66 protein-coding genes, 3 rRNA genes, 1 pseudogene and 1 other annotated feature (2 of these 71 running past the window's edge) are annotated in these 57,671 nt (G+C 39.9%); of the genes and pseudogenes, 3 read left to right on the forward strand and 67 right to left on the reverse strand.

The window, feature by feature from the left end:
• Positions 1 to 1,560, forward strand: partial view of an acyl-CoA synthetase MbcS gene (gene mbcS, locus MHB42_RS19405; RefSeq protein WP_340808210.1) — the 3' portion only. Its footprint begins 21 nt before the window's first position; the window shows 1,560 of its 1,581 coding nt (coding positions 22-1,581); its start codon lies beyond the left edge, outside the window; the stop codon is at positions 1,558 to 1,560.
• A 79-nt stretch (positions 1,561 to 1,639) separates the two neighbouring features.
• Here mbcS and MHB42_RS19410 read toward each other — a convergent pair whose 3' ends face one another.
• The 6 genes from MHB42_RS19410 to MHB42_RS19435 all read right to left on the reverse strand — a co-directional run bounded on the left by MHB42_RS19410 (position 1,640) and on the right by MHB42_RS19435 (position 9,671).
• Positions 1,640 to 2,770 (reverse strand): MGDG synthase family glycosyltransferase, encoded by a 1,131-nt coding sequence (locus tag MHB42_RS19410; protein ID WP_340808211.1) that lies wholly within the window; start codon positions 2,768 to 2,770, stop codon positions 1,640 to 1,642.
• A 21-nt stretch (positions 2,771 to 2,791) separates the two neighbouring features.
• Entirely contained in the window at positions 2,792 to 3,376 is a 585-nt protein-coding gene (locus tag MHB42_RS19415) for a DedA family protein (protein ID WP_340808212.1), read from the reverse strand.
• An 8-nt stretch (positions 3,377 to 3,384) separates the two neighbouring features.
• Complete coding sequence (locus MHB42_RS19420; RefSeq protein ID WP_340808213.1) at positions 3,385 to 4,068, reverse strand: polysaccharide deacetylase family protein; 684 nt, start codon at positions 4,066 to 4,068, stop codon at positions 3,385 to 3,387.
• Between the two features lie 539 nt (positions 4,069 to 4,607).
• Positions 4,608 to 4,723 (reverse strand): 5S ribosomal RNA (gene rrf, locus MHB42_RS19425).
• A 101-nt stretch (positions 4,724 to 4,824) separates the two neighbouring features.
• Positions 4,825 to 7,753 (reverse strand): 23S ribosomal RNA (locus tag MHB42_RS19430).
• A gap of 367 nt (positions 7,754 to 8,120) precedes the next feature.
• Positions 8,121 to 9,671: ribosomal RNA gene (locus MHB42_RS19435) — 16S ribosomal RNA — on the reverse strand.
• Together the 16S, 23S and 5S rRNA genes form the textbook arrangement of a ribosomal RNA operon.
• 269 nt (positions 9,672 to 9,940) lie before the next feature.
• On the opposite strand from MHB42_RS19435, the gene MHB42_RS19440 reads away from it, so the two are divergent.
• The gene (locus tag MHB42_RS19440) at positions 9,941 to 10,597 is read left to right on the forward strand and encodes a hypothetical protein (RefSeq protein WP_340808214.1); all 657 of its coding nucleotides are present in this window, start codon (positions 9,941 to 9,943) and stop codon (positions 10,595 to 10,597) included.
• A gap of 33 nt (positions 10,598 to 10,630) precedes the next feature.
• Here MHB42_RS19440 and MHB42_RS19445 read toward each other — a convergent pair whose 3' ends face one another.
• On the reverse strand, positions 10,631 to 11,305 hold the full coding sequence (locus MHB42_RS19445; protein WP_340808215.1) for a KinB-signaling pathway activation protein: 675 nt from the start codon (positions 11,303 to 11,305) through the stop codon (positions 10,631 to 10,633).
• Positions 11,306 to 11,456: 151 nt separating this feature from the next.
• Between MHB42_RS19445 and gerD the strand changes: the two genes are divergently transcribed.
• Positions 11,457 to 12,074 (forward strand): spore germination lipoprotein GerD, encoded by a 618-nt coding sequence (gerD, locus tag MHB42_RS19450; protein ID WP_340808216.1) that lies wholly within the window; start codon positions 11,457 to 11,459, stop codon positions 12,072 to 12,074.
• A 57-nt stretch (positions 12,075 to 12,131) separates the two neighbouring features.
• Here gerD and MHB42_RS19455 read toward each other — a convergent pair whose 3' ends face one another.
• The 60 genes and pseudogenes from MHB42_RS19455 to MHB42_RS19750 form a co-directional block, all read right to left on the reverse strand.
• Entirely contained in the window at positions 12,132 to 13,187 is a 1,056-nt protein-coding gene (locus tag MHB42_RS19455) for a P-loop NTPase (protein ID WP_340808217.1), read from the reverse strand.
• A gap of 73 nt (positions 13,188 to 13,260) precedes the next feature.
• Positions 13,261 to 13,974 carry an N-acetylmuramoyl-L-alanine amidase gene (locus tag MHB42_RS19460; RefSeq protein ID WP_340808218.1) on the reverse strand — a complete coding sequence of 238 codons (714 nt, stop codon included), beginning with the start codon at positions 13,972 to 13,974 and terminating at the stop codon, positions 13,261 to 13,263.
• Between the two features lie 99 nt (positions 13,975 to 14,073).
• Complete coding sequence (locus MHB42_RS19465; RefSeq protein ID WP_340808219.1) at positions 14,074 to 15,039, reverse strand: DUF4822 domain-containing protein; 966 nt, start codon at positions 15,037 to 15,039, stop codon at positions 14,074 to 14,076.
• 166 nt (positions 15,040 to 15,205) lie between these two features.
• Positions 15,206 to 15,598 (reverse strand): 30S ribosomal protein S9, encoded by a 393-nt coding sequence (gene rpsI, locus MHB42_RS19470; protein ID WP_340808220.1) that lies wholly within the window; start codon positions 15,596 to 15,598, stop codon positions 15,206 to 15,208.
• A gap of 25 nt (positions 15,599 to 15,623) precedes the next feature.
• Complete coding sequence (gene rplM / locus MHB42_RS19475) at positions 15,624 to 16,061, reverse strand: 50S ribosomal protein L13 (protein WP_340808221.1); 438 nt, start codon at positions 16,059 to 16,061, stop codon at positions 15,624 to 15,626.
• 175 nt (positions 16,062 to 16,236) lie between these two features.
• Complete coding sequence (truA, locus tag MHB42_RS19480; RefSeq protein ID WP_340808222.1) at positions 16,237 to 16,980, reverse strand: tRNA pseudouridine(38-40) synthase TruA; 744 nt, start codon at positions 16,978 to 16,980, stop codon at positions 16,237 to 16,239.
• A gap of 13 nt (positions 16,981 to 16,993) precedes the next feature.
• Positions 16,994 to 17,791: an energy-coupling factor transporter transmembrane component T family protein gene (locus tag MHB42_RS19485; RefSeq protein WP_340808223.1), complete on the reverse strand. Its 798-nt coding sequence runs from the start codon at positions 17,789 to 17,791 to the stop codon at positions 16,994 to 16,996.
• Positions 17,788 to 18,660, reverse strand: coding sequence for an energy-coupling factor ABC transporter ATP-binding protein (locus MHB42_RS19490; protein WP_340808224.1), 873 nt, complete (start codon positions 18,658 to 18,660; stop codon positions 17,788 to 17,790). Before MHB42_RS19490 ends, MHB42_RS19485 begins: the two co-directional genes overlap by 4 nt.
• Positions 18,636 to 19,481 (reverse strand): energy-coupling factor ABC transporter ATP-binding protein, encoded by an 846-nt coding sequence (locus tag MHB42_RS19495; RefSeq protein ID WP_340808226.1) that lies wholly within the window; start codon positions 19,479 to 19,481, stop codon positions 18,636 to 18,638. The genes MHB42_RS19490 and MHB42_RS19495 overlap by 25 nt, the downstream gene beginning before the upstream one ends.
• 470 nt (positions 19,482 to 19,951) lie before the next feature.
• A complete protein-coding gene (gene rplQ, locus MHB42_RS19500; protein WP_012296051.1) occupies positions 19,952 to 20,332 on the reverse strand; it encodes a 50S ribosomal protein L17 in 381 nt (126 codons plus the stop codon).
• Between the two features lie 56 nt (positions 20,333 to 20,388).
• On the reverse strand, positions 20,389 to 21,333 hold the full coding sequence (locus tag MHB42_RS19505; RefSeq protein WP_004233733.1) for a DNA-directed RNA polymerase subunit alpha: 945 nt from the start codon (positions 21,331 to 21,333) through the stop codon (positions 20,389 to 20,391).
• A 138-nt stretch (positions 21,334 to 21,471) separates the two neighbouring features.
• Positions 21,472 to 21,861, reverse strand: a complete 390-nt coding sequence (gene rpsK, locus MHB42_RS19510) for a 30S ribosomal protein S11 (protein ID WP_036151912.1) — start codon at positions 21,859 to 21,861, stop codon at positions 21,472 to 21,474.
• A 25-nt stretch (positions 21,862 to 21,886) separates the two neighbouring features.
• Entirely contained in the window at positions 21,887 to 22,252 is a 366-nt protein-coding gene (gene rpsM, locus MHB42_RS19515; protein WP_340808235.1) for a 30S ribosomal protein S13, read from the reverse strand.
• Between the two features lie 23 nt (positions 22,253 to 22,275).
• A complete protein-coding gene (gene rpmJ / locus MHB42_RS19520) occupies positions 22,276 to 22,389 on the reverse strand; it encodes a 50S ribosomal protein L36 (protein ID WP_000868344.1) in 114 nt (37 codons plus the stop codon).
• A 37-nt stretch (positions 22,390 to 22,426) separates the two neighbouring features.
• Entirely contained in the window at positions 22,427 to 22,645 is a 219-nt protein-coding gene (gene infA, locus MHB42_RS19525; RefSeq protein ID WP_004233690.1) for a translation initiation factor IF-1, read from the reverse strand.
• An 86-nt stretch (positions 22,646 to 22,731) separates the two neighbouring features.
• Positions 22,732 to 22,809: pseudogene (locus MHB42_RS19530) on the reverse strand (type I methionyl aminopeptidase); the annotation flags it as partial.
• A gap of 249 nt (positions 22,810 to 23,058) precedes the next feature.
• Positions 23,059 to 23,712, reverse strand: a complete 654-nt coding sequence (locus MHB42_RS19535; RefSeq protein WP_340808239.1) for an adenylate kinase — start codon at positions 23,710 to 23,712, stop codon at positions 23,059 to 23,061.
• Positions 23,713 to 23,782: 70 nt separating this feature from the next.
• Positions 23,783 to 25,078: a preprotein translocase subunit SecY gene (gene secY / locus MHB42_RS19540; RefSeq protein ID WP_340808241.1), complete on the reverse strand. Its 1,296-nt coding sequence runs from the start codon at positions 25,076 to 25,078 to the stop codon at positions 23,783 to 23,785.
• The gene (gene rplO, locus MHB42_RS19545) at positions 25,078 to 25,518 is read right to left on the reverse strand and encodes a 50S ribosomal protein L15 (RefSeq protein WP_340808243.1); all 441 of its coding nucleotides are present in this window, start codon (positions 25,516 to 25,518) and stop codon (positions 25,078 to 25,080) included. Before rplO ends, secY begins: the two co-directional genes overlap by 1 nt.
• A 34-nt stretch (positions 25,519 to 25,552) precedes the next feature.
• Positions 25,553 to 25,735 (reverse strand): 50S ribosomal protein L30, encoded by a 183-nt coding sequence (rpmD, locus tag MHB42_RS19550; protein WP_054771429.1) that lies wholly within the window; start codon positions 25,733 to 25,735, stop codon positions 25,553 to 25,555.
• 13 nt (positions 25,736 to 25,748) lie between these two features.
• A complete protein-coding gene (gene rpsE / locus MHB42_RS19555) occupies positions 25,749 to 26,252 on the reverse strand; it encodes a 30S ribosomal protein S5 (RefSeq protein WP_004233664.1) in 504 nt (167 codons plus the stop codon).
• Positions 26,253 to 26,273: 21 nt separating this feature from the next.
• Complete coding sequence (gene rplR / locus MHB42_RS19560; protein WP_053997241.1) at positions 26,274 to 26,633, reverse strand: 50S ribosomal protein L18; 360 nt, start codon at positions 26,631 to 26,633, stop codon at positions 26,274 to 26,276.
• A gap of 32 nt (positions 26,634 to 26,665) precedes the next feature.
• Positions 26,666 to 27,205, reverse strand: a complete 540-nt coding sequence (rplF, locus tag MHB42_RS19565) for a 50S ribosomal protein L6 (protein WP_340808251.1) — start codon at positions 27,203 to 27,205, stop codon at positions 26,666 to 26,668.
• Between the two features lie 30 nt (positions 27,206 to 27,235).
• Positions 27,236 to 27,634: a 30S ribosomal protein S8 gene (gene rpsH / locus MHB42_RS19570; protein ID WP_004233658.1), complete on the reverse strand. Its 399-nt coding sequence runs from the start codon at positions 27,632 to 27,634 to the stop codon at positions 27,236 to 27,238.
• A 29-nt stretch (positions 27,635 to 27,663) separates the two neighbouring features.
• The gene (locus MHB42_RS19575; protein ID WP_004233656.1) at positions 27,664 to 27,849 is read right to left on the reverse strand and encodes a type Z 30S ribosomal protein S14; all 186 of its coding nucleotides are present in this window, start codon (positions 27,847 to 27,849) and stop codon (positions 27,664 to 27,666) included.
• A gap of 21 nt (positions 27,850 to 27,870) precedes the next feature.
• Entirely contained in the window at positions 27,871 to 28,410 is a 540-nt protein-coding gene (gene rplE / locus MHB42_RS19580; protein ID WP_340808257.1) for a 50S ribosomal protein L5, read from the reverse strand.
• Between the two features lie 27 nt (positions 28,411 to 28,437).
• A complete protein-coding gene (rplX, locus tag MHB42_RS19585; protein ID WP_053482809.1) occupies positions 28,438 to 28,746 on the reverse strand; it encodes a 50S ribosomal protein L24 in 309 nt (102 codons plus the stop codon).
• 35 nt (positions 28,747 to 28,781) lie between these two features.
• Positions 28,782 to 29,150 (reverse strand): 50S ribosomal protein L14, encoded by a 369-nt coding sequence (gene rplN / locus MHB42_RS19590; protein WP_004233650.1) that lies wholly within the window; start codon positions 29,148 to 29,150, stop codon positions 28,782 to 28,784.
• 43 nt (positions 29,151 to 29,193) lie between these two features.
• Entirely contained in the window at positions 29,194 to 29,457 is a 264-nt protein-coding gene (rpsQ, locus tag MHB42_RS19595; RefSeq protein WP_004233648.1) for a 30S ribosomal protein S17, read from the reverse strand.
• Between the two features lie 18 nt (positions 29,458 to 29,475).
• Positions 29,476 to 29,676, reverse strand: a complete 201-nt coding sequence (gene rpmC / locus MHB42_RS19600) for a 50S ribosomal protein L29 (RefSeq protein WP_004233646.1) — start codon at positions 29,674 to 29,676, stop codon at positions 29,476 to 29,478.
• Complete coding sequence (rplP, locus tag MHB42_RS19605; RefSeq protein WP_340808262.1) at positions 29,666 to 30,100, reverse strand: 50S ribosomal protein L16; 435 nt, start codon at positions 30,098 to 30,100, stop codon at positions 29,666 to 29,668. The genes rpmC and rplP overlap by 11 nt, the downstream gene beginning before the upstream one ends.
• Position 30,101: 1 nt before the next feature.
• Entirely contained in the window at positions 30,102 to 30,755 is a 654-nt protein-coding gene (rpsC, locus tag MHB42_RS19610) for a 30S ribosomal protein S3 (RefSeq protein WP_004233642.1), read from the reverse strand.
• Positions 30,756 to 30,758: 3 nt separating this feature from the next.
• Positions 30,759 to 31,103, reverse strand: a complete 345-nt coding sequence (rplV, locus tag MHB42_RS19615; RefSeq protein ID WP_004233639.1) for a 50S ribosomal protein L22 — start codon at positions 31,101 to 31,103, stop codon at positions 30,759 to 30,761.
• Positions 31,104 to 31,125: 22 nt separating this feature from the next.
• Positions 31,126 to 31,404 carry a 30S ribosomal protein S19 gene (gene rpsS / locus MHB42_RS19620; protein ID WP_004233637.1) on the reverse strand — a complete coding sequence of 93 codons (279 nt, stop codon included), beginning with the start codon at positions 31,402 to 31,404 and terminating at the stop codon, positions 31,126 to 31,128.
• A 60-nt stretch (positions 31,405 to 31,464) separates the two neighbouring features.
• Entirely contained in the window at positions 31,465 to 32,295 is an 831-nt protein-coding gene (gene rplB, locus MHB42_RS19625; RefSeq protein ID WP_340808267.1) for a 50S ribosomal protein L2, read from the reverse strand.
• 48 nt (positions 32,296 to 32,343) lie between these two features.
• Positions 32,344 to 32,628: a 50S ribosomal protein L23 gene (gene rplW / locus MHB42_RS19630; protein WP_004233628.1), complete on the reverse strand. Its 285-nt coding sequence runs from the start codon at positions 32,626 to 32,628 to the stop codon at positions 32,344 to 32,346.
• The gene (gene rplD / locus MHB42_RS19635; protein WP_053997235.1) at positions 32,628 to 33,251 is read right to left on the reverse strand and encodes a 50S ribosomal protein L4; all 624 of its coding nucleotides are present in this window, start codon (positions 33,249 to 33,251) and stop codon (positions 32,628 to 32,630) included. The genes rplW and rplD overlap by 1 nt, the downstream gene beginning before the upstream one ends.
• 26 nt (positions 33,252 to 33,277) lie before the next feature.
• Complete coding sequence (gene rplC, locus MHB42_RS19640) at positions 33,278 to 33,907, reverse strand: 50S ribosomal protein L3 (protein WP_053997234.1); 630 nt, start codon at positions 33,905 to 33,907, stop codon at positions 33,278 to 33,280.
• Between the two features lie 47 nt (positions 33,908 to 33,954).
• Positions 33,955 to 34,263: a 30S ribosomal protein S10 gene (gene rpsJ / locus MHB42_RS19645; protein WP_004233624.1), complete on the reverse strand. Its 309-nt coding sequence runs from the start codon at positions 34,261 to 34,263 to the stop codon at positions 33,955 to 33,957.
• 390 nt (positions 34,264 to 34,653) lie between these two features.
• The gene (locus MHB42_RS19650) at positions 34,654 to 36,633 is read right to left on the reverse strand and encodes an ABC transporter permease (protein WP_340808273.1); all 1,980 of its coding nucleotides are present in this window, start codon (positions 36,631 to 36,633) and stop codon (positions 34,654 to 34,656) included.
• Complete coding sequence (locus tag MHB42_RS19655; RefSeq protein ID WP_340808274.1) at positions 36,623 to 37,384, reverse strand: ABC transporter ATP-binding protein; 762 nt, start codon at positions 37,382 to 37,384, stop codon at positions 36,623 to 36,625. The genes MHB42_RS19650 and MHB42_RS19655 overlap by 11 nt, the downstream gene beginning before the upstream one ends.
• A 97-nt stretch (positions 37,385 to 37,481) precedes the next feature.
• Positions 37,482 to 38,288, reverse strand: a complete 807-nt coding sequence (locus MHB42_RS19660) for a sensor histidine kinase (protein WP_340808276.1) — start codon at positions 38,286 to 38,288, stop codon at positions 37,482 to 37,484.
• 216 nt (positions 38,289 to 38,504) lie between these two features.
• On the reverse strand, positions 38,505 to 39,188 hold the full coding sequence (locus tag MHB42_RS19665) for a response regulator transcription factor (RefSeq protein ID WP_340808649.1): 684 nt from the start codon (positions 39,186 to 39,188) through the stop codon (positions 38,505 to 38,507).
• A gap of 170 nt (positions 39,189 to 39,358) precedes the next feature.
• Positions 39,359 to 40,546 carry an elongation factor Tu gene (gene tuf, locus MHB42_RS19670; RefSeq protein WP_340808279.1) on the reverse strand — a complete coding sequence of 396 codons (1,188 nt, stop codon included), beginning with the start codon at positions 40,544 to 40,546 and terminating at the stop codon, positions 39,359 to 39,361.
• A 135-nt stretch (positions 40,547 to 40,681) separates the two neighbouring features.
• Positions 40,682 to 42,763, reverse strand: coding sequence for an elongation factor G (fusA, locus tag MHB42_RS19675; RefSeq protein ID WP_340808281.1), 2,082 nt, complete (start codon positions 42,761 to 42,763; stop codon positions 40,682 to 40,684).
• 42 nt (positions 42,764 to 42,805) lie between these two features.
• Positions 42,806 to 43,276, reverse strand: a complete 471-nt coding sequence (gene rpsG, locus MHB42_RS19680; RefSeq protein WP_340808283.1) for a 30S ribosomal protein S7 — start codon at positions 43,274 to 43,276, stop codon at positions 42,806 to 42,808.
• A 44-nt stretch (positions 43,277 to 43,320) separates the two neighbouring features.
• Positions 43,321 to 43,740 carry a 30S ribosomal protein S12 gene (gene rpsL, locus MHB42_RS19685; protein ID WP_332649143.1) on the reverse strand — a complete coding sequence of 140 codons (420 nt, stop codon included), beginning with the start codon at positions 43,738 to 43,740 and terminating at the stop codon, positions 43,321 to 43,323.
• 97 nt (positions 43,741 to 43,837) lie between these two features.
• Entirely contained in the window at positions 43,838 to 44,086 is a 249-nt protein-coding gene (locus MHB42_RS19690) for a ribosomal L7Ae/L30e/S12e/Gadd45 family protein (protein ID WP_340808287.1), read from the reverse strand.
• Positions 44,087 to 44,223: 137 nt separating this feature from the next.
• Positions 44,224 to 47,907, reverse strand: coding sequence for a DNA-directed RNA polymerase subunit beta' (rpoC, locus tag MHB42_RS19695; RefSeq protein ID WP_340808289.1), 3,684 nt, complete (start codon positions 47,905 to 47,907; stop codon positions 44,224 to 44,226).
• 204 nt (positions 47,908 to 48,111) lie between these two features.
• On the reverse strand, positions 48,112 to 51,687 hold the full coding sequence (gene rpoB, locus MHB42_RS19700; protein WP_340808291.1) for a DNA-directed RNA polymerase subunit beta: 3,576 nt from the start codon (positions 51,685 to 51,687) through the stop codon (positions 48,112 to 48,114).
• Positions 51,688 to 51,929: 242 nt separating this feature from the next.
• Positions 51,930 to 52,532 carry a class I SAM-dependent methyltransferase gene (locus MHB42_RS19705; protein ID WP_340808293.1) on the reverse strand — a complete coding sequence of 201 codons (603 nt, stop codon included), beginning with the start codon at positions 52,530 to 52,532 and terminating at the stop codon, positions 51,930 to 51,932.
• Between the two features lie 78 nt (positions 52,533 to 52,610).
• The gene (gene rplL, locus MHB42_RS19710) at positions 52,611 to 52,973 is read right to left on the reverse strand and encodes a 50S ribosomal protein L7/L12 (protein ID WP_340808295.1); all 363 of its coding nucleotides are present in this window, start codon (positions 52,971 to 52,973) and stop codon (positions 52,611 to 52,613) included.
• A 73-nt stretch (positions 52,974 to 53,046) separates the two neighbouring features.
• Positions 53,047 to 53,547 carry a 50S ribosomal protein L10 gene (rplJ, locus tag MHB42_RS19715; RefSeq protein WP_340808296.1) on the reverse strand — a complete coding sequence of 167 codons (501 nt, stop codon included), beginning with the start codon at positions 53,545 to 53,547 and terminating at the stop codon, positions 53,047 to 53,049.
• A gap of 32 nt (positions 53,548 to 53,579) precedes the next feature.
• Positions 53,580 to 53,725: a sequence feature (ribosomal protein L10 leader region), on the reverse strand.
• Between the two features lie 49 nt (positions 53,726 to 53,774).
• Positions 53,775 to 54,473: a 50S ribosomal protein L1 gene (rplA, locus tag MHB42_RS19720; RefSeq protein ID WP_340808298.1), complete on the reverse strand. Its 699-nt coding sequence runs from the start codon at positions 54,471 to 54,473 to the stop codon at positions 53,775 to 53,777.
• Between the two features lie 116 nt (positions 54,474 to 54,589).
• Entirely contained in the window at positions 54,590 to 55,015 is a 426-nt protein-coding gene (gene rplK / locus MHB42_RS19725; protein WP_004233593.1) for a 50S ribosomal protein L11, read from the reverse strand.
• Between the two features lie 228 nt (positions 55,016 to 55,243).
• A complete protein-coding gene (gene nusG / locus MHB42_RS19730) occupies positions 55,244 to 55,777 on the reverse strand; it encodes a transcription termination/antitermination protein NusG (RefSeq protein WP_274794964.1) in 534 nt (177 codons plus the stop codon).
• A gap of 336 nt (positions 55,778 to 56,113) precedes the next feature.
• Positions 56,114 to 56,299 carry a preprotein translocase subunit SecE gene (gene secE / locus MHB42_RS19735; protein WP_340808303.1) on the reverse strand — a complete coding sequence of 62 codons (186 nt, stop codon included), beginning with the start codon at positions 56,297 to 56,299 and terminating at the stop codon, positions 56,114 to 56,116.
• A gap of 48 nt (positions 56,300 to 56,347) precedes the next feature.
• On the reverse strand, positions 56,348 to 56,494 hold the full coding sequence (rpmG, locus tag MHB42_RS19740; protein ID WP_340808305.1) for a 50S ribosomal protein L33: 147 nt from the start codon (positions 56,492 to 56,494) through the stop codon (positions 56,348 to 56,350).
• A gap of 77 nt (positions 56,495 to 56,571) precedes the next feature.
• Entirely contained in the window at positions 56,572 to 57,219 is a 648-nt protein-coding gene (gene sigH / locus MHB42_RS19745; protein ID WP_340808307.1) for an RNA polymerase sporulation sigma factor SigH, read from the reverse strand.
• A 68-nt stretch (positions 57,220 to 57,287) separates the two neighbouring features.
• Positions 57,288 to 57,671, reverse strand: partial view of an NYN domain-containing protein gene (locus MHB42_RS19750; RefSeq protein WP_340808309.1) — the 3' portion only. It continues 129 nt past the right edge of the window; 384 of the gene's 513 nt are visible here — the last part of the coding sequence; its start codon lies beyond the right edge, outside the window; it ends in the stop codon at positions 57,288 to 57,290.

Raw genomic sequence — 57,671 nt, forward strand, 5'->3', positions numbered from 1 at the left:
ATTGCACCTGAATTTTATAATATCACGGAGGAATTAGAAAAATTTTCTCAGGATAATGATCGCCAAGCCATTCGTTGGATAAATGCACAGCAGGAAAGACGAACAGTTTCTTATGCAGAGCTTATTCAAAAAATGAACCAGTATGCGAATGCTTTTACAAAACAAGGGCTTCAAAAGGGTGATCGTGTATTAGTGATTACCCCCCGCCTTCCAGAAGCATATTTTGTTTTTCTTGGCTGCTTAAAGGCTGGTATTGTCCCTATTTCGTGCTCAGAAATGCTACGTGCAAGTGATTTAGAATATCGTATGGAACATTCATCTGCTAGTGCAGTTATTGCCTATGGAGCCTTTACTGGCGAGGTTGATCGAATTACCTCTACCGTAGGAGCATTAAAAAATAAATTAGTTATTGGTACAGCAGTCGGCGATTGGGTATCTTTAGATGAATTAGCGAATACACAACCAACTACATTTACAGCTGTTACAACTAAGCGTGATGATATGGCATTCCTTTCCTATACTTCTGGTACGACAGGTAAGCCTAAAGGTGTTGTTCATTCACATGGCTGGGGTTATGCACATATTCGAACGGCTGCCTCACAATGGCTTTGTGTACGGGAAGGTGATTTAGTATGGGCAACAGCAGCTCCAGGCTGGCAAAAATGGATTTGGAGCCCGTTTTTATCAACGATAATGCTTGGTGCTACTGCATTCGTCTATCATGGCGGTTTCGATGCAAAAACATACCTTCAGCTTATTCAAGATGAAAAAATCAATGTCCTATGCTGTACACCGACTGAATATCGTATTATGGCAAAGCTTGATAATTTACAAGATTATAATCTATCCTCTCTTCGTAGCGCTGTTTCTGCTGGTGAACCATTAAATCGTCCAGTTATTGAAACATTTTTAAAGCATTTTGCTCTAAAAGTACGGGATGGCTATGGGCAAACTGAAAATACATTATTAATTGGCACACTCGAAAATACTGAATTACGCCCTGGCTCAATGGGTGTTCCAACTCCGGGTAATATTGTACGTATTATCGACCATGAGGGCAATGAAGCACCTGTTGGCGAAGTTGGTGATATTGCTATACACAAATCTTCACCAGCCCTATTCAAAGAATATTATCGAGAACCTGAGCGCACACAGGCTGCTTTCCGTGGTGAATGGTATATTACAGGAGATCAGGCAAAACGTGATGAGGATGGTTACTTCTGGTTTGAAGGACGTGGAGATGACATTATTATTTCATCTGGTTATACAATTGGACCATTTGAGGTAGAGGATGCATTAAATAAGCATGAGGCTGTCCAAGAATGTGCGGTAGTCGCTGCGCCAGATGAAATTAGAGGACATATTGTCAAAGCCTTTATTATCCTACGAGATGGCTTTAAAGAGCGTGATGAGGAAGCATTAATCAAAGAGCTTCAAGAGCATGTAAAAGCTTTAACAGCACCATATAAATATCCTCGTAGCATTGTCTTTATTGACGAATTACCAAAAACAACGTCTGGCAAAATCCGCCGTGTTGAGCTACGAGCAGCAACTGTTTAAAAGGATTTTTCAAAGGTTGTAATAAGAGGGCTGCTGGAATAGTCAGGTATTAACTGGCTTTTCCACAGTCCTTTTTTACTTAAGCAGGACACATCGCACCTGTGACAAGTTGCTTTTTAAGCATCCATTGCATAAATGCTTCCCATTCCTCAGCCGTTTTTAGCTGTAAATTATTGAAATAGCTAGCTATTTGTTGTCTATAGTGGGACATCGCTTCTTCATTTAACAACAGCTGCTCAAGTTGGTGGTGGAGGCTTTCATGTTTATTAAGCGTGTAGGCTAAACCCTTCTCTGTTAAATATCGCAAATTATGCTCTTCTTGCCCTGGTAAAACCGAATGAACAAAAATAGGTAGCCTCTTATGTAACACCTCGCTAATTGTTACACCACCTGGCTTTGTTATAATAGCATCCATTTGATCATACAAACAATTCATTTCTGTGCGTGATTCAATATAAGGTAATGGCGTAATATTTGGTAATTTCCAAGCAATAATTTTTTGATACAGCTTATTATTTTTACCGCAGAGAATATGGTAATGAAAGTGCTCACTCTGTTTAAGTTGTTCATATAAATTAGTACAATCCAATAAACCAGAATTGCCACCAGCAATTAAGATATTGCGTGCAAAATTATGAAGCCTTGTTGTACATAACATTTCCTTATGAACAGGAATACCCGTTACAAATATGGCGGATTCATCTACACCTCGTCTAATTAAAGCTTCCTTCATTTCTTTCATTGGCACAAAATGATAGTCAATCGCAGTAATTCCCCAAAGCTGATTCATAAAAAAATCGGTATAAACATTGACAACCGGGATACTGCAGCGACCACTTTGCTTAAGCTTACTCATTAAATAGGATGGCGCACTTTGTGTACAAAAAATAATATCAGGCTTTTCTTGTTCTAATAAACGCGCTAAATGCTTCAATAATAGTTCATATAATTTAAAGCTTTGCTCTATATCTTTTGGTGTATCAAACACTTTTTTATAAAACTTCGTATATAGTAAAGGCGCATATTGAATCCATGATAAATAGCTTTGTGATATTATCTTTTCTACAAAAGGATTTGTATAATGCAATAAATCTACCTTTTTTACTTCAATATCTTTATTATGCTGTGTGATAAAGTCCATTAATGCATCTGCTACTTGATGATGCCCTGTTTGGATCGTTAAAAAAGGTAGAAACAATGCCTTACTCATGTAAACCCCTCCTCACACTTTTCACTTAAAGCGTAGTCCTTTTCTTTTTTTCCACAAAAAATAACTAATAAACACAATAGCGATACCTATTCCTATATACGGCGCTATCTCAGGTCCAATATGAAACACAGAGCCTAAAATGCGTCCTGCTAATAAAAAGGGAACAGCCCAAACTAGTGTTGCTAAAAAGGCATAAAGTAAGTAATTTTTAAATGGCACTCTACTAAGACCTGCCACGTATGGGCTTAACTGTCGTACACCCGGAATAAAAATTCCCACTACTACTGTACGAAGGGCATTACGATTATAGCCCTTACTAACTGTTGCTAAATTTCGCTCCGTCAAGCCGATAAATTTTCCAAAGCGCCTCATAAACGGATACCCCAACCAACGTCCAATTGCATATGCCACTAACAGCCCTGCATAAACACCAATAAAGATGCTTACAATAGACAAACCTAAAGACAAACGATGATAGCCTACAAATAATCCGACTAAAAAAATTAATGATTCCTCAGGTGCTGGAATGCCTACAATACCAAAAAATAGCGCTACAATAATAAGTACATAACCATAAGTTTCAAGCAGCTTGACTACTTCATCCATAACAACACCTACCTTAATGTGACAAACTTTGCTGTATGGGCATGCTTGCGCAAATAACCTTCTAAATGCTTCAGCATATACTTTGGCGCATCCTCATCTGCTCCTAATGTTTGCCCATTATCATGTAATAAAAAGATGCCCCCTGCTTTTGTTGCTTCTACTAGATCAGCCTCTAATGTATGCTGAATATGTGCAATCCGCCAATCTGTAAAGTGTCGTGTCCATAGTACAATGCGATATGGCTTTGTCAGCAGTGGTACACAAGCATTCAAATGTCCCCATGGTGGACGATATAAGGTTGGTCGCTTCCCTGTAATCTGTTCAATCACATGTGCACATTGCTCAATCTCTCTTTTTACTTTATATGGTGGCATTACCCAGTTTGACGTATGTTTATAATGATGGATACCAATAGCATGCCCTTCCTTATACATCCTCTTGATAATAGCTGGATATGCCTGTGCATGCTCACCAACTACAAAAAAGGTCACCTGTATATCAAATTCCTTTAGTAAATCCAATAGCTGTGGTGTATAGATTGGATGTGGCCCATCATCAAATGTTAATGCCACTCCTTTCTTACAACTAGTTTGCACTAGCGCTGTTTTTTTATAGATAGCTGTCGCTGCTATCGAGTAGGATAGCCATCCGCCTACGGTAAACAATACTGTTTTTGCTAAACCCTTTTTCAATTAATTTCCTCCCTAATAGTTATTATTACCCGTTATGTCATACCTGCCAAGTACCTGTATTTAATTTTTTATTATTAATACGTCTAAGAATTAGAAAAAGTTGCAAATTTATTACATCTTAAAGGTTAGTTTTTTTACTTTTTTCGGGATGAGATCCTAAATTTTAAATAATAACTAATATAAGCTGCGATCTGAGCCTATGGAAAGCGAATGCTAAAATAGAAGGTTCTTATAAATGTCTGGCATTCTACTCGTCTAATGGAAATCAAATATATGTGGCTAAATGAGCATTTATAAGTGCCTATATTATTTAAGAGATGGTTCATAAAATTATCATAAATATTCACAGTAGCGAGTTTAACAGCGTTTAAATAAAGATAAAACGATCAGATGAAGCATTAAAAATTTCTTTGACATTTTGAAGGCTAGGCATTTCTTTGAGGAAAGTTGGAAGTATTGAAGATATTATGGAGGATTAGAAAAGTTTATTTTAAAGCAAAAAAAAGCCACTACTGAGTGTATCAGCAGCGACTTTTTGCGCCTAGCGATGTCCTACTCTCACAGGGGGAAGCCCCCAACTACCATCGGCGCGAAAGAGCTTAACTTCCGTGTTCGGGATGGGAACGGGTGTGACCTCTTTGCCATTATCACTAGACTATATTTGACCTTCAATTTGTAGCTTGAAGCTCTCTTTTGGTTGAAAGAATTATTCTTTCAAAACTGGATAAACGGGCATTGAATTGCGTCAAACTGGTTTTGGTTAAGTCCTCGATCGATTAGTATTCGTCAGCTCCATGTGTCGCCACACTTCCACCTCGAACCTATCTACCTCATCGTCTTTGAGGGATCTTACTTACTTGCGTAATGGGAAATCTCATCTTGAGGGGGGCTTCATGCTTAGATGCTTTCAGCACTTATCCCGTCCACACATAGCTACCCAGCGATGCCTTTGGCAAGACAACTGGTACACCAGCGGTGTGTCCATCCCGGTCCTCTCGTACTAAGGACAGCTCCTCTCAAATTTCCTACGCCCACGACGGATAGGGACCGAACTGTCTCACGACGTTCTGAACCCAGCTCGCGTACCGCTTTAATGGGCGAACAGCCCAACCCTTGGGACCGACTACAGCCCCAGGATGCGATGAGCCGACATCGAGGTGCCAAACCTCCCCGTCGATGTGGACTCTTGGGGGAGATAAGCCTGTTATCCCCGGGGTAGCTTTTATCCGTTGAGCGATGGCCCTTCCATGCGGAACCACCGGATCACTAAGCCCGTCTTTCGACCCTGCTCGACTTGTCGGTCTCGCAGTCAAGCTCCCTTGTGCCTTTACACTCTACGAATGATTTCCAACCATTCTGAGGGAACCTTTGGGCGCCTCCGTTACCTTTTAGGAGGCGACCGCCCCAGTCAAACTGTCCGCCTGACACTGTCTCCTGCCCCGCTAAGGGGCATGGGTTAGAATTTCAATACAACCAGGGTAGTATCCCACCGACGCCTCCTTCGAAGCTGGCGCTCCGAGATCTCTGGCTCCTACCTATCCTGTACAAGTTGTACCAAAATTCAATATCAGGCTACAGTAAAGCTCCACGGGGTCTTTCCGTCCTGTCGCGGGTAACCTGCATCTTCACAGGTACTATAATTTCACCGAGTCTCTCGTTGAGACAGTGCCCAGATCGTTACGCCTTTCGTGCGGGTCGGAACTTACCCGACAAGGAATTTCGCTACCTTAGGACCGTTATAGTTACGGCCGCCGTTTACTGGGGCTTCAATTCGTAGCTTCGCTTGCGCTAACCACTCCTCTTAACCTTCCAGCACCGGGCAGGCGTCAGCCCCTATACGTCACCTTACGGTTTTGCAGAGACCTGTGTTTTTGCTAAACAGTCGCCTGGGCCTATTCACTGCGGCTCTCTCGGGCTTTCACCCTAACAGAGCACCCCTTCTCCCGAAGTTACGGGGTCATTTTGCCGAGTTCCTTAACGAGAGTTCTCTCGCACACCTTAGGATTCTCTCCTCGACTACCTGTGTCGGTTTGCGGTACGGGCACCTCTCACCTCGATAGAGGCTTTTCTTGGCAGTGTGAAATCAGGAACTTCGTCCATACGGACTCGCCATCACAGCTTGGCGTTACAGTGTGCGGATTTGCCTACACACACGCCTTACTGCTTGGACGCGCATTTCCAACAGCGCGCTTACCCTATCCTCCTGCGTCCCCCCATTTCTCAAACGGTGAGGAGGTGGTACAGGAATATCAACCTGTTGTCCATCGCCTACGCCTATCGGCCTCGGCTTAGGTCCCGACTAACCCTGAGCGGACGAGCCTTCCTCAGGAAACCTTAGTCATACGGTGGACGGGATTCTCACCCGTCTTTCGCTACTCATACCGGCATTCTCACTTCTAAGCGCTCCACCAGTCCTTCCGGTCTGACTTCAACGCCCTTAGAACGCTCTCCTACCACTGACATCGTAGATGTCAATCCACAGCTTCGGTGAATCGTTTAGCCCCGATACATTTTCGGCGCAGCGTCACTCGACCAGTGAGCTATTACGCACTCTTTAAATGATGGCTGCTTCTAAGCCAACATCCTGGTTGTCTGTGCAACGCCACATCCTTTTCCACTTAACGATTACTTTGGGACCTTAGCTGGTGGTCTGGGCTGTTTCCCTTTTGACTACGGATCTTATCACTCGCAGTCTGACTCCCGTGTATAAATATCTGGCATTCGGAGTTTGTCTGAATTCGGTAAACCGGGATGGCCCCCTAGTCCAAACAGTGCTCTACCTCCAGTATTCTCATCACGAGGCTAGCCCTAAAGCTATTTCGGAGAGAACCAGCTATCTCCAAGTTCGATTGGAATTTCTCCGCTACCCACACCTCATCCCCGCACTTTTCAACGTGCGTGGGTTCGGGCCTCCAGTAAGTGTTACCTTACCTTCACCCTGGACATGGGTAGATCACCTGGTTTCGGGTCTACGACCACGTACTACTTCGCCCTATTCAGACTCGCTTTCGCTGCGGCTCCGCCTTCTACAGCTTAACCTTGCACGTAATCGTAACTCGCCGGTTCATTCTACAAAAGGCACGCTATCACCCATGAACGGGCTCTAACTACTTGTAGGCACACGGTTTCAGGTTCTCTTTCACTCCCCTCCCGGGGTGCTTTTCACCTTTCCCTCACGGTACTGGTTCACTATCGGTCACTAGGTAGTATTTAGCCTTGGGAGATGGTCCTCCCGGATTCCGACGGAATTTCACGTGTTCCGCCGTACTCAGGATCCACTCAGGAGAGAACGAACTTTCGACTACAGGGCTATTACCTGCTCTGGCGGACCTTTCCAAGTCGCTTCATCTAACTCGCTCTTTTGTAACTCCGTATAGAGTGTCCTACAACCCCAAGAGGCAAGCCTCTTGGTTTGGGCTCTTCCCGTTTCGCTCGCCGCTACTCAGGGAATCGATTTTTCTTTCTCTTCCTCCAGGTACTTAGATGTTTCAGTTCCCTGGGTCTGCCTTCAAGACGCTATGTATTCACGTCAAGATACTACGCCATTAAACGTAGTGGGTTCCCCCATTCGGAAATCTCCGGATCAAAGCTCACTTACAGCTCCCCGAAGCATATCGGTGTTAGTGCCGTCCTTCTTCGGCTCCTAGTGCCAAGGCATTCGCCGTGCGCCCTTAATAACTTAACCGTCAGCTTTCAATACACATCGCATTTCGTTGTCAGCTTCACTCGTTCAATCAGTCACGTACTTAAGTACGCTTCTTCATTCACTCGTTTGCTTCCTAGAACTGCTCGTGTCTTGAAACCTTTACAATGTTATTAAGCCTATAAAAAACTTAAAAAATAAATGTGTTTGTTACAATTTCAATGTCGTTTTATCCAGTTTTCAAAGAACAAAGCTACTACCTGCTTCTACTTCTTCGCAGCTTTGCGACGAAAGCGTAGCGACAGGAGCGCATATATGAAGTCTTTCATTCAGAAGAATGAACCTTCAAAACTGAACAGCAAAACGTAATCGTACAAACCCAAGGTTTGTATTCCGAAAATATCCTTAGAAAGGAGGTGATCCAGCCGCACCTTCCGATACGGCTACCTTGTTACGACTTCACCCCAATCATCTATCCCACCTTCGGCGGCTGGCTCCAAAAGGTTACCTCACCGACTTCGGGTGTTACAAACTCTCGTGGTGTGACGGGCGGTGTGTACAAGGCCCGGGAACGTATTCACCGCGGCATGCTGATCCGCGATTACTAGCGATTCCGGCTTCATGTAGGCGAGTTGCAGCCTACAATCCGAACTGAGAACGACTTTATCGGATTAGCTCCCTCTCGCGAGTTGGCAACCGTTTGTATCGTCCATTGTAGCACGTGTGTAGCCCAGGTCATAAGGGGCATGATGATTTGACGTCATCCCCACCTTCCTCCGGTTTGTCACCGGCAGTCACCTTAGAGTGCCCAACTAAATGATGGCAACTAAGATCAAGGGTTGCGCTCGTTGCGGGACTTAACCCAACATCTCACGACACGAGCTGACGACAACCATGCACCACCTGTCACCGTTGCCCCCGAAGGGGAAACTATATCTCTACAGTGGTCAACGGGATGTCAAGACCTGGTAAGGTTCTTCGCGTTGCTTCGAATTAAACCACATGCTCCACCGCTTGTGCGGGCCCCCGTCAATTCCTTTGAGTTTCAGTCTTGCGACCGTACTCCCCAGGCGGAGTGCTTAATGCGTTAGCTGCAGCACTAAGGGGCGGAAACCCCCTAACACTTAGCACTCATCGTTTACGGCGTGGACTACCAGGGTATCTAATCCTGTTTGCTCCCCACGCTTTCGCGCCTCAGCGTCAGTTACAGACCAGAAAGTCGCCTTCGCCACTGGTGTTCCTCCAAATCTCTACGCATTTCACCGCTACACTTGGAATTCCACTTTCCTCTTCTGCACTCAAGTCCCCCAGTTTCCAATGACCCTCCACGGTTGAGCCGTGGGCTTTCACATCAGACTTAAAGGACCGCCTGCGCGCGCTTTACGCCCAATAATTCCGGACAACGCTTGCCACCTACGTATTACCGCGGCTGCTGGCACGTAGTTAGCCGTGGCTTTCTAATAAGGTACCGTCAAGGTACAGCCAGTTACTACTGTACTTGTTCTTCCCTTACAACAGAGTTTTACGATCCGAAAACCTTCTTCACTCACGCGGCGTTGCTCCATCAGGCTTTCGCCCATTGTGGAAGATTCCCTACTGCTGCCTCCCGTAGGAGTCTGGGCCGTGTCTCAGTCCCAGTGTGGCCGATCACCCTCTCAGGTCGGCTACGCATCGTCGCCTTGGTGAGCCGTTACCTCACCAACTAGCTAATGCGCCGCGGGTCCATCCTGTAGCGATAGCAGAACCATCTTTCAACTCAGAAACATGTGTTTCCAAGTATCATTCGGTATTAGCCCCGGTTTCCCGGAGTTATCCCCAACTACAGGGTAGGTTACCCACGTGTTACTCACCCGTCCGCCGCTAACGTCAGAGGAGCAAGCTCCTCCTCTGTTCGCTCGACTTGCATGTATTAGGCACGCCGCCAGCGTTCGTCCTGAGCCAGGATCAAACTCTCCATAAAAAGAAATTTGATTTGCTCAAATTGTTTTGCTGGCATCTCATCTTCATTCGATGTCCAAATTTATTTCGTTCACTTACTAAAGTAAGCTACTAAAATTTATTGATTACGTTTTGCTTGTTCAGTTTTCAAGGTTCATGTTAATTTACCGTGTCACCTCTTGGCGACTTATACATAATAACATCGATTATTCATGAAAGTCAACACTAAATCATAAGTTTTTTTAAAGAGATTCATTTTTTATTTAAAATCTTAGAAGCGAGGTCGTTATTATGGTTCGCAAAACATTGATTTCACTGCTTTTAATCGTAACACTTTTTGTCTTTTTTAAGCCTATAAATTCAACAATGATTTCTGTATTTAATATCGCCAATGCTCCAACAGTTGTGACAAAAGGACATTACGGTACATCTCTTATCGTGGAGATTTCATTCTCTGATGAATCTCTATTAGACTGGCTACAAACGGTGAAAGAACCTTATCCATTGCTTCTTCTAGATGCAGCATGGATGAAACGCTCACCAGAACATATAAAAGTCATTCAAGAACGGAAGCTGCCTACAGGATTGCTAGGTCCAGAAGATTCAGTAGATAAGCCAGTCGATATTGCTCTTGTGCAAAAAGATATTGATACGTATGAAAAATATTTAAAAGAGAAACCGTTATGGTTTGCTACTCGAAACCATCAATACTCACAGGATTTACAAAAGTCTTTATTTCAACAACAAATGAATTTGCTTTCACCTTCACTAATTTGGCAAGGCAAACAGACACCTAAAATGCAAAAGGGCGATTTTGTTTTTATTCCATTGCATCAAGATCTTTCTATTTCGCTTAAAGACCTTAATACGTTAATGCAACAACATCAATTTATGTCAATTGAAGAAAATATATTTGGCTATAAAGTGCAAACGAAAAAATCTCCATAAAAAAATTGCCTCCATTATCGAGAGGCAATTTTTTTATGCGTTTTTAGCTTGTTCACGACGCGCTTTGCGGCGTGCTTCTAATTTTTGACGATCTTCATCAGATTTTGCATTATATTTAGGTAACACCAATAATTGGTAGGCATTAACAGCTAGTAATGGGAATAATAATAATGCAACATATTCATTAATATTTTCGTCACGACCCATTAACGCAATTGTCCATTCTAATGTTGTTATAACAATCATAAAGAACAATGCAGAAATAAATACATGCTTTTTACCTGTTAATTTTACTTTTTGAACGGCTGTTGCAACCGCTGCAAAAATTAGCACAATTAATAATCCTACATAGAATAACCAACCTTGCCCTTCTTTTATGCCTGGTATAAAGCGGAAGAAAATAATATCAAAAATAGTGATTGCAATTAATAATAGCTGTACCCAATTCCATAATGTCAGTGTTCTAAAAATATTAACACCAACTTGATGAAGTGTTAAATAAGCAAAAAAGCCAGCCTGTGCAATTACACTCATTGTAAATCCTAAGAAAACCATCCATAAAAGTCCGGCGAAAAATTCACCCCATTGACCATTTGCTATGTATGGTTGGAAAAATTCCCAACGAATAAACAAACTACAAACTCCGTTGACTACACCACCAACGAGCATTGCAAAGAAGAAAAACTTTGCCCAATTTCGTATCGTCACAACTAAAAGTCCCCCAATTTCTCAATATATCTGTCCTTATTTTATCAATGCATTGTTAAAAAAGCTATTTCTCATCTTAACCAATACATAAAGTCATCAGAAATGTGAACAATAATTGAAAGAGTCTATCTACAGAAAGGACTGATTGTCGATGCGAAAATTCACCTTATTACTCATGCTAACGCTTTTGCTTTCTGCCTGTGCACAAGATAAAACCTCTACCATGTCCTATGATGAAATCAAAAAAATCATGATCGACTCTTTGCAAACAGAGGATGGTAAAAAGGCATTGCGACAGCTTTTAGAAGAGCCGAGCTTCCGTGAGCTTTTGATTTTAGAGCATGAAGAAGTAAAAAAAGCTACTGAGGAAACATTACTTTCCAAGGAAGCAGAAGATTTTTGGAAAAAAACATTTGAAGACCCAAAGTTTAAAGAAACTGTTGCAAAAAGCATGCAAAAACAACAGCAGGATATTATGAAGGCTTTAATGAAAGACCCTACTTTCCAAAAAGATATGGAAGCTTTTTTTGGGCAGCCTGATATGCAAAAACAATTAGAAACCATTCTAAAATCATCCAATATGCGAAAGCAAATGGAGGAAGTAGTAAAGGAAACAATTGAAAGTCCTTTAATGCAGTCTAAATGGCAAGAGCTGTTAAAAAAGAGTGGTGGTGACACCGCTTCATCAGAAGGTGGCGATAAGAAAGAAGCCAGTGGTGAGGGCGGAAGTAGTGATGAGGCAGGTAAGGAGCAAAAAAGCGCTGAGTAACCTATTTACACATAAAAAGCGGATTTCCACACTCATCAAGGGAAATCCGTTTTTTTATTATTTATTTAATTTTTGAGTGATCTTCGTCGCGATATCTAAATAAATTTGTCCTGTTGGATGGTTTTCCGCATAAACAGAAGGTGCAAAATCTTCATCCGTCCAATCTGGTTGGCCTAGTGGAATTTGTCCAAGTAACTCTGTACGTAGCTCTTCTGCTAATTTAGGACCTCCGCCTTGCCCAAAGACAAATTCACGCTCGCCTGACTTAGATTCAAACCAAGCCATATTTTCAATAACGCCAAGAATTTCATGATCCGTTTGTAAAGCCATTGCCCCTGCACGAGCTGCAACAAATGCTGCTGTTGGGTGCGGTGTCGTTACAACAATTTCTTTTGACGATGGTAACATTTGATGGATATCTAATGCAACATCGCCTGTGCCTGGTGGTAAGTCTAATAATAAGTAATCAAGCTCGCCCCATGCTACATCACGGAAAAACTGATCTAATACTTTCCCTAGCATTGGACCACGCCATACGATTGGCGCATTATTTTCAACAAAGAAGCCCATTGAAATCATTTTTACACCGAATCGGTTAACTGGGGAAATTCGATTATTCGATACTTTTGGCATATCTGTAACACCCATCATATCTGGTACGCTAAAGCCATAAATATCTGCATCAATTAAGCCGACCTTCTTGCCTAAGCGCGCTAAAGCAACTGCTAAATTTACCGACACTGTCGATTTACCTACGCCGCCTTTACCAGAAGCAATTGAAATCACCTGCACTGTACTTAATGGTGATAAAATATCCTGTGCTTCCGACTCTGTAGCTGTGCCTCGGAAGTTTTGAAGCTTTTCTGCTGATAGCTCTTCAAAACGAATACCAACTGTATTGGCACCCGCTTCTTTCAATACTTCAACAATTTTCATTTGTAGTTGTAATTGTTCTGGTGTATTCAACTTAGCAATCGCAATTTTTACACTGACATGATTTTTTTCTTCTTTGATAGATACATTTATAATACCGTCAGTTTCTGCAAGTGATTTATGTAAAAATGGATCTTGTAGTTGTCCTAGTATTTCTCGTACTTGTTGTTCAGTAATCACGACGAACACTCCCCTTATATTGTTTCAAATAATAGTATATCATAATGATTCGATTTACGTTGTAGATGGCGCTTTACTCTAATTTAGCTAATAAATATTCCTCAATGCCTTCGACAATAGCATCTGCCATCTTTTTTTGATAGCCCTTATCTATTAATAATGCACGCTCCTCATCATTGCTAATAAAGCCAGTTTCTACTAATGCAGCAGGTACTTCCACTTTTTTGAGTAAATAAATTTGTTTAATAGACAATGCTTCCCGATCTGTATTTTGTAAATTTGTACGAATAGATTGTTGGATACTTTTAGCAAGAAGCTCTCCATCAGCATGTCCTTCTTTATGGTAAAATACCTGTGCACCTCGCCATTTTGTTTCAGGAATGGCATTTGCATGAATTGTAATAAAGATATCTGGTTTTTCTTTTTCAACAATATCCTTTCGTAAAAAGATATCTTGTTTTTTTCGTTCCCTTAATGTTCCGTATTTTTCTGATGGCGCATGCTCATCAATCACATCTCCATTTTTTGTTCGCGTCATAACAACTGTTGCGCCTTTTTTCTTTAATTGCTTTTCAACATGTTGAGCAATTGCCAATGTAATATCCTTTTCAATTACTTCACCTTTCGAAGCCCCTCCATCCTCACCACCATGCCCGGCATCAATAACAATCTTTATGCCACTAAGTGGGTCTGGTAAGAAGAAGTTACGGTCCGAAGCATTTGTTTCATATGCCACGACCACTATACTCATAAGCATAATTACTCCTAGTGCAAGCCAGCGCTTCACCCATATCCACCACCCTTTTACATTTAGTGTACGAAATTGGTGGATGAACTATGCCAGAAAGTAAAAAAACTCTCAAGTATTGCACTTGAAGTTTTTTAATTATTGTAGTGTAAACTCAGGTTTAAATTCACCCTTATATGGTGTATGCTCGACAAATACAGTTATATCATTCCCATCCTTATCTTTGCCTGTTCTTTTATACGTAAATTTCTTATCATTTAATTCCGTAATCTCAAGTGCAATACCATACTTCTTCTCACTAACTGACATATGGGCTCTAATTTTATTGTTATGAATGACATTAAAGTAACCATAGTCACCGCGACTTTTGCCTGTTTCAGGGTTGAAAAATTCGTATTGATTTGTATTCGCATCATATTTGGCAATACTAATAAAATTCGTATTCAATTGTGTGACATCGTTACCTGCTTCATCTAATACAGCAGACCCCTGCCATAGTGTCTTAGCTAGAATCACATCCCCATCAACGTCCGTCACAATATCGCCTGTCGTCGAATCAAGCGTCTTATCCTGATCTGTAAATGTAAGCTCCTTTTCTTTATATGGAATATGTTCCACAAAGACCTCTACATCATTACCAGCCGCATCCTTCCCCATTCTTTTATACGTGAAGATATTATCGTTTAGCTCTATAATGTCTACAATGGTTTGAGCGTCTTTGGACTCCGAAATGAAGACCCTATGTTTCCCATCATTTGTGATAAAGAATGTTCCTTGATCGCCACGGCTTTCGCCAGTCGTCACATCAAATAGTTCATAATGCCCTGCATCTGCATTGTATTTAGCTAAACCAATAAAGTTTGCGTTCTCTGCCGTTACGTCATTGTGATCCTTATCATAGGCTTTTGTCGCTTGCCAGTTTGTGCTACCAAGAATGTCGATCATTTCTTGCCCCTTTGTTACTTGCTTCTCGGCTTGTTCCTTCACTGGATTTTCTGTTCTGACCTCCTCGTGCTTTGTCGAACTGTCTTGCGCTGGCTTCTTATCTTGACATGCAACAAGCAGTGCCATTGCTGCAACAGATACTATCAATAGCTTCTTCATATCTCTTACCTCCATTTTATATTTTTCAAGCTATGCAAAACTTATTGATCTTGCTTTCACAATAGTGTTTGCTCTAGCTTCAAAAACTATACTGAAATGGAATGTAAAACAAAAAACCCTCTCCCGTAAAATGGGAAAGGGTTGAAAACATTGATATAACGCTTGATTAACGTTTTGAGAACTGAGGTGCACGACGAGCGCCGCGAAGACCTGGTTTTTTACGTTCTTTCATGCGTGAATCACGAGTAAGTAATCCAGCTGATTTTAATGCAGCACGGAAATCTGGGTCTACTTGAAGTAGAGCACGAGCGATACCATGACGAATTGCACCAGCTTGACCAGTGTATCCACCACCGTTAACGTTTACGTGGATATCATAGCTTCCTGTAGTTTCAGTAGCTACTAATGGTTGTTTAATTACTTCACGTAATGCAGCGAATGGTACGTATTCTTCGATTTCACGTTTGTTGATAACAATTTTACCTGTACCTGGTACTAGACGTACGCGAGCTACAGAGCTTTTACGGCGACCAGTGCCGATGTATTGAACTTGTGCCAAAGTAATATCCTCCTCTTAATTTATATTATCCACGAAGCTCGTAGCTTTGCGGTTTTTGTGCAGCATGCGGATGCTCTGTTCCAGTGTAAACGTTAAGTTTAGTGAACATTTTGCGACCTAAAGAGTTTTTAGGAAGCATTCCTTTAACTGCTAATTCGATCATTCTTGTTGGGTATTTATCTAACATTTCACCAGCAGTACGAGTTTTTAAACCACCTGCAAATTGAGTATGGTGACGGTAAAGTTTACCCTCTAATTTGTTACCAGTTAAATGGATTTTGTCAGCGTTAATGATGATTACGTGATCACCTGTGTCAACGTTTGGTGTGAATGTTGGTTTATGTTTACCACGTAAGATTGCAGCTACTTCAGAAGCTAAACGTCCAAGAGTTTGGCCTTCTGCATCAACTACTAACCATTTACGGTCTACTTCGTGACCTTTAGCCATGAATGTTGTACGCATGTATATATCCTCCTAATCGATTCGATTACCGTTATTTTTCATTAGACTACACTATAAGTTTCGGGGCTTATTTGTGGTGGTAATGAAAATACCATCTGTTATCATATAATGAATGACTTTCAAAGTCAAGCAATTTCATTAAACACCAGGCGATGTTGTTAAGAATCATAGAACGTTATAAATAGAACACTTTTTCTAGGTACAAGCCGTGTGGTGGTGCGGTTTTTCCTGCTTGATTGCGATCCTTTGAAGCAATTACAAGTGCTACATTATCAATTGCACGGCGACCTATGCCAACCTCCCAAAGAGTACCTGCAATAATCCGCACCATATTATATAAGAAGCCATTTCCTTCAATCACCATATGGAGCTCTTCACCATGCCATTCAAACTGTAGGGCTGTCACAGTACGTACTTTATCCTTAACGCTTGTATTGGCTGCGCAAAAGCAGGAAAAATCATGCGTACCAATAATCGCCTTTGCCGCTTCCTGCATTACCTCGACATTCGGCTTCACACCATTTGTTTCAACTGTATAATATCTTCTAAATGGGCTTTGAATAGATTCACAGGACCAAATATAGCGATAACGCTTCCCTGTGACACTATAGCGTGCATGAAAATCATGTGCCACTTCTTCTACCAACAATACGCGAATATCTCTAGGAAGCTGTACATTTAAAGCCTTGCTATATTTTTCAACAGGAATGGCGAGCGACGTATCGAAATGTACTGTTTGTCCTGTTGCATGTACTTTTGCATCTGTACGTCCACTAGCCGTTACCTTAACCTTTTCTCCTTTATGCATAATGGTTAACACACGCTCAAGCTCAGCTTGAACTGTACGCTCCCCAGGCTGTACTTGATAGCCTGAGAAATGTGTCCCATCATAGCTAATGATACCTTTTAATCGTCGCATCTAGCATACTCCTTTAGCTTCTATAGAAGAATAGCAATACACCTACTGCCACTAATAATACAAGTGCAAATGTATCACCCATATCCCATTTTAGCTTGCGATATCTCGTTCGCCCTTCACCACCACGGTAGCCTCTTACTTCCATGGCTGTTGCTAAATCCTCAGCTCGTTTAAAGGCACTGACAAAGAGAGGTACTAATAATGGTACAACAGCCTTGATACGGTCTTTAATAGGCCCTGACGATAAATCTGAGCCTCGCGCCATTTGTGCCTTCATAATTTTATCTGTTTCATCCATTAACGTTGGGATAAAGCGCAATGAAATCGACATCATTAAGGCTAATTCATGAACAGGTACTTTCAATGCCTTTAATGGATTTAATAGCACTTCAATACCATCTGTAATTGAAATCGGTGATGTTGTTAACGTTAAGATCGATGTCATAAATACTAATACTAAAAAACGTATTGAAATATAGATTCCTCGTCTAATTCCCTCATCATAAATAGTTATAAACTTCGACTCAAAAACAGGTACGCCCTCCTTCGTCATAAAAATATGAAGAAGGAATGTAAATGCCATTAAAAAGAGCACAGGCTTTAATCCATTAATTAAGAAATATAGGCGAATACGTGATATAAAAATAATTAGCAGCGTGAATGCCAATAAGATAGCATATGTTACTGTATTATTAGCCAAAAATACAATAACAATAAAGGCAAATACAAAAATTAGCTTTGATCGTGGGTCAAGCTTATGAACGGGGGAATCGCCTGGTAAGAAACGTCCAAAAATCATTTTTTCCATCATGGTTTTGTACGCTCCTCTCTTAATGCTTGTGCTATTTCAGCTGCAAGCTCCTCCTCCGTCAAACAAACTTTAGAAAAGGATTGCCCAATCATTTGCTCAACCTTGTGCTGAAAGCGAACAATACGTGGTGGCTCTAAGCGGAAGCTTTTCAATGTATCAACATCTTTAAAAATATCTCGTGGTGTTCCACTTAACACATTTTTCCCCTCATGCATAATTACGATATTATCGGCATACCGAGCTGCATCCTCCATGCTGTGTGTAACTAAAATTGTTGTCAGCTGACGTTCCTTATGAAGCTGGTAAAACAAATCCATAATTTCCTTTTGCCCTCGTGGATCAAGACCAGCTGTTGGTTCATCTAATACGATAACCTCAGGGTCCATCGCTAAAACGCCTGCAATCGCAACACGGCGCATTTGACCGCCTGATAAATCAAATGGCGATTTTTCAAGCACTGCTTCTGGTAAGCCCACTAAGCGAACAAGCTCCTTTGCTCGTGCTTCCGCTTCCTTCTCTGGTACACCAAAGTTCATTGGTCCAAACATAATATCCTTTAGTACCGTTTCTTCAAATAGTTGATGCTCAGGGAACTGAAAGACAATCCCAACCTTTTGTCGTACTGCCTTTAAGTCCTTTGCCTTTTTACCAGCTACTACTAGACGATCTCCAATATGTACTTGTCCTGAAGTAGGTCTTAGAAGTGCATTAAAATGCTGAAGAATAGTCGATTTACCAGACCCAGTATGCCCAATAATCGCTTGGTACGTATGTGATGGAATATCAAAATTCACATCGAATAATGCCCATTTTTCAAAGGGCGTTCCTTGTGCATAAGCATAGCTTACTTGTTGAAGTTTGATGTCCATAAATCATTCACCAACTCTTCTTCTGTCATATGTTGCCCCATTAACGGAACACCTTCCTTTTGCAATAGCTTTGATAACTTTAAGGCAAATGGTAAATCCAGTCCAAATTCAACGAGTTTATCACCAAGGGCAAAAATTTCAGCAGGTGGCCCTTCTGCAAACTTTTTACCATCGTTCATAAATAGAATACGATCTGCTAGCATCGCCTCTTCTAAGTCATGTGTAATAGATAATACCGTTAGCCCTGTTTCAGTGCGTAATGTTTGAACAGTTTGTAGCACTTCTCCACGTCCTTGAGGGTCTAACATAGATGTAGCCTCATCTAAAATAAGAAGCTTTGGCTTTAGCGCAAGTGCACCAGCAATAGCAACACGCTGTTTTTGCCCTCCTGATAAATGATGTGGCTCATGGTCTAAAAACTGACTCATTTTTACCTGCTCCAGCGCTGCATGTACACGCTTCACCATCTCTTCAAATGGTACAGCATTATTTTCTAATGCAAAGGCAACATCATCCTGTACTGTAGCCCCTACAAATTGATTGTCTGGATTTTGAAAAACCATCCCCATTAAAGAGCGAGATTGCCAAAGGTTTTCCTCACTTAACGGCTCACGTAAAATACGCACATCTCCCTGCTGAGGAAATAACAAGCCATTCATTAGCTTGGCAATGGTCGATTTACCAGAGCCATTATGACCGACTATCGCAATCCATTCGCCTTCTTCAACTGCAAAGCTGACATTTTCAACAGCATTACGATTGTTTGGCTCTTCTGGTGTATATGAAAAAGTAACATTATTTAAAGATAAAATTTCAGACATAACTAGAACTCCTCTCTCCATGCTCCGCTCTACTAACTAACTTACACTTTTTTATGTATGAATTCTACTACAATCCGTATGTCGATAAAGAAAAAGGTTAAAATAACAAAAGCATTACTTTAACAAGGAAATACTCTTCCAAGCAGTGGGGTCTTACCACCTGTTAATAGGCTTTAAAACTTGTATGGACAGCCATATATTAAAAAAAGCACCACAAATTGGCGCTATCTTTCAATAATAAAAAAGCGCGCACCTCATTCGATAGAAATGCGCTAGTCGTTACATTTGCAAGAAATATGGGTGCTCAAGCCCTTATCTCTCTGAATGAGGTGCGGAGAGCTAAACGAGACGCCACACGATTTAAGTGTCCGCTCATCATAACGCTCAGCTTAATTATTTGTCGTATAAATCATTTATAAAGAAAGAGGGTGGTGATTCCCACCCTCTTCACCACAAGTTTTCTCTTATGATTAAACTAGTTCAATCACAACAACAGGTGCACCGTCACCACGACGAGGACCTACTTTAAGAATACGAGTGTAACCACCTTGACGCTCTGCATAACGTGGTGCAACATCATCAAATAACTTTTGAAGTGCAAATGATGTTGTTTCGTTACCTTCTGCATCAGTCGTCGTTACTAGTTCACGACGGATAAATGCAGCAGCTTGACGGCGTGCATGTAAATCTCCGCGTTTACCTAAAGTAATCATTTTTTCAACAGCTTTACGTACTTCTTTAGCGCGAGCCTCAGTAGTTTCGATACGCTCGTTGATGATTAAATCAGTAGCTAAGTCACGTAACATCGCTTTACGTTGAGAACTTGTACGACCAAGTTTTCTGTAACCCATGGATGTTTCCCTCCTTTATAAAAAATATCTGATCTTATCAGTGTTGTATAAATCGCTTAGTCTTCTTTGCGTAATCCTAAACCAAGCTCTTCTAACTTCGCTTTTACTTCTTCTAATGACTTACGTCCAAGGTTACGAACCTTCATCATATCGTCTTCTGATTTATTCGCAAGTTCTAGTACTGTATTGATACCAGCGCGTTTTAAACAGTTATAAGAACGAACAGAAAGATCAAGTTCTTCGATAGTCATCTCTAAAACTTTTTCTTTTTGATCCTCTTCTTTTTCGACCATAATTTCAGCAGTTTGTGCCTCATCTGTCATGCCAACGAAGATGTTAAGATGTTCGGTTAAAATTTTTGCTCCGAGCGAAATCGCCTCTTTTGGACCGATGCTACCATCTGTCCACACATCAAGAGAAAGTTTATCGTAGTCAGAAGACTGACCTACACGAGTATTTTCCACTTGGAAATTGACGCGTGATACTGGAGTGTAAATAGAGTCGATCGGGATCACGCCGATAGGAAGATCCTCACGTTTGTTTTGATCAGCAGGAGTGTAACCACGACCACGTTGTGCATACATACGCATACGTAAATGACCGTTTTTAGCGATTGTTGCAATATATAGATCAGGGTTTAATATTTCTACATCACTGTCATGTGTAATGTCAGCAGCCGTAACTGTACCATCGCCTTTTACATCAATCTCAATAACTTTTTCTTCGTCAGAGTAGATTTTAAGAGCTAGTTTTTTCACGTTCAAAATGATTGAAGCTACATCTTCTACTACGCCTTCTACAGTTGAGAATTCGTGAAGAACACCATCAATTTGAATTGAAGTGACAGCAGCTCCTGGTAATGAAGACAGAAGGATACGACGTAAAGAATTACCCAAAGTGTTTCCATATCCGCGCTCAAGCGGTTCTACAACAAACTTTCCATATTTGGAATCTTCGCTGATCTCCACCGTTTCAATCTTTGGTTTTTCAATTTCGATCATTTCAATTTACCCTCCTTCAAAACATCGAATGTATAGGTTCTTTCCATCATAGATGCGATCGTCAATGACGTATCGTTTATTATCTGCACAAGACAGTCTGTACAAAAAATGATGTTCTCATACAATATGAGGCACCCATTACACGCGACGACGTTTTGGCGGACGGCAACCATTATGAGGAACTGGCGTAACGTCTTTAATAGCAGTTACTTCTAAACCAGCAGCTTGAAGTGCACGAATAGCAGCTTCACGACCAGCACCAGGACCTTTAACAGTTACTTCCAACGTTTTCAGACCATGTTCAAGGGATGCTTTAGCAGCAGTTTCTGCAGCCATTTGAGCAGCGAATGGTGTAGATTTACGTGAACCACGGAAACCAAGAGCACCAGCGCTTGACCAAGATACAGCGTTACCTTGCATATCTGTAATCGTTACGATTGTATTGTTAAATGTAGAACGGATGTGTGCAATACCAGATTCAATATTCTTTTTCACACGACGTTTACGAGTTTGTTGTTTACGAGCCATGTTAAGAAGGAACCTCCTTTACTAATTATTTTTTCTTGTTCGCAACTGTTTTACGAGGACCTTTACGCGTACGCGCATTGTTCTTCGTATTTTGACCACGAACAGGTAAGCCACGACGGTGACGGATACCGCGGAATGAACCGATTTCCATCAGACGTTTAATGTTTAATGAAGTTTCGCGACGTAAGTCACCTTCAAGTTTGTAAGAATCTAATTGTTCACGGATTTTGTTTAACTCATCTTCAGTTAAGTCGCGTACGCGTGTATCTTCTGAAACACCTGCGTCAGCTAGTACTTTTTGAGCTGTAGTTTTACCAATACCGTAAATGTACGTTAATGAAATTACCACGCGTTTTTCGCGAGGAATATCAACACCAGCAATACGTGCCATTCGCTAGAGCACCTCCTTTAGAATTAACCTTGTTTTTGTTTATGTTTAGGATTTTCACAGATTACCATTACTTTACCGCGTCGGCGAATTACTTTACATTTTTCGCAGATCGGTTTCACAGATGGTCTCACTTTCATCTAACCTAACCTCCTTAGTAGTCCGGAGCGCAAAAGATTATTTAAAACGGTATGTGATACGACCGCGAGTTAAATCATAAGGAGATAACTCGATAGTAACCTTATCTCCAGGTAGAATACGGATAAAATGCATACGAATCTTACCAGATACGTGTGCTAGAATCACATGTCCATTTTCTAATTCTACCTTAAACATCGCGTTTGGCAAAGTCTCAACAACTGTCCCTTCGACTTCAATTACATCATCTTTCGCCATCTACTCTGTCTCCTCTCTATATGCAAATTAAAGTTCTCATCGTTACATCAAACGGATATCTGCTGCAACTATAGAAGCAACCTCGTTTCAACATATGTTTGGATTGTATGAGAGATGTTTGAAAGACGCTCGTCTGGTTTCGCTTCACACAATCCACGGAAAATACAGAACCAGTAAGGGCACTGAATCCCCCATGTTTACACGAATACCGGAATGTCTTGGATGAGATATTCATACCCGTTACACAGATGCTTCCACGAAACCCATTATACTCTTCTAAAAGTAATGTTGCACTTTTTAAAAGAAATATATACCGGGCACAATATGCTTTTGCAACTCTCAAAAAAATTATGTTTCGTTGTTGCTCCCGCATGCCTCCCGCGGAAGCAGTATTCTGCGCCCGGAGCCGGGTATCAGCTGCGGCTGCCCTGTAATAGAGCATCAAGATCAGCAAACACTTTGTTAATATCTTGCTGTCCATCTATATTAGCTAACACACCTTTAGCTTCATAGAAATCAAGTAAAGGTTGTGCTTGTTTCATATTTACTTCCAGACGGTTCGCAACCGTTTCAGGATTATCATCTGCACGTGTATAAAGCTCGCCACCATCTTTATCACATTTTCCTTCCACAGCTGGTGGATTAAAAATTAAATGATAAGATGTACCACAAACTTTACAAATACGTCGACCTGAAAGACGAGCAATTAACTCATCCTTTGCAACTTGAATGTTTAATGTATGTTCAATTGCTTTACCAAGATCAGCAAGAATGCTGTCTAATGCTTCAGCTTGAGGAACAGTACGTGGGAAACCATCTAATAAGAAGCCCTTTTCACAATCAGGTTTAGCCAGTCGTTCACGAACAATGCCAATCGTTACTTCATCAGGTACAAGCGCACCTTGATCCATAAATGATTTAGCCTGTAAGCCTAGTTCAGTGCCTTCTTTAATAGCTGCACGGAACATATCGCCTGTAGAAATATGAGGAATCGCGTACTTCTCAACAATTTTATCTGCTTGAGTGCCTTTACCAGCACCTGGCAGACCCATTAAAACGATATTCATTAGGAAATATTCCTCCCACAAAAGGTTTGCTGATTTAAGGAAACGATACAACGTTCCCTAAAAACCAACATTATTTCATGAAGCCTTTGTAGTGACGTTTAACAAGTTGAGATTCTAGCTGTTTCATCGTTTCGAGCGCTACGCCGACTACGATAATAATACTAGTACCACCGATTTGCACTGAAGCAGGCAAATTCATGAAGTTCATGAAAATAATCGGCATTACTGCAATCACAGTTAAGAATATCGCACCAACAAATGTTAGTCGATATAACACGCTTGTTAAATACGTTTGAGTGTTTTCACCAGGTCGAATACCTGGAATATAGGCACCTTGTTTCTTCAAGTTATCTGCCACATTTTCTGGATTCACTTGTACGAATGCATAGAAATATGTGAACGCAATGATTAAAATAACGTAAATTGTCATACCGATAGGCTGCGTATACTGCAGATTATTGGAAATCCAAGTTGTGACGTTATTCTCACCAAAGAATACAGCAAGTGTTTGAGGTGTTACAAGAAACGCTACCGCAAAGATTACCGGAATAACCCCTGCAGCATTTACTTTTAACGGTAAATGTGTTTGTTGACCACCAGTTTGCTGATTACGTCCAGTAACTCGTTTTGCATATTGAATTGGAATTTTACGTAGTGCTTGTTGCACATAGATAACGCCAACTACAACAGCAAGTAATACTAACACAAGTAGAGCAAGGATGATAATATTGATAAATAATTTATCGCCAGCACCCTCGATTTGTTGTGCATAAATTTGGTTAACTCCTGTAGGCAATGCTGCAACGATACCCGCAAAGATAACAATGGAAATACCATTACCAACACCATGCGCAGTAATCTGCTCTGCAAGCCATACTAGGAATGCTGTTCCCGCTGTCAATACAATTGCGATTACAACATATGTTAGAATCCCCTCGTCTTTAATCAATGATCCGCCATACATTCTATTAAAACCAAATGACATTGCGAATGATTGGATAAAAGCAAGAATAATTGTAAAGTAGCGAGTAAATTGTGCAAGTTTACGTCTTCCGACTTCACCTTGCTTTGCCCACTCAGCAAATTTCGGTACTACATCCATTTGCAATAGCTGAACAATAATTGAGGCTGTGATGTAAGGCATGATCCCCATCGCAAAGATAGAGAAATTCATTAAAGCACCACCGCCAAAAGTATTGAGGAAACCAACGAGGTTGAACTCATCAGTTGCCTTTAATACATCAGCGTCAACGTTTGGTACTGGAATAAATGTTCCAATACGAAAAACGATTAACATTAAAAGGGTGAAAATGATTTTATTTCGTATATCTCGAACACGCATAAAGTTAGAGATTGTTTGAAACATTAAATCACCTCAGTAGTTCCGCCGGCATTCTCGATTGCTTCTTTCGCTGAAGCTGAGAATTTATGAGCTTTGACAGTAAGCTTTTTGTTAAGCGTTCCATTGCCAAGAATCTTAATTCCAGCTTTTTCATTGCTCACTAGACCAGTTTCAAGTAATAATGCAGCAGTTACCTCTGCACCGTCTTCGAAACGGTTTAAAGCTTCAAGGTTAACGATAGCGTATTCTTTACGGTTAATGTTCGTAAAGCCACGTTTTGGTAAACGACGGAATAGTGGGTTTTGACCGCCCTCAAAGCCTGGGCGTACTCCGCCACCAGAACGAGCGTTTTGACCTTTATGACCTTTACCTGCTGTTTTACCGTTACCAGAACCGATACCACGACCAACGCGGTTGCGTTGTTTACGAGAACCTTCTGCTGGTTTTAACTCATGCAGTTTCATAGTGGGTGGCACCTCCTTGTTCAATAATTGAAAATTAAATTTCTTTTACAGTAACTAAGTGAGCTACTTTATCAAGCATACCGCGAGTAGCTGCGTTATCAGCTTTCTCTACAGTTTGGTGTAATTTACGTAAACCTAGAGCTTCGATTGTTTTGCGTTGCGCAGGTTTAGTACCAATCACAGATTTAGTAAGGGTGATTTCTAATTTGTTAGCCATTATCTTTCCCCCCTTATCCTAATAGTTCTTCCACTGATTTACCACGTAATTTAGCTACGTCCTCTACGCGTTTTAATTCAGTTAAACCTTGAATTGTAGCACGCACCATATTGATTGGTGTGTTAGATCCAAGTGATTTTGAAAGAATATCAGTAATACCAGCAAGTTCTAGTACGGCACGTACTGGACCACCAGCGATAACCCCTGTACCAGGAGCAGCAGGTTTGATTAGGATTTCTCCTGCACCAAAGCGACCTTGCACTAAGTGTGGAGTTGTTCCACCTACGCGTGGCACTTCGATTAAGTTTTTCTTCGCATCTTCAACAGCTTTGCGGATAGCATCTGGCACCTCTTGAGCTTTACCAGTACCGAAACCTACATGTCCGTTTCTATCTCCAACTACAACTAATGCTGTGAAGCGGAAGCGACGTCCACCTTTAACAACTTTAGCAACACGGTTAATAGTAACTACGCGTTCTTCAAGTTCTCCAAGTTTGTTTGCGTCAATACGACTCATGAAATGTGTCCCTCCTTCTTATTAAAATTCTAAACCGTTCTCACGTGCAGCTTCAGCTAAAGCTTTAACGCGTCCATGATATAAGTAACCACCACGGTCAAATACTACAGCAGTAATATTTTTTTCCGCAGCGCGTTTTGCGATTGTTTCACCGACTTTAGTTGCAGCGTCAACATTGTTGCCAGCACCTTCAAAACCTTTTTCTTGAGAAGATGCGCTAACAATTGTTACGCCTGCTACGTCATCGATAAGTTGCGCGTAAATGTTCTTGTTAGAACGGAATACGTTTAAGCGTGGACGCTCAGCAGTACCCGAAATTTTAGAACGTACGCGTGCATGACGTTTTTTACGAACTTGATTTTTATCTTGTTTCGTAATCACAAGGGTCACTCCTTTCTAATGCTTAGGCCGCATTATTTACCTGTTTTACCTTCTTTACGACGTACATATTCGCCTTCATAACGAATACCTTTACCTTTATAAGGCTCTGGTGGACGAACGTCACGGATGTTAGATGCTAGAGCACCAACGCGTTCTTTGCTGATACCTTTAACGATGATTTTAGTGTTAGAAGGAACTTCAATTTCTAGACCATCTTCAGGTGTGAACTCTACTGGATGAGAGTAACCTACGTTAAGTACAAGTTTTTTACCTTGTAGTTGCGCACGGTAACCAACACCGATAAGTTCTAAAGCTTTTTCGAAACCTGCAGAAACACCAGTAACCATGTTCGCTAGAAGCGCACGAGTAGTACCGTGGTTTGTGCGGTGTTCTTTTGATTCAGAAGGACGTGATACAGTGATTACGTTACCTTCTTGCTCAATTTTCATATCTTGGTGGAAAGAACGAACAAGTTCGCCTTTAGGACCTTTAACAGTAACAGTGTTGTTTGTATCAACAGTAACTGTTACGTTAGCAGGTACCTCGATAATTTTTTTACCTACACGAGACATTTAGCTGCACCTCCATTCATTTATTGCTAATTACCAAACGTATGCTAGAATTTCTCCGCCAACTTGTTTAGCGCGAGCTTCTTTATCTGTTAATAAACCTTGTGAAGTTGATACTAAAGCGATACCAAGACCGTTCAATACTTTAGGCACTTCATTTGTTTTAGCATATACACGTAATCCTGGTTTAGAAATACGTTTTAAGCCAGTGATAACACGCTCGTTATCTTTTCCATATTTTAAGAAGATACGGATAATACCTTGTTTGTTGTCTTCCACGTATTCTACGTCACGTACGAAACCTTCACGCTTTAAAATTTCAGCGATTTCTTTTTTCACGTTGGAAGCTGGTACTTCTAACTTCTCGTGACGAACCATGTTCGCATTACGAATGCGAGTAAGCATATCTGCAATCGGATCAGTCATTGTCATTACATTTACCTCCTTCCCAAATTAGGGGATTACCAGCTGGCTTTTTTCACGCCAGGAATTTGTCCCTTATATGCAAGTTCTCGGAAACAAATACGGCAAAGTTTGAATTTGCGATATACTGAATGTGGACGACCACAGCGTTCACAACGTGTATATTCTTGCACTTTAAACTTTTGCTTACGTTGTTGTTTAACGATCATAGATTTTTTAGCCACGTTTTCGCCCTCCTTGTTTGATTACTTTTGGAACGGCATACCGAATTGTGTCAATAACTCGCGAGCTTCTTCGTCAGAGTTCGCTGTCGTTACGATCACGATGTCCATACCGCGTACTTTTGAAACTTTATCGTAATCGATTTCTGGGAAAATTAATTGTTCTTTAACACCTAGTGTATAGTTACCGCGACCATCGAATGCTTTTTTAGAAACACCACGGAAGTCACGTACACGAGGTAGTGCGATAGAAATTAATTTATCCAAGAATTCATACATACGCTCACCGCGTAATGTAACTTTAGCACCGATAGGCATACCTTCACGAAGACGGAAACCTGCGATCGATTTTTTCGCTTTAGTTACAACTGGTTTTTGACCAGTGATAGTTGTTAATTCTTCAACAGCTGCATCTAACGCTTTAGAGTTTTGAACTGCATCACCAACACCCATGTTGATAACGATTTTCTCAACTTTTGGTAGTTGCATAACTGATTTATATCCAAATTTGCTCATAAGAGCAGGTGAAACTTCATTTAAATATTTTTCTTTTAGGCGGCTCATGTGTGTACCTCCCTTCTTTTATACTAATTAGTCGATTACTGCACCTGATTTTTTTGCTACACGAACTTTTTTACCGTTTTCGATTTTATAACCTACACGAGTCGGCTCGCCAGATTTAGGATCGATTAGCATTACGTTCGAAACGTGAATTGCAGCCTCTTGGCTTACAATACCACCTTGTGGATTCAATTGGTTAGGTTTTACGTGTTTTTTCACGATGTTCACACCTTCAACAAGAACGCGATCTTGTTTTGGGTAAGCTGCAAGAATAACGCCTTCTTTGCCTTTATCCTTACCAGTGATCACCTTAACCTTGTCACCTTTTTTTACATGCATGCTGTCGCACCTCCTTGATTGGCACTATCATGAAATTAAAGAACTTCTGGAGCTAGAGAAACGATTTTCATGAAGTTGCTGTCACGTAATTCACGTGCAACAGGTCCGAAAATACGAGTTCCGCGTGGTGATTTATCATCACGAATAATTACACAAGCATTTTCATCAAATTTAATGTACGTACCATCTTTACGACGAACGCCTGATTTAGTACGAACGATAACAGCCTTAACAACGTCACCCTTCTTGACAACGCCACCTGGTGTTGCTTTCTTAACTGTACAAACAACGATATCACCGATGTTAGCAGTTTTACGGCCAGAACCACCAAGTACTTTAATTGTAAGAACTTCACGTGCACCTGAGTTGTCAGCAACTTTCATACGACTTTCTTGTTGGATCACTTAGGTTACCTCCCTTCGGAAATTGGTTGTTCCGAAATAGTTATTAAATAATAACCGCTTTTTCTACAACTTCTACTAGACGGAAACGTTTTGTAGCTGATAGCGGGCGAGTTTCCATGATACGTACGATATCACCGATTTTCGCTGTGTTTAACTCATCATGAGCTTTAAACTTTTTAGAATATTTTACACGCTTGCCATAAAGTTTGTGCTTTTTGTATGTTTCAACTAAAACAGTAACAGTTTTGTCCATTTTGTCTGAAACAACGCGGCCTGTGTAAACTTTACGTTGATTGCGCTCAGTCATACTTGAAAACCTCCTTTATCAGTTATTTGCACTGATTTCTCTTTCACGAATAACAGTTTTCATACGCGCGATTGCTTTACGCACTTCACGAATACGAGCTGTGTTTTCTAATTGACCAGTCGCCAATTGGAAGCGAAGGTTGAAAAGCTCTTCTTTCAGTGATTTCACTTTTAATTCTATTTCAGAAGTAGCAAGGTCACGGATTTCATTAGCTTTCATTAGATTCACCACCAGTTTCTTGACGTTTTACGATCTTACATTTAACAGGAAGTTTGTGTGATGCTAAACGAAGTGCTTCACGTGCAACTTCTTCAGATACGCCAGCAATTTCGAACATTACTTTTCCTGGTTTAACTACTGCTACCCAACCTTCTGGAGAACCTTTACCAGAACCCATGCGGACTTCTAGAGGTTTTTTCGTGTAAGGTTTATGTGGGAAGATTTTAATCCAAACTTTACCGCCACGTTTCATGTAACGAGTCATCGCGATACGAGCAGATTCGATTTGACGGTTTGTAATCCAGCTAGCAGTTTGAGCTTGTAAGCCCCATTCGCCGAACATTACTTCTTTACCGCCTTTCGCTTCGCCACGCATTTTGCCGCGGTGTTCACGACGGTATTTAACGCGTTTAGGCAATAACATATTATTTGCCTCCTTCCACAGATTTCTTCGTAGGAAGAACTTCACCACGGTAGATCCATACTTTAACGCCTAATTTACCGTAAGTAGTATCAGCTTCTGCGTGTGCATAGTCGATGTCAGCACGTAGAGTATGAAGTGGAACAGTTCCTTCACTATAGTGTTCAGCACGCGCGATATCAGCGCCACCTAAACGACCAGATACTTGTGTTTTAATTCCTTTTGCACCAGCACGGATTGTGCGTTGGATCGCTTGCTTTTGCGCACGACGGAATGATACACGATTTTCTAATTGACGAGCGATGTTTTCAGCTACTAGACGAGCATCAAGATCAGCACGTTTGATTTCGATAATGTTGATGTGTACACGTTTACCAGTTAAATCGCTAAGGTATTTACGAAGGTTTTCAACTTCAGTACCACCTTTACCGATTACCATACCTGGTTTCGCAGTGTGAATTGTAATGTTTACACGGTTTGCAGCACGCTCGATTTCTACTTTAGAAACAGAAGCGTCTTTAAGAGCCGTTTCAATATATTTACGCACTTTGATGTCTTCGTGAAGTAGAGTTGCATAGTCTTTTTCAGCGTACCATTTTGACTCCCAGTCACGAATAATACCAACGCGTAGTCCTATTGGATGTACTTTTTGACCCACGGATTAACCCTCCTTCTTCTCAGATACCACTAGTGTAATGTGGCTTGTGCGTTTGTTAATTGCGCTTGCACGTCCTTGTGCACGTGGACGGAAACGTTTTAATGTTGGACCTTCGTCAACAAATACTTCAGAAACTACTAAAGAGTTGATGTCAAGATCGTAGTTGTGCTCAGCGTTAGCAACTGCAGATTTTAATACTTTCTCAACGACTGGAGACGCCGCTTTTGGAGTATGACGTAAAATTGCAACTGCTTCACCAACTTGCTTACCTCGGATTAAGTCTACAACTAGACGTACTTTACGAGGAGCAATGCGTACTGTACGAGCGATAGCTTTAGCTTGTGTCATTAGGATTTACCTCCTCTCAAAATTAGCGTCTTGTTTTCTTGTCGTCTGCACCGTGACCTTTATAAGTACGTGTCGGTGCGAACTCACCAAGTTTATGGCCTACCATATCTTCTGTTACGTATACAGGAACATGTTTACGTCCATCATATACAGCAATCGTTAAACCGATGAAGTTCGGGAAGATTGTAGAACGGCGTGACCAAGTTTTGATAACTTGTTTTTTCTCAGAAGCCTCTTGTGCCTCCACTTTTTTCATTAAGTGGTCATCAACAAAAGGTCCTTTTTTCAAGCTGCGACCCATGTAGGAACCTCCCTCCGTGATTCCACCACGGCTCTCACATAGAACCGTAGTTTAATCACTTTATTTTTTACGACTACGGATGATAAATTTATCCGATTTGTTTTTCTTCTTGCGAGTTTTGTAACCAAGTGCTGGTTTACCCCAAGGAGTCATTGGTGATTTACGTCCGATTGGTGAACGTCCTTCACCACCACCGTGTGGGTGATCGTTAGGGTTCATTACAGAACCACGTACTTCTGGGCGTTTACCTAACCAACGGCTACGACCTGCTTTACCGATGTGTACAAGTTCATGTTGTTCGTTACCAACTTGACCGATTGTAGCGCGGCAAGTAGCTAACACTAAACGTACTTCACCAGATTGTAGACGAACGATTACGTATTTTCCTTCACGACCAAGTACTTGCGCAGAAGTACCAGCAGAACGTACTAATTGTCCACCTTTACCAGGTTTTAATTCGATGTTATGGACTGTAGTACCCATTGGAATGTTTGCTAATGGTAATGTGTTACCTACTTTAATATCAGCATCTGGACCAGAAATGATTGTTTGACCAACCTCTAATCCTTTTGGTGCTAAGATGTAAGCTTTTGCTCCATCAGCGTAGTTGATTAATGCGATATTCGCAGAACGGTTTGGATCATATTCGATAGTAGCAACTTTTGCCGGAATGCCATCTTTAACACGTTTGAAATCGATAACACGGTATTGCTTCTTATGACCACCACCATGATGACGAACAGTGATTTTACCTTGGTTGTTACGACCAGCTTTGCGTTTAGTTGGTTCAAGCAATGATTTCTCAGGCTTGTTCGTTGTAATTTCCGCAAAGTCTAATGACGTCATGTTACGACGACCATTAGAGGTAGGTTTATACTTTTTAATCGCCATTGTGTTTTCCCTCCTTCTTGAGTGTTCAAATCATAAATCCATTATGGATTACATTTCGAATAATTCAATTTCTTTGCTATCAGCAGTTAATTTAACAATTGCTTTACGGCGTTTGTTAGTGTAACCACCATAACGGCCAACGCGCTTGAATTTACCTTTGTAGTTAAGAACGTTTACTTTCTCAACTTTCACGCCAAAGATTTCTTCTACAGCGTCTTTTACTTGAGTTTTGTTAGCGCGAGTGTCTACTTCGAAAGTATACTTTTTCTCTGCCATAAGTTCTGAAGAACGCTCAGTAATGACCGGACGTTTTAAAATATCACGTGCTTCCATTATCCAAGCACCTCCTCAACTTTTTCTACTGCAGATTTAGTAAATACAACTTTATCATGACCTAATAGATCAAGAACGTTGATACCATTTGCAGTTAAAACTGTTACACCTGGGATGTTACGAGCAGATAATGCTACGTTTTCATCTAGGTCAGCAGTTACGAATAAAGATTTTTTCTCTAAAGAAAGATCTTTAAGAATTTTTGTGAATTCTTTTGTTTTTGGCGCTTCTAAAGTTAGAGCATCAAGAACTAAGAAGTTTTGTTCTACTACTTTAGCTGATAAAGCCGATTTAAGAGCTAAACGACGAACTTTTTTAGGTAATTTATAAGAATAGCTACGTGGAGTAGGACCGAATACGATACCACCGCCGCGCCATTGTGGAGAACGGATAGAACCTTGACGAGCACGACCAGTTCCTTTTTGACGCCATGGTTTACGACCACCACCAGCAACTTCAGAACGGTTTTTCACTTTGTGATTACCTTGACGTAGAGAAGCGCGTTGTGCAACTACTGCGTCGAATAATACTGCTTCATTTGGCTCGATTCCGAAAATCGCATCGTTTAATTCGATTTCGCCAACTGAAGCACCTGTTTGACTAAGTACAGATACTTTTGTCATTCCTGTTTCCTCCTTTCTTTCAATAATTACTTAGCTTTAATTGCAGTTTTTACTGTAACTAGAGCTTTTTTAGAACCAGGAACATTACCTTTAACAAGTAGTAAGTTACGTTCCGCATCAACCTTTACGATCTCTAAGTTTTGGATTGTAACTACATTGCCACCCATTTGACCAGGTAATTTCTTTTGTTTGAATACGCGGTTCGGAGCAACTGGACCCATTGAACCAGGACGACGGTGGTAACGAGAACCGTGGGCCATTGGACCACGAGATTGTCCGTGGCGTTTAATTACACCTTGGAAACCTTTACCTTTAGTAACACCTGTTACATCAATTACATCGCCTTCTGCGAAAATTTCTACATTGACTTCTTGACCAACTTCGTACTCTTCCACGTTCACGTTGCGGAATTCACGAATGAAGCGCTTAGGAGCAGTATTCGCTTTTGCTACGTGACCTTGTTCTGGTTTGTTAGAAAGCTTAACACGCTTATCTTCGAAACCAACTTGGATTGCTTCGTAGCCATCTGTTTCAACAGTTTTCTTTTGAAGAACTACGTTTGGAGCAGCTTCAATAACTGTTACTGGGATTAAATCGCCATTTTCAGCGAAAACTTGTGTCATACCAATTTTTCTACCTAAGATTCCTTTAGCCATCTGTCACACCTCCTGTAAGTTTTAAAAAAGTTATATTGTTTTTACCATTAAAGTTTGATTTCGATATCAACGCCAGATGGTAAATCAAGTTTCATTAACGCATCAACAGTTTGTGGTGTTGGGTTAACGATATCGATCAGACGTTTATGCGTACGCATTTCGAATTGTTCACGAGAATCTTTGTACTTGTGAACAGCACGAAGAATTGTGTACACAGACTTCTCAGTTGGAAGTGGAATCGGACCTGATACACTTGCACCTGAACGTTTTGCAGTTTCCACAATTTTCTCAGCAGATTGATCTAAAATACGGTGATCATACGCTTTTAAACGAATACGAATCTTTTGTTTTGCCATTATTTTCCCTCCTTCTCGCCTATTTTCTAGACATTCTCCACGAAAATTCTCCCACACACCGCCATGGCAAAGCGGCCGGGTGTGTCGGCAACCTCTCGCTTCATCGCAGTCAAAGACCAACATTCAACATTATATACAATAAAAAAAGAATAAGCAAGTCTTTTCGCTAAATTCTTTTAAATGTTGCTGATATTCTTACTACTACTAAATTCTTCGCTTATTTAAGCCGTTTATTAGTATATAAAATTTCAAGAGATATTGCAATACTTAAGGTTATCTTATTAATATTTTCAAACTTTCAAATAATTTCAGCTAAAGTAAAGCTATCAAGAAAGTCACATAACATCGGACTTTTTTGATAGCTCCTTTGAATTTCTTCTTATTAAATAGTTATAATGATTCTCGAACTACCCTTTTATAATAGCCTACTGACAAAATAGCAAAGATTGCATAGAGTGCAATATAGCAGCACATTGCTATCCAAAGTGGTGTCGTTAACTCTGTACCGAATAAAAACCACCCTGATTTTACAGCAAAATAGCTGTGCAATAAGCCAATCACTAATGGAACACCGAAATTAAAGGCTTGCTTCATATAAATACCTTTCATAATATCCTTTTCTGCAAAGCCAATCTTTCTTAGAATTGTATAGGAATCACGTTCTTCTTCTGCCTCAGACATTTGTTTAAAATATAGAATACTGCCTGTCGTCATTAAGAAAGCTAAGCCTAAAAATGCTGTGATAAAAATTGTAAGTCCTAAAGATTCAATATTACCCTTACGTTGCATCTCATAGGAGGATTGTTTATATTCATGCGTATCCCCTTCATTATCTACAATTGTTAAAATATCTGCACCTGTTTGCTGGTATAATTGCTCTGCTGCTGCTCTATCGCTTTCTGCTTGTAACGTAATTGTTGTTTGCTGATGCCAAGGATATAGCTCTGATTGTGTTGCAAGATGCTCAAACATTTTGTCTGTCACAACGAAGATTGGACCACCACCCCCAGCTGTTATAATACCGCTAATAAGACTATGCTCCTGAATATCAACAATATGAAGAGTTTCCTTAAACTCCCCTGCTGATACATCGATATCTCGATCTTTCTCTAGCGGAAACATCTCTGCCATATAGCCACCATAGTTTGTTAAAATAGCATCATTACCTGATAATGAAGCTGTAGGAACCTTTTGCTGGTAATCAGAGAGTGGAATCGTATAAATAACACCTTCCATTGTATATAAAGGATTGTCTTTTTGCTCTTCAGACATTAATTGACCTACAGTAGCTGACACACCTTGTAAACGGTAATCCACTGCACCATATGCAATATTATGTTGCTCTAACGCCTCTACAAATGCCTGACTGTTATTCTCTAGCAATACAAAATCACCCGGTACTTGACTATAAGCAGATGCCTCTGATGAATAGTAAGCAATATAGGACAAAGTTGTAATACCTAGAGATACACCTGTTAATACAGTAATAAGTGTTAATGACTTTGCATTGCTTTTCATGCGATGCATAATCGGTGTTAATGCTAAAACATCCTGAACTGATAAATGACCTTTTTTCTTTAAGCGAATTATGTTCATAATAAATGCTATAGAGAAACGGAAAACAAGGAAGGTTCCACCAATGGTCGTTGCTAAAATAATAAGCATGCTGACCAATAAATTACTAGTTGCTTCAATGTCAAATAGTTTAGTTGAGGCATAATAGCCGTAGCCAATTAAAATAAGTCCTAAAAACCCAATCACCATTTGTAAAGGGCTAAAGCGTCTTACACGTTCATCTGCTTGCTTGGCAGCGCTAAATAATGATAACAGTGAAACACGATGAATCATCCAAGCCATTTGTATAAGCACAATGATTAAAAGAACGGCAAATATAATGATGGACTGCTGTAATGCCTGTGTACTAAATGCCATTGTGACAAGAGCCTCTTTTTCAAGTACACGTAATAAAATCATAGCAAATACACGTGAGCTAAAGAAGCCTGCTAGCATTCCTACTATAACAGCCCCAACGAATAATAATATATTTTCAATCGCTAATAAGCGGACAATCAAGCCCTTTGTCATGCCAATTAATTGATATAAGCCGACCTCTTTACTGCGACGCTTCATAAATAGATGGTTGGCATAGAGCACAAAGAATAGCACAATAAAGTATAAAATATATGTTGCTGCTTTAAAGCCTGCTGTAGCTGTTCCACTTATTTGAACAGCCTCCCATACTTCAGCATTATATTGCAATGTGACAAAGGAAAAATACAATGTGACACTAAAAATAAGTGCAAAGAAGTAAAGATAGTAATGCTTCATATTTTTCTTCATACTACGCAGCACAAGCTTGCTAAGACTCATAGCCATCACCACCTAGCACACTTTGCGTATGCATAATTTCCTGGAAGAATACTTGCCTTGTTTTATCCCCCTTATAAAGCTCACTATAAATCAAGCCATCTTTCAAAAATAGTACACGTGTACAGAAGCTGGCTGCTACAGCATCATGTGTAACCATCATAATTGTAGCTTCTTTTGTTTCGTTGATGCTTTGTAAATTTTTTAATAGTGCTGTAGCTGATTTAGAATCAAGCGCACCTGTAGGCTCATCTGCAAAAACAAGGGATGGGTTTGTAATCAATGCACGAGCTGCTGATGTACGCTGCTTTTGTCCACCTGATATTTCATTTGGATATTTATTTAAAATTTCTGTAATGCCGAGTAAATGTGTTAGTTCTTTCACACGACTTTCTGCGACAGCTTTAGGTAGTTTACTAATAGCTAATGGTAAAAGAATATTTTCCTTTACTGTTAAAGTATCCAATAAATTATAATCTTGAAATATAAAGCCGAGTTGCTCTCGACGGAAATTTGCTAAAGCCTTTTCCTTCATGCCACGTAAGTTTTGCCCGTTTATTTCAATAACACCTTCTGTTGCAAAATCAATGGAGCATAAAACGTTTAAAAGCGTTGTTTTTCCTGAGCCAGATGGTCCCATAATCCCTACAAATTCACCTTTATTTACTTCTACATCAATGCCCTTTAACACTTCTTGAGCTGTTGATTTCTTTCCATAAACCTTTTTTATTTTACGACCAATTAAAACTGTCAATTTGGAAACGCCCCTTTCTCTATTTCAAGTGTACCCTGTTGTCACTGGTAATTCGTGCGTTTTACATGACAATATAAAAAGGTAGGTGACAATTTTGTCATCTACCTGTTAGTTTGGCATATTCGTTTTGTAGTGGAAAGCGTAATGTAAATAATGAGCCTTCACCAATCTTTGATTGTACATGAATACGAATACCTAATTTTTGTGCTACATTATAAGCTAAATAAAGACCCATACCCGTAGATTGTGTAGATTCTCTTCCAATTATACCAGTATATGATTTTTGAAAAATACGAGGTAAATCTTCTGAAGCAATACCAATACCTGTATCTTTGATATGTAATAATATTGCTTCTGTAGCATCAGCTTCTGTCCATATGATTATTTCAGAATCTGCTGGACTATACTTAATGGCATTTGAAAGAATTTGTCGAACAATAAATGCTAGCCACTTGCTGTCTGTTAGAACGGTTTCTGTAAGGTTATCAACATCAAAGCCAATACCTTTTTCGATACACCAAGCTTGCATCGCTCGAATTTCCTTATAAATAATTGGCTTCAGTTCGACCTCTGTTAAATAATTATCCTTTTCGATTGAGTGTAGTCGTGTTTGATGTAGCTGTTGATCCACTAATAAATGCAGCCTTAACCATTCATTTTCTAATTTTCGACGCAACTCTAAGTCCTCAACATGCTCTAGCATTAAATTAATAGCTGTTAAAGGCGCTTTTACTTCATGCACCCATGCTAGTAGCTCATCCGAATATTCCTGTAGCTGCACTTTCGCTTGATTTAACTCCACTTTCTTCTCATAAAAGATAGCTCCCATTTTTCGAAAATAAACTTCTTGAAAAGGCAATAAAGCTAGACGACTTTTATGAATCTCATCTAAATAGTTCTCCATATTTCCCAGGAAATCTTTTAATTTCCCAACTTCAACAATATAACGCCATACAAAAAAGAGTGTAAAACTAATAAGCAAACTAATGTTTACATACAAGGTGGAAATATCCTCTAATCCTATATCTAAAGCAAATAATATGTTCAATATTGCCAAGATAAAGATAAAAAAGCCTAGCCATGCTAACCGTTCTCGTATAAATAGTAGTAGCAATTTTGTTCACATCCCTTGGTTTACTGCTATATAGCCAAGACCTTTTTTTGTTTGAATAACTTCTTGTAAACCAATATCCTCAAGCTTTGTGCGTAAACGATTAACATTTACCGACAAAGTATTATCATTTACAAAACGTTCATCATCCCAGAGCTTTCTCATTAGCTCATCTCTCGATACAATTTGATTTGCCTTTTCCACTAAGATTCGTAAAATAAAGAGCTCATTTTTTGTTAATGAGGCAGCCGCTCCATTATAGACAATCTCACTTCTTGCATAATCAATAACAGCATCATTAAAACGACTTATATCCATTTGCTCCTCAACATAATCGTATGTACGACGCAAAATAGCCTGTGTCTTAGCAAGCAATACTTCCATATGAAAAGGCTTTTGGATAAAATCATCTGCGCCCATTTGCATTGCCATTACCATATCCATTGGATGGTCACGAGAGGATAGGAAAAGGATTGGAACTTTTGAAAGATAGCGAATTTCACGACACCAATGAAAGCCATCATAGGCAGGCAGTTGAATATCAATAAGCACAAGATGGGGCTTTTCCTCTATAAAATCATCCATCACCTTTTGAAAATTTTTTGGACCAATTACTTGTAATGACCATTGTGCAAAGCGTTCTTGAATCATCTTAAAAATGGATGGGTCATCTTCAATGAGTAAAATTTTCATCTCCACTTTCAAATTTCCTCCTCATACTTTCTAGTGGCTTACTTTATTGACATGTTATTGGCTATGTAAACATAAACTATGAAAAGCTTGAATTCCCTATATTTTAACATAAAAAAACCAATCTGTAGGCGTCCCCACAGATTGGTTTAGGAAATTAGCAAAAGCTAAAATTATTTTTGGATAGAAGAAACTACGCCAGCGCCTACAGTACGGCCACCCTCACGGATAGAGAATTTAGTACCTTCTTCAAGAGCGATTGGAGCGATAAGTTCAACGTTCATTTCGATGTTATCGCCAGGCATTACCATCTCAACGCCTTCTGGTAAGTTGATTACACCAGTTACGTCAGTTGTACGGAAGTAGAACTGTGGACGGTAGTTAGAGAAGAATGGAGTATGACGGCCACCCTCTTCTTTTGATAAAACGTAAACTTCTGCTTTGAAGTTAGTGTGTGGTGTGATTGAGCCTGGTTTAGCTAATACTTGACCACGTTGGATTTCTTCACGAGCTACACCACGAAGTAATGCACCGATGTTGTCACCAGCTTCAGCATAGTCTAATAATTTACGGAACATTTCTACACCAGTTACAGTTGTAGATTTAGCTTCTTCAGTGATACCGATGATTTCAACAACGTCACCAACTTTAACTTGACCACGTTCTACACGGCCAGTTGCAACTGTACCACGACCAGTGATAGAGAATACGTCCTCTACTGGCATCATGAATGGTTTGTCAGTTTGACGTTCTGGAGTTGGGATGTAGCTATCTACAGCGTCCATTAACTCAATGATTTTTTCTTCCCATTCTGGTTCACCTTCAAGAGCTTTAAGAGCAGAACCTTTGATTACAGGGATATCATCACCTGGGAAGTCATATTCAGAAAGTAGGTCACGGATTTCCATTTCTACTAATTCTAATAATTCTTCGTCGTCTACCATATCACATTTGTTCATGAATACTACTAAGTATGGAACACCTACTTGACGAGATAAAAGAATGTGCTCACGAGTTTGTGGCATTGGGCCATCAGCAGCAGATACTACTAAGATACCGCCGTCCATTTGAGCAGCACCAGTGATCATGTTTTTAACATAGTCAGCGTGTCCTGGGCAGTCAACGTGTGCATAGTGACGAGTTTCAGTTTCATACTCTACGTGAGAAGTATTGATTGTGATACCACGCTCTTTTTCTTCTGGAGCGTTATCGATTTGGTCGTAAGATTTAGCCTCACCACCCATTTTTTTAGAAAGAACTGTAGCGATAGCAGCAGTTAAAGTAGTTTTACCATGGTCAACGTGTCCGATTGTACCAATGTTAGCATGCGTTTTAGAACGGTCAAATTTTTCTTTAGCCATTAGAGATTGCCTCCTCAAAATTGTATGTTTTGTTTTTAAATTTATAGAATGAATGTTGATAGAGAACGGGCCCATCCCCTATCCTACAATCATACCTTACAGATTAGTTATACTTGATGCAAGATGAAATTTCAATTATTCACCTTTATTTTTTTTAATGATTTCTTCAGAAATTGATTTTGGTACTTCTTCATAATGATCGAATACCATAGAGAATACACCACGACCTTGCGTTGCAGAACGTAAAGTTGTTGCATATCCAAACATTTCTGAAAGTGGAACCATTGCACGAACAACTTGAGCGTTACCGCGAGCTTCCATACCTTCTACACGACCACGGCGAGAAGTGATGTTACCCATGATATCACCAAGATATTCTTCTGGAATTACAACTTCAACTTTCATCATTGGTTCAAGTAAAACTGGGTTACATTTAGAAACCGCGTTTTTAAGAGCCATAGATGCAGCGATTTTGAATGCCATTTCGTTTGAGTCAACATCATGGTAAGAACCATCGAATAATTTCGCTTTAATGTCGATTAATGGGTAACCAGCAAGTACACCATTTTCTAAAGCGTCTTTAAGACCTGCTTCTACAGCAGGGATGTATTCACGTGGAACTACACCACCAACGATAGCATTTTCAAATTCGAAGCCTTTTCCTTCTTCGTTTGGAGAGAATTCGATCCAAACGTGACCGAATTGACCACGACCACCAGATTGGCGAACGAATTTACCTTCAACTTGAGCAGAGCCACGGAATGTTTCACGGTAAGATACCTGTGGAGCACCAACGTTAGCTTCTACACGGAATTCACGGCGCATACGATCAACAAGGATATCAAGGTGAAGCTCACCCATACCAGAGATAATTGTTTGACCAGTTTCTTGGTCTGTATGTGCACGGAATGTTGGATCTTCTTCTTGTAGTTTTTGTAAAGCTTGACCCATTTTGTCTTGGTCTGCTTTAGATTTTGGTTCTACAGAAAGAGAGATAACTGGTTCTGGGAATTCCATTGATTCAAGAATAACAAGGTTTTTCTCGTCACATAATGTATCACCAGTTGTAGTATCTTTAAGACCTACAGCAGCAGCGATATCCCCTGCGAACACTTGAGAAATCTCTTCACGAGAGTTAGCGTGCATTTGTAGGATACGACCTACACGCTCACGTTTACCTTTTGTAGAGTTTTGTACATACGAACCTGATTGTAAAATACCAGAATATACACGGAAGAATGTTAACTTCCCAACGAATGGGTCTGTCATTACTTTAAACGCAAGAGCCGAGAATGGTTCTTCGTCTGAAGAATGACGTACGATTTCTTCGTCTGAATCTGGTAAAGTACCCTTAATAGCAGGTACATCTACTGGAGATGGAAGGTAATCGATTACTGCATCAAGCATTTTACGAACACCTTTGTGTTTGAATGCTGTACCACAAAGAACAGGGTAGAATTCTACCGCAATTGTTGCTTTACGGATTGCTGCTTTCAATTCTTCTTTTGTAATTTCTTCACCAGCAAAGTATTTTTCCATGATGTCTTCATTAACTTCAGCAATTGCTTCGATTAATTTTTCACGGTATTCTTCTGCTTGTGCTTGATGTTCTTCAGGAATTGGTTCACCTTCACGTAATGCTGTACCTTCTTCGTTATCGTAGTAAGTTACATTCATTTCGATTAAGTCAATAATTGCTTTGAACTCATCTTCAGCACCGATTGGTAATTGGATTGGATGAGCATTTGCTTGAAGACGCTCATGTAAAGTGCCTACAGAATATAGGAAATCCGCACCCATTTTATCCATTTTGTTAATGAATACGATACGTGGAACACCGTAAGTAGTAGCTTGACGCCATACAGTTTCAGTTTGTGGCTCAACACCTGATTGAGCATCAAGTACTGTTACTGCACCATCAAGTACACGTAAAGAACGTTCAACTTCTACAGTGAAGTCTACGTGTCCAGGAGTATCGATGATGTTAACACGATGGCCGTTCCATTGAGCTGTTGTTGCAGCAGAAGTGATTGTGATACCACGTTCTTGCTCTTGCTCCATCCAGTCCATTTGAGAAGCGCCTTCATGAGTTTCACCGATTTTGTGAATCTTACCTGTGTAATAAAGGATACGCTCAGTTGTTGTTGTTTTACCAGCATCAATATGAGCCATGATCCCAATATTACGAGTATTCTCTAGAGAGAATTCGCGTTTCATTAGGTATTTCTCCTTCCATATTGGGCTTATGCAATGTTTAGATTACCAACGGTAGTGAGCGAATGCTTTGTTCGCTTCTGCCATTTTGTGCATATCTTCACGTTTCTTAACTGATGCACCAGTGTTGTTAGAAGCATCAAGAATTTCGTTAGCTAAACGCTCTTCCATAGTTTTTTCACCACGAAGACGAGCATAGTTAACTAGGTAACGAAGACCTAAAGTTGTACGACGTTCTGGGCGTACTTCAACTGGTACTTGGTAGTTAGAACCACCAACACGGCGAGCACGTACTTCAAGAACTGGCATTACATTATTTAGAGCAGCTTCGAATACTTCGATTGGATTTTCACCAGAACGTTCTTTTACTAATTCGAACGCACCGTATAAAATCTTTTGAGAAGTACCTCTTTTACCATCAATCATCATTTTATTGATTAAACGAGTTACTAGCTTTGAATTATAAATTGGATCTGGTAACACGTCACGTTTGGAAACAGGACCTTTACGAGGCATGTGTTTTCCTCCTTTCATTGAATAAATAACTTATAAGTTTTAGATTATTTTTTTTCTTTAGGGCGTTTTGTACCATATAAAGAACGTGATTGCATACGACCGTTTACACCAGCAGTATCAAGAGCACCACGAACGATATGGTAACGAACACCCGGTAAGTCTTTTACACGACCGCCACGGATAAGAACAACACTGTGCTCTTGTAAGTTGTGGCCTTCACCAGGAATGTACGCTGTAACCTCAATTTGGTTAGTTAAACGTACACGAGCGTATTTACGTAACGCTGAGTTTGGTTTTTTAGGCGTCATTGTACCTACACGAGTACAAACACCACGTTTTTGAGGAGATTTAACATCAGTTAAAGATTTTTTAAATGAGTTGTATCCTTTGTTTAACGCTGGTGAATTTGATTTCGTGCTTTTAGATTTACGAGGCTTACGTACCAATTGGTTAATTGTAGGCATCGATATTTCCTCCCTTCATTCCTTCTTTTTTAATACCACACATCCAGGTGGTTCATTTTTAGGGTAAAAACAAAGTCTTTGTGCTTTTACACAAAAACTACTCTACAATAATCGCAACTACTGCAGCTCCAACGTGGATTCCACAGGCCTTGCCCAGTTCCTTTTTGGACTCAACAAGAATAACTGGTATACCGATTTCTCTCGCGAAAGATATGGCCGAATCGGTTACCCAATTGTCTGCATCAAGTGCCACAAAAAGTTCTTTCACTGAACCAGCTCGCATTGCTTTTACTGCTTGCTTTGTACCTATGATTGTTTGACTAGCCCTTACTTTATCATAAGACATTTTCATATCCTCCGAAGTACAGACAGTTAACTATCAACCTTCAATATATTATCATTACCCATTTATACTGTCAACTATTATCTTTAAAAAGTCCGAAGAGATGTGTAGAATACATCTCCTCGGCCTTATTTTAATAGCTATTCAGCAGAAATAACTTCCGTGTCAAGCTCATCTTTTTCGATGCGGATTTGACGATAACGTTGCATACCAGTACCTGCAGGAACAAGTTTACCGATAATTACGTTCTCTTTTAATCCAAGAAGCTCATCACGTTTACCTTTAATTGCTGCATCTGTTAACACACGTGTTGTTTCTTGGAATGATGCTGCAGATAAGAATGATTCTGTTTCAAGAGAAGCTTTTGTAATACCAAGGATGACAGGACGACAAGTTGCAGGGTTTTTGCCATTCATCACAGCATCTGCATTTGCCTCTGTAAATTGGTGAATATCTAGCAATGAACCTGGTAGTAGCTCTGTATCACCAGCTTCAATGACACGCACTTTACGAAGCATTTGACGCACCATTACTTCAATATGCTTATCCCCAATTTCTACCCCTTGCATACGGTATACTTTTTGAACTTCTTTTAGTAAATACTCTTGAACAGTTGAAACGTCTTTAACTTTTAATAATTGTTTTGGATCGATAGAACCCTCTGTTAACACCTGACCACGCTCTACTGTATCGCCTTCGATAACTTTTAGACGAGCATTATAAGGCGCTTGGTATTTACGAGTTTCTACATCACCTTGAATTGTAATTTCTTTTAAGCCCTCACGGATTTCTGTAATATCCGAAACCGTACCAGCGATTTCTGAAATAACAGATTGACCTTTAGGGTTACGCGCTTCGAATATCTCTTGGATACGTGGAAGACCTTGTGTAATATCATCCCCAGCAACTCCACCTGTATGGAATGTACGCATTGTTAATTGCGTACCTGGCTCACCGATTGATTGGGCTGCAATAATACCGACTGCTTCTCCAACCTCAACCTTTTCACCAGTTGCTAAGTTCATGCCGTAGCATTTTTTACATACACCATGTTTTGTATTACATGTAAACGCTGAACGGATTGTTACTTCCTCAATGCCAGCTTCGATAATTGCACGAGCAACATCTTGGTCGATTAAGCCGTCTTTTGCTAAAATCACTTCACCAGTTTCAGGGTGGAAGATTGTTTTCTTCGTATGACGCCCAACAATACGTTCCTCTAAAGACTCAATCAATTCTGTGCCTTCCATTAACGCACCAATTGTTAAACCACGGTCAGTACCACAGTCATCCTCGCGCACAATAACATCCTGTGCAACGTCAACAAGACGACGTGTTAAGTAGCCTGAATCGGCAGTTTTTAGGGCTGTATCGGCAAGACCTTTACGAGCACCATGCGTAGAGATGAAGTACTCTAATACTGTTAAACCTTCACGGAATGAAGATTTAATTGGAAGTTCGATGATACGACCAGCCGGGTTGGCCATCAGTCCACGCATACCAGCTAACTGAGTAAAGTTAGATGCGTTACCACGGGCACCTGAATCAGACATCATGAAAATTGGATTTGTTTTCTCAAGTGACTTCATCAGTTTCGCTTGAATTTCATCTTTTGCAGCACTCCAGCTTGAGATAACACGATCATAACGCTCATCTTCTGTAATGAAACCACGACGGAATTGCGCTTGAACTTTATCCACTTTTTCTTGTGCTTCTGCTAAAATTTCACCTTTATCTGGTAATACCACGATATCAGATACACCTACTGTAATACCAGCACGTGTTGAATATTTGAATCCTAGGTTTTTCATGCGGTCAAGCATTTTAGATGTTTCTGTAATGTGGAAACGTTTAAATACTTCAGCAATGATATTTCCTAAGAATTTTTTACGGAATGGATTCACAACAGGCACTGACGCAAAATGTTTACGTAGAACAGCTGAACGTTGTGCATCAATTTTCCCTTTTTCATCAAGGCTGTTATAAGCAGCATCTGACTCAAGCTCTTTCAGTGTTTCTTCGTCAATTGTTAAATTCACAAAGTATTTATCTGGCGTTGCTTGCTCTAAGTTAAAATCAGTTGGCTCATTAATATATGGGAATGATTCTGGCAAGATTTCGTTAAAGATTACTTTACCAACAGTTGTTAATAAGAACATATTATTTTGTTCTTCTGTAAATGTTGGGTTGTTTAACGAACCAGCTTTAATTGCAATACGTGTATGCAAATGTACATGACCTGTATCATAAGCAATTAACACTTCATTCGGACCATAGAAAACAGAACCTTCACCACGAGCGCCTTCACGCTCAAGTGTTAAGTAGTAGTTTCCTAATACCATATCTTGAGATGGTGTTACAACAGGTTTACCATCTTTTGGATTCAGAATGTTTTGTGCAGCAAGCATTAGAAGACGAGCTTCTGCTTGAGCTTCTGCCGATAATGGTACGTGAACCGCCATTTGGTCACCATCGAAGTCAGCGTTATAGGCTGTACATACTAATGGGTGAAGACGAATAGCACGACCTTCAACAAGTGTTGGTTCAAATGCTTGAATACCAAGACGGTGAAGCGTTGGTGCACGGTTTAGTAATACTGGATGCTCACGGATAACATCTTCTAAAACGTCCCATACGTCGTTATTTAAACGTTCGATTTTACGTTTAGCCGATTTAATGTTATGTGCAAGACCACGCTCTACTAATTCTTTCATAACGAATGGCTTGAATAATTCGATAGCCATCTCTTTTGGTAAGCCACATTGGTACATTTTTAAGTTTGGACCTACTACGATAACAGAACGACCAGAATAGTCAACACGTTTACCAAGTAGATTTTGACGGAAACGACCTTGTTTACCTTTTAACATATGTGAAAGTGATTTTAATGGACGGTTACCAGGACCTGTTACAGGACGTCCACGACGACCATTATCGATTAATGCGTCAACAGCTTCTTGTAACATACGTTTTTCGTTTTGTACGATAATGCTTGGAGCACCTAAATCTAATAAACGTTTTAAACGGTTATTACGGTTAATTACACGACGGTATAAATCGTTTAAGTCAGAAGTTGCAAAACGACCACCATCTAATTGCACCATTGGACGAAGCTCTGGTGGAATAACAGGTAGTACATCTAAAATCATCCATTCAGGTGAGTTACCTGAGTTACGGAAGGATTCTACAACTTCTAAGCGTTTAATAGCACGAGTACGTCGTTGACCTTGCGCAGATTTCAACTCTTCTTTTAAAGATTGCGTTTCATCTTCTAAGTCAATTTTGTTTAATAATTTTTTAATAGCTTCTGCACCCATAGATGCTTCAAATGTGTTGCCGAATTTTTCACGGTATGCACGGTACTCTTTTTCAGAAAGCAATTGTTTACTTTCTAAATTAGTAGCACCTGGATCAATCACAACGTAAGAAGCAAAATAAATAACCTCTTCTAGGGCACGTGGGGACATATCTAAAATAAGACCCATACGGCTTGGAATACCTTTGAAGTACCAGATATGAGAAACTGGTGCTGCCAATTCAATATGGCCCATACGTTCGCGGCGAACTTTAGCACGTGTTACTTCTACGCCACAACGGTCACAAACTACGCCTTTATAGCGCACACGCTTATATTTACCACAATGACATTCCCAGTCCTTTGTTGGACCGAAAATACGCTCACAGAATAAACCATCTTTTTCTGGTTTTAATGTACGGTAGTTAATTGTTTCAGGTTTTTTAACCTCACCATATGACCAAGAGCGAATCTTATCAGGTGATGCTAAACCAATTTTCATATATTCAAATTCATTAACGTCTATCAAGGAGCCTACCTCCCTTTAGTATAGGTCTTTATAAAGACTCTTTTACGCAGCTCGATAATCGTTTGCAAAGATTTGCCTCTTTTACAAAGGATTAAAAATAGAATAGTGTATTGAAAGAAAAAGCCAGGCAGGGCATTAAATCCTGCCCGGCTAATTTGAAAAATAAGTTTTGCCATATTCACAACTGTGAATATTGGTTATCCATTATTCAAAAGACTCTACTGGCTCTTCTTCTGTATCTGGCTGTGGTGCAATATTAAGTGCATCAGCAGGTTGAAGATCTTCTTCTTCATCTAAATCGCGAAGCTCTACCTCTTCATCATTAACTGTTAACATCTTAACATCCATACCAAGAGATTGAAGTTCTTTAATCAATACTTTGAAGGATTCTGGAACACCTGGCTCTGGTACACTTTCACCTTTGACGATGGCTTCATATGTTTTTACACGACCAACAACGTCATCGGATTTAACTGTTAAGATTTCTTGAAGTGTATAAGCAGCACCATATGCTTCAAGTGCCCATACCTCCATCTCACCAAAACGTTGTCCACCAAATTGCGCTTTACCACCAAGTGGTTGTTGCGTAACTAGTGAGTATGGACCAGTTGAACGTGCATGTAGCTTATCATCAACCATATGCGCAAGTTTGATCATATACATGACACCTACAGATACACGGTTATCAAATGGCTCACCAGAGCGTCCATCGTACAGGATTGTTTTACCATCACGGTTCATCCCTGCTTCTTCCATTGTTTCCCAAACATCTTCTTCATTAGCACCATCAAATACTGGTGTTGCCATATGAACGCCTAGGTAACGAGAAGCCATACCTAAATGTAACTCTAAAACTTGTCCGATATTCATACGAGAAGGTACACCTAGTGGATTTAACATAATATCAACAGGCGTGCCATCTGGCATAAATGGCATATCCTCTTCCGGTAAGATACGAGAAATAACCCCTTTGTTACCATGACGTCCAGCCATTTTGTCCCCAACACGAATTTTACGCTTTTGAACAATATAAACGCGAACTAATTGGTTAACACCCGGTGGCAATTCATCGCCATCTTCACGGTTAAATACTTTGACGTCTAGAATAATACCGCCAGCACCGTGTGGTACACGTAATGAAGTATCACGAACCTCACGAGCCTTTTCACCAAAGATTGCGTGTAGTAAGCGCTCCTCAGCTGTTAATTCTGTAACCCCTTTAGGTGTTACTTTACCTACTAGAATATCGCCATCACGTACTTCCGCACCAATGCGGATAATACCACGTTCGTCTAAGTTGCGAAGTGCATCTTCCCCAACGTTTGGAATATCGCGAGTGATTTCCTCAGGCCCTAGCTTTGTATCACGAGATTCAGACTCATATTCTTCAATATGAACAGATGTATAAACATCATCTTTTACAAGGCGCTCACTCATGATAACAGCATCCTCATAGTTAAAGCCGTTCCAAGTCATGAATGCAACTAAAACGTTACGTCCAAGAGCTAGCTCACCTTTTTCCATTGATGGACCGTCTGCTAAAATATCACGAGGCTTCACACGCTCACCAACTTTTACAAGTGGGCGTTGGTTATATGAAGTACCTTGGTTAGAACGAATGAATTTCTGTAATTTGTATTTTGTTAAATCGCCTTTAACCTCTTTACCATCCACAACTTCAATGCGACGAACATGAATAGAGCGAGCTTCAACATGCTCAACAATTCCTTCATACTTCGCTACTACAGCCGCACCTGAGTCACGTGCATCAACATGCTCCATACCTGTACCAACAAAAGGTGCTTCAGGGTTAAGAAGTGGAACTGCTTGACGTTGCATGTTGGCACCCATAAGTGCACGGTTAGAGTCATCATTTTCTAAGAATGGAATACATGCAGTCGCTGCAGAAACTACTTGTTTAGGAGAAACGTCCATATAGTCCATTTGAGCTTTATTGAATACTGTGTTATCTCCACGGAAACGGCCTACTACTTCATCATTTGCAAATGTACCATCTGGATTTAATGGTGAGTTTGCTTGTGCTACATAGTAATTATCTTCTTCGTCAGCTGTTAAGTAATCAATTTGATCTGTTACTTTGCCTGTTTCGTGGTCAATACGACGATAAGGCGTTTCAATAAATCCAAATTTATTTACTTTTGCGAATGAAGATAATGAGTTAATTAAACCAATGTTCGGTCCCTCTGGCGTTTCAATTGGACACATACGACCGTAGTGAGAATAGTGAACATCACGTACTTCGAAGCCAGCACGCTCACGTGTTAAGCCACCAGGTCCTAAAGCAGATAAACGACGTTTATGTGTTAGCTCTGCTAATGGGTTTGTTTGGTCCATGAATTGTGATAATTGAGAGCTGCCAAAGAACTCTTTAATTGACGCAATTACAGGACGAATATTAATCAATTGTTGTGGCACAATAGATGCTGTATCGTTAATAGACATACGCTCACGTACTACACGTTCCATACGAGATAGCCCGATACGGAATTGGTTTTGTAATAACTCACCAACAGAGCGTAGACGGCGGTTACCTAAATGGTCAATATCATCTGTTGAACCTACATGGTAAAGTAAGTTGAAGAAATAGCTTACTGAAGCTAAAACATCGGCAGGTGTAATATTCTTCACTTCTTCATCAATGTACGCATTGCCAATAATGTTAATTTCTTTTTGTGCTTCATCATTTGGTGCATAAATCTTAATAGATTGGATGGTTACATCATCCTCAAGCACTCCACCAACTTGCGATAAAGTACGGTAACCAATACCTTTTGACGCATCTTCAAGGTAAGGTAGAATTTTATCTAAAGTACGGCGGTCAAGCACTGTACCTTTCTCTACTAAAATTTCGCCTGTTTCTGGGTCTACAAGCGTTTCAGCAATCGTTTGGTTGAATAAACGATTTTTAATGTGAAGCTTTTTGTTCATTTTGTAGCGACCAACATTCGCTAAATCATAGCGTTTTGCATCGAAGAAACGAGAGTATAATAAGCTCTTCGCACTTTCAACTGTTGGTGGCTCACCTGGACGTAAACGCTCATAAATTTCTAAAAGTGCTTTTTCTGTACTTTCAGAGTTATCCTTTTCTAACGTATTACGTAAATATTCGTTATCACCAATAATATTGATAATCTCTTGGTCTGAGCCAAAGCCTAATGCACGAAGTAACACTGTTACAGGTAGCTTACGTGTACGATCAATACGTACATACACTACATCCTTAGCATCAGTTTCATACTCCAGCCATGCACCACGGTTTGGAATAACTGTAGCACCAAAACCTTTTTTACCGTTTTTATCAGTTTTATCATGGAAATATACACTCGGTGAACGAACTAATTGTGAAACAATAACACGTTCAGCACCGTTAATAATGAACGTACCCGTTTCTGTCATTAATGGGAAATCACCCATAAAGACATCTTGTTCTTTCACTTCGTCTGTTTCTTTGTTATAAAGACGCACTTTCACACGTAATGGAGCTGCGTAAGTAACATCTCGCTCTTTACATTCATCGACATCATATTTAGGCTCACCTAATGAATAATCGATGAATTCTAATGAAAGATTACCTGTAAAGTCCTCGATCGGCGAAATGTCACGGAACATTTCACGTAAACCTTCTTCAAGGAACCACTCGTAAGACGCCGTTTGAATCTCAATCAGATTTGGAAGCTCAAGCACCTCTTTAATACGCGCAAAGCTTCTACGCTGGCGGTGTTGTCCGTACTGAACTAGTTGACCTGTCAACTCATTCACCCCTCAATAAAGCGATATTAGGTCTTTGCAAAATCATACAAATAGTGTATGATTTCGAAAGACAAAAAGAAAACGAGTCTTCAAAAAGATCTCATTTTCGGTTAACTAAACTTATCTTGGCAAGTATACCCATATTAAAACCTTTCTATACAAAAAGGGCATACGACCTCAAAATAATATTTTTGCATTTTACCATACTACCATAGCCGAATTGTCAAGTCAATAAATTATACATATTTCATTTATTTTTTTGCACGTACTATCCAGTACCCTTTTTTCTTCTCCACAACATCGACTTCTGAAAATTTTTCTTCTAAGTAACTTACTGTCGATGGTGCTCCTTGCTTCTTCTGAATAACTACCCAAAGCTCACCAGATGACACTAAATAATCATAGGCTCCATCATAAAAACGGAAAATTGTTTCCTTCCCTGCACGAATTGGTGGATTCGTTAAGATAGCTGCAGCTTTTACACCTTTATCAACCATCGATAGGCCGTCACTCACAAATATTCGCACATTTTGAACACCGTTTACTTGCGCGTTTTTTTGCGAAAGCGCAACTGCACGTTCATTTATATCCATCATAAAAACGGTACGGTCTGGATTTGTTTTAGCAATCGATAATCCTATCGGCCCATATCCACAACCCACATCAAAAATTGCACCATCAATATTAGGCATTTGAAAAGTGTCAATTAAAACACGGGATCCAAAATCTACTTCGCTTTTACTAAATACACCTGCATCCGTTTCAAACGAAAACGTATGCCCTAGTAACTTGAATGTCCAGTGACGAGGTTTACTCTCAGTTTGAGGCTTACTTGTATAATAATGATCTGACATTTTCATGCCTCCTCAGAATGAAGAAAAAAGCCCGCCAAAATGACGAGCTTTCCTTTTGTAAAAAAAGTAATGGCGAGATTACTTAACTTCTACAGATGCGCCAACTTCTTCAAGCTTAGCTTTGATTTCTTCAGCTTCATCTTTAGAAATACCTTCTTTAAGAGCTTTAGGAGCGTTATCTACAACTTCTTTAGCTTCTTTAAGACCTAAACCAGTGATTTCACGAACCACTTTGATTACTTTAATTTTTTCTGCACCAGCAGATGCTAATACTACGTCGAACTCTGATTTTTCTTCAGCGCCGCCAGCAGCACCGCCAGCAACTACTGCTACAGGAGCTGCAGCTGTTACACCGAATTCTTCTTCGATAGCTTTTACTAAATCGTTTAATTCAAGAACTGTCATAGCTTTGATAGCTTCTAAGATTTGCTCTTTATTCATTATAATTTCCTCCTAATTGGATAATGTTTTATTTTTAGTGGATCATACCACAGAAGTTTCAGTACGTATTAAATTACGCACCTTGCTCTTCTTTTTGTTCTGCAACAGCTTTTGTTGCAAGTGCGAAGTTACGCACAGGAGCTTGAAGTACAGATAAAAGCATAGAAAGTAGACCTTCGCGTGATGGAAGTTCTGCAAGTGCTTTAACATCTTCAACAGAAGAAACCGTACCTTCAATAATACCAGCTTTAATTTCTAAAGCTTCGTTTTTCTTAGCGAACTCGTTGATGATTTTAGCAGGCGCTATAACATCTTCGTTTGAGAACGCAATTGCGTTAGGACCAACTAATACTTCATTGATTCCTTCAAGACCAGCAGCTTCAGCAGCACGACGAGTTAAAGTATTTTTGTAAACTTTGAACTCAACGCCAGCTTCACGAAGTTGTTTACGAAGCTCAGTTACTTGTGCAACATTAAGACCACGGTAATCCACAACTACTACAGAAGAAGCGTTTTGGAATTTCTCAGTAATCTCTTGAACTTGTACTTGTTTGTTTTCGATTGCTTTGCTCATGATGACACCTCCTATTAGAATGGGTCATTTATACCGACAAAAGAAAAGCCCCTGAGTCAAATAGACACAGAGGCTGAAAGTCATCATCTTTAAATAAGAATCTGAATTCCGATGTCCTCGGTAGGAACATTAAGTGACAAGTCACTCCTACTGTCTACGGTACAAATGGATAATTCACAACAGCAACTATAATATCACATACAATTACTGCCGTCAACATATATAAATTATTTTACTACTACGTTAGCAGCGTCAACTTTAACAGCTGGGCCCATTGTAGTTGTAATATTTACAGATTTCATGTAAGTACCTTTAGCTGCTGCAGGTTTTGCTTTTTGTACTACATCAAAAACAGCTAAGAAGTTCTCTACTAATTTTTCTGCTGGGAAAGAAACTTTACCGATAGGAGCGTGGATGATACCAGCTTTATCAGCACGGTATTCTACTTTACCAGCTTTGATTTCTTCGATAGCTTTTGTTACATCAAAAGTAACTGTGCCAGTTTTAGGGTTTGGCATTAAACCTTTAGGTCCTAATACACGACCAAGTTTACCAACTTCACCCATCATGTCAGGAGTTGCTACGATTACATCGAAATCGAACCAACCTTGTTGGATTTTTTGGATGTATTCTGCATCGCCTACATAATCAGCACCAGCTGCTTCTGCTTCTTTAAGTTTTTCACCTTTTGCGAATACTAATACGCGTTGAGTTTTACCAGTACCGTTTGGTAGCACTACTGCACCACGGATTTGTTGGTCGTTTTTACGAGTATCAATACCTAAACGGAAAGCAACTTCTACAGTAGCGTCAAAGTTTACTGTGCTAGTTTTTTGAGCAAGTTCGATTGCTTCTTGTGCACCATATAGTGCATTACGATCAATTAATTTTGCTGCATCTTGCAGTTTTTTACCTTTTTTAGCCATTATATATTTCCTCCTTGATTGTGGTTATAGCGGATTTTACCTCCCACGAATAAAGGTTGCGTGTTCATAAAGAAACTTCGCAACCTTCCAAAAAACAAAACATCAAGTAAATGGGATTAGTCTTCGATAACAATACCCATGCTTCGTGCAGTACCTTCAACCATTAACATAGCAGCTTCCACTGAAGCAGCGTTAAGGTCTGGCATTTTAGTTTCAGCGATTTCGCGAACTTTGTCACGTTTAACCGTTGCCACTTTTTTACGGTTTGGTTCACCTGATCCAGATTGGATACCAGCCGCTACTTTAAGTAGAACTGCTGCAGGTGGAGTTTTTGTAATGAAAGTGAAAGAACGATCTTCAAATACTGAAATTTCAACTGGAATAATAAGACCAGCTTGATCAGCAGTACGTGCGTTAAATTCTTTACAGAATCCCATGATGTTCACACCCGCTTGACCTAGTGCAGGACCAACCGGTGGAGCTGGGTTAGCTTTACCAGCAGGGATTTGAAGTTTTACAACTTTAATAACTTTTTTAGCCACGAGACACACCTCCTTAAGTCCGTGATGTGGTAATTGGGTTGCCCCTCCCACTCAATATCTGTCTGTCAGCTAATGCCGATAACATTAAAATTATCATTACAGACGTCATAGTAAAGTATGACAGTCTGACCTATGAAATGATAACACTTTTAAAATCTTTAAGCAAGTAGTAATTAACAAAATCTGCGAAATATCTACTAGCTGGCAATCATGCTTCTGTTACTAGAACTATAATTTTTGAATTTGTTCAAAGTCTAGTTCCATAATTGTTTCACGGCCAAACATATCGACTGTTACTTTTACTTTACCTTTTTCTGTATCAATCTCTTCAACACGACCTTGGAAATGAGCAAACGGCCCCTCTAATACTTCAACAGCCTCACCAACAGTAATATCCACTTCTACAACCTTATCCGTCATACCCATTTGCTGTAATAGACGATCTGCTTCTTCAGGAAGTAAAGGTGTTGGCTTCGCTCCTCCACCAGACGAACCGATAAAGCCTGTTACACCTGGTGTATTACGTACTACATACCAAGAATCATCAGTCATAATTAACTCTACTAACACATAACCTGGGAAAACTTTACGCATCATTGTACGTTTTTTCCCATCTTTCATTTCTGTTTCCTCATGCTCAGGAACAATTACACGAAAGATTTTGTCTTGCATGCCCATTGTTTCTACACGTTTCTCTAGGTTTGCCTTTACACGGTTTTCATACCCTGAATACGTATGAACAACATACCAATTTTTCTCCATAATCATTAGGACTTGTCGTCCGTCCCTCCCTTACAAATAAAAGTGAAAATGAATTGTGATATGCTAAGCGCACTCTTACCCTTTTCCACAAATATCTCATTTAAGATAAATTAATGATATATACCAAGTCTAGCATCGTCATCTCTTACTACGCCCATACTCTGTCCATAGCATCTTTATCCTAAACGAGAATAGATTACTGCCCTTCACTCCATTCATTTCACCTACCCATTTTAAAGAGGGGACTCACGGTTGAATGAAGATAAAACAAACGAAAAAACCCGTTATTGCATTGGACGGGCTATTTCAAGAATATTAACATCTATTTACTAAAATTTATAAATCTAAGTACCAGCGGAATAATGATGAAATACCTAGGTCAACTAGCACAAAAAACAGAGCCATAATGACAACAGTTGAAATTACAACGACTGTATATTTCGTTAGCTCTTTACTTTTTGGCCAGCTTGTTTTGCGCATTTCTGACATTACACTGCTTAAAAAGCCTTTGATCTTGCCCATTCTAGCCTAACCTCCAAATAATTATATCTGTCTATTTCCATATCATTCTTATAGTGTTTGTTTATGCACTGTATGTTTATTGCAATGCGTACAAAATTTCTTTAATTCAAGGCGTATAGTGGAACCTTCTTTAGCCTGAAATGTATAATTTCTTGATCCGCATTTTTCACAATTTAGCACGACTTTTTTTGCCATACAATCACCTTTTTCGGCACTTTATCTTTTTAAGACTAACACCTATATTTGTCAATGTCAATAAAGGCCTATATCCACTAAAACATTTCTTCAAGAACTAAATGTCGTTCTAATTTCCGCTTTACCCGCTGCAATGCATTATCGATAGATTTCACATGACGATTTAGTTTTGCAGAAATTTCATGATAGGATTGACCATCTAGATATAAGGCTAAAACTTGGAGCTCTAATTCACTTAAAATTTCACTCATCTTTTCTTCTAAGTACCCAAACTCTTCTCTATGAATCATTAATTCTTCTGGATCATCCATAATAGCGCCTGTTAATACATCCATTAGCGTTCGATCAGACTCTTCATCAAATATAGGCTTGTCTAAGGAGATATAGGAATTAAGTGGTATATGCTTTTGTCTAGTCGCTGTTTTAATAGCTGTAATAATTTGTCTTGTAATACATAGCTCTGCAAAAGCTCTAAAGGACGCCAGCTTATCTCCCTTAAAATCACGAATTGCTTTATATAAACCGATCATGCCCTCCTGTACAATATCTTCCTTATCTGCTCCGATTAAGAAATAGGACCTTGCTTTTGCTCTTACTAACAGACGGTATTTTGTAATTAAGTAATCCAACGCATCTGTATTACCTTGATGCACCATTTCAATAAGTTCTTCATCATTGAATCGTTCAAAATCTTGTGTCACTTGTACAATGCTATTTTTAAACATGGTATCACCTCAGTTACAACAGATAATTAGGAACAGTATAACGGAATTGGAAAATATGCGTCAATCAATCATTTCAAACCTCTTCGCCATTTTTCAAAAGCTAATGCAACATCTGGCTTTAATTCAATGCGAGAAGGTGGCTTGCTTTCATGTTTACGCTTTACATCATGCGAAATTTTATGTTGAATAATATTTGTTTCAATTTCTAGCTCTCTAGCTGACTTTCGTAGAGCACCATTACCAAAAATCACACTTTGCTCTGCCATATCAGATGTCGCTACATGAATTTGGACATTTCTTGCTTTTAGTTCTTGTGTCATTTTTTCAATGCGCTCATCTGCTGTTTCGTTTTTTCGAGTATAAATGACTTCTACATCATTTTCTATATAAGATTGCTCAATGCCTGGTACAAGATGTGCATCAAAAACAACAATTACACGCCAACCCATAGC

This window comes from Lysinibacillus sp. FSL K6-0232, assembly GCF_038008325.1.
Taxonomy (GTDB): Bacteria; Bacillota; Bacilli; order Bacillales_A; family Planococcaceae; genus Lysinibacillus.

Bases quoted from the DNA above. Each gene is read 5' to 3' on its own strand.
- MHB42_RS19410 (WP_340808211.1), bottom strand. From the start codon at position 2,770: ATGAGTAAGGCATTGTTTCTACCTTTTTTAACGATCCAAACAGGGCAT.
- MHB42_RS19415 (WP_340808212.1), bottom strand. From the start codon at position 3,376: ATGGATGAAGTAGTCAAGCTGCTTGAAACTTATGGTTATGTACTTATT.
- MHB42_RS19440 (WP_340808214.1), top strand. From the start codon at position 9,941: ATGGTTCGCAAAACATTGATTTCACTGCTTTTAATCGTAACACTTTTT.
- gerD (WP_340808216.1), top strand. From the start codon at position 11,457: ATGCGAAAATTCACCTTATTACTCATGCTAACGCTTTTGCTTTCTGCC.
- MHB42_RS19465 (WP_340808219.1), bottom strand. From the start codon at position 15,039: ATGAAGAAGCTATTGATAGTATCTGTTGCAGCAATGGCACTGCTTGTT.
- rplM (WP_340808221.1), bottom strand. From the start codon at position 16,061: ATGCGTACAACATTCATGGCTAAAGGTCACGAAGTAGACCGTAAATGG.
- truA (WP_340808222.1), bottom strand. From the start codon at position 16,980: ATGCGACGATTAAAAGGTATCATTAGCTATGATGGGACACATTTCTCA.
- MHB42_RS19485 (WP_340808223.1), bottom strand. From the start codon at position 17,791: ATGATGGAAAAAATGATTTTTGGACGTTTCTTACCAGGCGATTCCCCC.
- MHB42_RS19490 (WP_340808224.1), bottom strand. From the start codon at position 18,660: ATGGACATCAAACTTCAACAAGTAAGCTATGCTTATGCACAAGGAACG.
- MHB42_RS19495 (WP_340808226.1), bottom strand. From the start codon at position 19,481: ATGTCTGAAATTTTATCTTTAAATAATGTTACTTTTTCATATACACCA.
- rplQ (WP_012296051.1), bottom strand. From the start codon at position 20,332: ATGGGTTACAGAAAACTTGGTCGTACAAGTTCTCAACGTAAAGCGATG.
- MHB42_RS19505 (WP_004233733.1), bottom strand. From the start codon at position 21,333: ATGATCGAAATTGAAAAACCAAAGATTGAAACGGTGGAGATCAGCGAA.
- rpsK (WP_036151912.1), bottom strand. From the start codon at position 21,861: ATGGCTCGTAAACAACAAACTCGTAAACGTCGTGTGAAAAAGAATATT.
- rpsM (WP_340808235.1), bottom strand. From the start codon at position 22,252: ATGGCACGTATTGCTGGTGTTGATATTCCTCGCGAAAAACGCGTGGTA.
- rpmJ (WP_000868344.1), bottom strand. From the start codon at position 22,389: ATGAAAGTGAGACCATCTGTGAAACCGATCTGCGAAAAATGTAAAGTA.
- infA (WP_004233690.1), bottom strand. From the start codon at position 22,645: ATGGCGAAAGATGATGTAATTGAAGTCGAAGGGACAGTTGTTGAGACT.
- MHB42_RS19535 (WP_340808239.1), bottom strand. From the start codon at position 23,712: ATGAATATCGTTTTAATGGGTCTGCCAGGTGCTGGTAAAGGCACTCAA.
- secY (WP_340808241.1), bottom strand. From the start codon at position 25,078: ATGTTTCAAACAATCTCTAACTTTATGCGTGTTCGAGATATACGAAAT.
- rplO (WP_340808243.1), bottom strand. From the start codon at position 25,518: ATGAAACTGCATGAGTTAAAACCAGCAGAAGGTTCTCGTAAACAACGC.
- rpmD (WP_054771429.1), bottom strand. From the start codon at position 25,735: ATGGCTAACAAATTAGAAATCACCCTTACTAAATCTGTGATTGGTACT.
- rpsE (WP_004233664.1), bottom strand. From the start codon at position 26,252: ATGAGTCGTATTGACGCAAACAAACTTGGAGAACTTGAAGAACGCGTA.
- rplF (WP_340808251.1), bottom strand. From the start codon at position 27,205: ATGTCTCGTGTAGGTAAAAAAATTATCGAGGTACCTGCTAACGTAACA.
- rpsH (WP_004233658.1), bottom strand. From the start codon at position 27,634: ATGACAATGACTGATCCGATTGCAGATATGCTTACTCGCATTCGTAAT.
- rplE (WP_340808257.1), bottom strand. From the start codon at position 28,410: ATGAGCCGCCTAAAAGAAAAATATTTAAATGAAGTTTCACCTGCTCTT.
- rplX (WP_053482809.1), bottom strand. From the start codon at position 28,746: ATGCATGTAAAAAAAGGTGACAAGGTTAAGGTGATCACTGGTAAGGAT.
- rpsQ (WP_004233648.1), bottom strand. From the start codon at position 29,457: ATGACTGAGCGCAATCAACGTAAAGTTTACACAGGCCGCGTTGTTTCA.
- rpmC (WP_004233646.1), bottom strand. From the start codon at position 29,676: ATGAAAGCTAATGAAATCCGTGACCTTGCTACTTCTGAAATAGAATTA.
- rplP (WP_340808262.1), bottom strand. From the start codon at position 30,100: ATGTTATTGCCTAAACGCGTTAAATACCGTCGTGAACACCGCGGCAAA.
- rplV (WP_004233639.1), bottom strand. From the start codon at position 31,103: ATGACACAAGCTAAAGCTATCGCTCGTACAGTACGCATTGCTCCTCGT.
- rpsS (WP_004233637.1), bottom strand. From the start codon at position 31,404: ATGGGTCGCAGCTTGAAAAAAGGACCTTTTGTTGATGACCACTTAATG.
- rplB (WP_340808267.1), bottom strand. From the start codon at position 32,295: ATGGCGATTAAAAAGTATAAACCTACCTCTAATGGTCGTCGTAACATG.
- rplW (WP_004233628.1), bottom strand. From the start codon at position 32,628: ATGGAAGCACGTGATATTTTAAAACGTCCGGTCATTACTGAGCGTTCT.
- rplD (WP_053997235.1), bottom strand. From the start codon at position 33,251: ATGACAAAAGTATCTGTACTTAGTCAAACAGGTGCTTCAGTTGGCGAA.
- rplC (WP_053997234.1), bottom strand. From the start codon at position 33,907: ATGGCTAAAGGAATCTTAGGTAGAAAAATTGGTATGACACAAGTTTTC.
- rpsJ (WP_004233624.1), bottom strand. From the start codon at position 34,263: ATGGCAAAACAAAAGATTCGTATTCGTTTAAAAGCGTATGATCACCGT.
- MHB42_RS19650 (WP_340808273.1), bottom strand. From the start codon at position 36,633: ATGAGTCTTAGCAAGCTTGTGCTGCGTAGTATGAAGAAAAATATGAAG.
- MHB42_RS19660 (WP_340808276.1), bottom strand. From the start codon at position 38,288: ATGGAGAACTATTTAGATGAGATTCATAAAAGTCGTCTAGCTTTATTG.
- MHB42_RS19665 (WP_340808649.1), bottom strand. From the start codon at position 39,188: ATGAAAATTTTACTCATTGAAGATGACCCATCCATTTTTAAGATGATT.
- tuf (WP_340808279.1), bottom strand. From the start codon at position 40,546: ATGGCTAAAGAAAAATTTGACCGTTCTAAAACGCATGCTAACATTGGT.
- fusA (WP_340808281.1), bottom strand. From the start codon at position 42,763: ATGAAACGCGAATTCTCTCTAGAGAATACTCGTAATATTGGGATCATG.
- rpsG (WP_340808283.1), bottom strand. From the start codon at position 43,276: ATGCCTCGTAAAGGTCCTGTTTCCAAACGTGACGTGTTACCAGATCCA.
- rpsL (WP_332649143.1), bottom strand. From the start codon at position 43,740: ATGCCTACAATTAACCAATTGGTACGTAAGCCTCGTAAATCTAAAAGC.
- MHB42_RS19690 (WP_340808287.1), bottom strand. From the start codon at position 44,086: ATGTCTTATGATAAAGTAAGGGCTAGTCAAACAATCATAGGTACAAAG.
- MHB42_RS19705 (WP_340808293.1), bottom strand. From the start codon at position 52,532: ATGTCAGATCATTATTATACAAGTAAGCCTCAAACTGAGAGTAAACCT.
- rplL (WP_340808295.1), bottom strand. From the start codon at position 52,973: ATGAATAAAGAGCAAATCTTAGAAGCTATCAAAGCTATGACAGTTCTT.
- rplJ (WP_340808296.1), bottom strand. From the start codon at position 53,547: ATGAGCAAAGCAATCGAAAACAAACAAGTACAAGTTCAAGAGATTACT.
- rplA (WP_340808298.1), bottom strand. From the start codon at position 54,473: ATGGCTAAAAAAGGTAAAAAACTGCAAGATGCAGCAAAATTAATTGAT.
- nusG (WP_274794964.1), bottom strand. From the start codon at position 55,777: ATGGAGAAAAATTGGTATGTTGTTCATACGTATTCAGGGTATGAAAAC.
- secE (WP_340808303.1), bottom strand. From the start codon at position 56,299: ATGGGCAAGATCAAAGGCTTTTTAAGCAGTGTAATGTCAGAAATGCGC.
- rpmG (WP_340808305.1), bottom strand. From the start codon at position 56,494: ATGGCAAAAAAAGTCGTGCTAAATTGTGAAAAATGCGGATCAAGAAAT.
- sigH (WP_340808307.1), bottom strand. From the start codon at position 57,219: ATGTTTAAAAATAGCATTGTACAAGTGACACAAGATTTTGAACGATTC.